This window comes from Paenibacillus vortex V453 (assembly GCF_000193415.1).
In the GTDB taxonomy this organism is placed as follows: Bacteria; Bacillota; Bacilli; order Paenibacillales; family Paenibacillaceae; genus Paenibacillus_AQ; species Paenibacillus_AQ glucanolyticus.
In genome coordinates, this window is sequence record NZ_ADHJ01000024.1 from 1 (window position 1) to 57,671 (window position 57,671).

Consider the following 57,671-nt stretch of genomic DNA (forward strand, 5'->3'; position numbering starts at 1 on the left):
ACGAGTGACTTGTTCTGCTATAACCGGTTTATAAAGGGAAAGGCGGAGACTTAATGAATTAAGTCTAACTCTGTGACCGAGGATTGGAATGAGGGGACCAGGTTTCCTGAAACAATCCCATTAATCTCCTGCGTGCGTAACACGGGCAGCGTGTTGGGTTCGAAGCACAGGTAAAGTCGGCAGAAAGAAGGCTAGAGCCACTTATCTAAGAAGGTATGCCAACTGATATGCCGGATGGCTGAAAAGTTAGCTATGGTGAGAATGATCTTAGGATCTGACGAACCTCCGAATGTACGGGTCTATATTCATAACATATGGAAACATATGTCCTGACCAATGATCAGGGTGGATGGCGTAAAGTACGATTGTGATCTAGGAAATACGCTATATCGAACTAAGGCGATATCCAGTCCACAGGCTCAAAGGAGGCACCTAAGGCTCAGCACAAATAGCTAGGTCTCAGGGAACAAGGAAAGCAAGGAACGTCGTAATAGCGGACTGCCATCCCAGACGTCTACTATAAGGCAGAACACATGCCGAAGTGTACTAATCCTTGTGAGAGTAGAGGCACGACCGATGAAATACCTGTAATGGGTGTGGAGGAACAGCCTCAAGTCTTTTTAAATTAATATCAATTTTCCAAAAAGTGAATTGCACCGATCAGGTAGGAACGTGGGAAATCTCCTGAAAGAGGTGAGGCCACAGTGCAAACTCTACGTTACTGGGACTACTACGACATGACGAGTACCTTTACTGACCTATATGAGAACGCTCAAAAAAGGATAGCTTTTAACAATCTTTACGACCTAATAATAACAAAACAAAATATCCTTTTGGCATACCGCACCATAAAGTCAAATAAAGGCTCGGTTACACCCGGAACAGATGGCAAAACGATTGATAACCTAAAGACACTAACTGATGAAGAAATGGTACTCCTAATAAGGAGAAGGCTACTGAATTATCAACCAAAGAAAGTCAGACGAGTCCATATCCCCAAGCCTAACGGGAAAAAAAGGCCGCTGGGTATTCCCTGTATAACCGATAGAATCATTCAGCAATGCTTCAAACAAGTCATTGAACCCATTGCTGAAGCTTATTTCTACAAACATAGTTACGGCTTCAGACCAGTGCGGTCAGCACATAATGCCCTTGCCAGAGTGCAACATTTAATTAATATGGCGAACCTCCACTATGTTGTAGACGTAGACATACAAGGGTTTTTCGATAATGTTAATCACACATTACTCTTAAAACAGCTATGGAACATGGGAATAAGGGATAAAAGAGTACTGAGAATCATCAGCAAAATGCTAAAAGCTGAGATTGAAGGAGAAGGTACCCCATTAAAGGGCACTCCACAGGGTGGAATTTTATCACCACTATTATCCAATATCGTACTAAACGACTTGGACCAATGGGTAGCTGGGCAATGGGTAAACTTTGAAACACAATATGCGTATGCGGGGAACTTTCACAGAATTAGAGCACTCAAGAAAACCAACCTCAAAGAAGGTTACATTGTTCGATACGCAGATGATTTCAAAATACTCTGCCGCGATTGGAAGACAGCCCATAGGTGGTACCATGCAGTCAGACTCTATCTCAAGGATCGTCTTAAACTTGACATCTCACCCGAAAAATCACAAATCGTGAACCTTAGAAAACGAAAATCTGATTTCCTAGGGTTCACTATATGGGCTGAGAAAAAAGGAAAAAAGAGAGTAGCATACACGGGCATAAACAACAAAAAGAAAGAACAGCTCAAGAAGGAAGCAAAAGATCGAATCAAAACAATACACAAATCGCCCACTGCACAAAATGCACTCTTGTTCAATAGCTTTGTACTTGGAATCCACAGGTACTTCTCACGAGCAACACATGTTAGTGTTGAGTTCGCACGACTTGCCTATGATCTGAAAGCATTCACTTACAATCGTCTAAAAGCAATCGGGAAATATCAACATCCAGATATTCCACCACCAACCTACAAAAAGTTCTACAAGAATAACTACAGAACTTTTAAAGTTGCAGGAGTATTCCTATTCCCTTTAAGAGATGTGAAAACGATGAACAACTTATGTTTTCAACAAGATCTAAACCCATTCACATCTGAAGGTAGAACACTACTTCATAAGAAATTAAATCCGGACATAAATTCTGAGATTATTAAACTCATGAAGTCCAACATCCCGGATCGGAGCATCGAATATCTGGATAACAGGTTGAGTAGATACAGTATGAAGGCGGGGAAATGCGAAATTTCAGGCGTCTTCCTTACCGCTGATGAAATACATTGTCATCACCTTCAACCCCTTCACCTTGGAGGAACGGACATGTACAAAAATCTACGAATCCTACACAAAGATATCCATAAAATAATTCATGCATCAATACCGGAGACGATTGTTAAACTCATGTCTACCATTGAAATTTCTGAATCCATAATTCAGAAGATCAACCAGTACCGTAAAATGAGTAACTTGGAACCTATTGATATAAAAATCTAAAAAGATGGAGCGCCGTGTGCGATGAAAGTCGCACGCACGGTGCGGAGAAGGGGAAAAGGCGGTGATCGTATCAAACCCTTACCTATTTCTATTATATCAGGAACGTTTTCAAAGAATGAGGTGTTCATCATGTAATTCCAGCATGCATTACAATATGTCAGACGAATGAGAATACATAGACCTGGAGCTGCCGTGTAAATCGGGGCTTTTTTTGGCTTTATGCTAAAATTTTTCGTGATTTTAAGAATTGGTTTGTAACAAATGATCGCCTCCAATTGTCTTAACTATAAAATTGAAGAGGTGATGAAGGTGGATCAATGGGATAAAACCTTTGATGTTGTCATTATAGGCGGTGGGCTGGCAGGTCTAACTGCCTCTATTTATTTAGCGCGGTCAGGTCTCTCCGTTCTTCTGGCCGAGAAATCGAATCGGCTTGGGGGACGCGCGATGACGGTGAAGAAGAAAGGGGCAGCCTTGAATCTTGGCGTGCATGCTTTTTACCAGGATGGGGAAGGGGAGGCGGTGTTGAATGAGTTAGGGGTGAAGCTGATTGGAGCCAACCCTCCTCCGCGCGTTGCGGGCATCTGGAATCGTAAAGTGTATGACATTCCTACGGGCCCCGTAAAGCTGCTTACCTCACGTTTACTCTCGTTATCCGGCAAGGCCGAGCTCGTTCGGTTCATGATAAAGCTTGGGAGAATCAAAACGGGGCAGTTGGAACGTCTGACGTTAAGAGAGTGGGCGGAGCGGGAAATTAACGACCCGATGATCCGGCACATCGTCTACTCGATCTGCCGATCCAATTCCTTCGTGCCCGATCCCAGCCTTCATGGGGCAAGAGAGGCTGTACGTCAACTGCAGCGTACGTTTGCGGGTAAAGCGTTTTATCTCGATGGGGGATGGGTATCGCTCATCAACGAACTGGAAGCGCAGGCTTCGCGAGCAGGCGTTGTCATGGCAACCGGACTGGGTGTTGCTGAGGTTGTTCAACACGAGTCGGCGTGGATCGTTCATTTTTCAGACAACCGAACGACTACTGTTCCAAACGTGATGATGACAGGAAGTCCTGAACAAGCATGCAAGCTGGTAAGGGGCGCGGAGAAGACGAGTCTGCTCCGTTGGAAGAACGAGACTCGGCCCATGGCAGCTGCCTGCCTGGATTTAGTGCTTCGCCGGTTTCCGAATCCAAAAAACCGATCTTACATTGCCGGTTTCTGGCTGGATGCGCCAATTTTTTATAACAGTCCTTCATCTGTAGCCAGATTGAATGATGATGGAAGCTTTATCATTCATCTCGTTAAGCAGCTTGGTGAACATGCTGGGAATCCGCAGGATAATGAGCAGCAGCTTGAGGCAGCGATGGATTTAATGCATCCGGGATGGCGAAGCGAGGAGATTGCGCGGCAGTATCTGCCAAGAATTACGGTCGTTCATGATTTTCGTTCCACCGACAAGAGTGATCCCCCTCCGGGTCCGGCAGTACCGGAAGTGGAAGGGTTATATGTGGCAGGAGATTGGGTAAGCCATGGAGAAGTATTGGCGGACGCCGCGTTCGCAAGTGCCAAACGAGCGGCACATGCTATTATTAAACGCAATGATGATGAACGCAGGACTGGGGTGAGCCGCAATAGAAACCGAACATTGGTATAACGAATGGAGGCATCTGCTATTTTCTTTGTCATATCAGATGATGGGCAGTGTTATGGATGCTGAGGACATCGTGCAGGACGTATTTCTTTCGCTTGAAGAAGGGGACGGTACGCAAATTCGTAATGCCAAATCCTATTTGTGCAAAATGACGGTCAATCGATGTCTCAACAAGCTGAAGTCGGCCAGCAGGCAGCGTGAGACGTATGTTGGTCCCTGGCTTCCAGAGCCTTATGCAGCAGTTAGCGATGATCCTATGGATCAGTACATTATTAAGGAGTCACTAACAACCGCCTATTTGCTCCTTCTGCATCAGCTTTCAGATATGGAACGAATCGTATTTCTGCTCCGAGAGGTATTCACCCTGCCGTTTAGCGAGATCGCCACGATTGTTGGCAAGAGCGAAGGAAATTGCAGACAGATTGATTACCGGGCACGCCGAAGTTTGGCGCAGCAACCGGAAACGCGGTCTGAGGTGAGAGCTGTGGGTGTGCGTCATGTCGAGACCTTCATTCAGGCACTTGCGACGGGCAATATGAATCTACTTCTGGATATTCTGAAGGTCGATGCCACTCTATACACCGACGGCGGTGGAAAAGCGCAAGCCGCTCTCCGGCCGATTGTCGGTTCCAAAATCGTCGCTCGCTATTTCGAGGCGATTCGGCCTAAAGTACCGCAGGATTTCGTATGCGAGCTTCGTGAAGTGAACGCTCTTCCGGGTATTGTTATCAAGACGGGTCCCTTTACATTTTCGGTTATTTCGATACAGATTGAGAATGATCTTATCTCCAATGTTTATATTGTCATGAATCCCGAGAAGCTGCTTCATTTTAATCTGTAAGATGCAATCCCCAAAAAACTGGTTGAAGAGGCCCTCAGCGATTTTGCTGCAAGGGTCTCTTATTTCATAATATCTATCTATTAATGGGAGAGGAATAAATATTTAGTAAAAAAATTACAATTCAGTATAACTTTTCTCTGTTTATAAGCGTCTATATTACAAGAAGGTCAGTTGTGCCAGGTTTCAGCGGGAACATCTTAAATGTGAGAATTCCTGTTGTCCTGTTACAATATAAAAATTTTAGCACTCTTTGCTTAAGCTAAGGGTAAGGCGGACAACTCGTGATTACATAATCGGATTAGCTTTACAATTAGCTAGACTGAGAGTCACGGGAGGGGCTGGATTTTAGTTGAAACGAAAGTTGAAGTCAGCATTTGTTGCCACTGTTGTTGCCTGTTCCACGTTATTAATGTCTACACAAGCTTTCGGAGCAGAAGTCATGTTCACGAATTCCACAAGTACCAATAGCTCGTTTGACCGCGGCGGCGCCGCCGACTATGCAGAAACATGGGCAACACAAGCGAATCCTAGTTATGCTAATTATGGGAGTAACAGCGATGGAGGAGATTGCACTAACTTTGTATCCCAAGCATTGTATGAAGGAGGCGGACTGCCATTTAATGGAACCAAAGGACAGAATAGAAATACGGTGGATTGGTACTATTATGGCCCTCATGTTCCGCCGTCTACAAATCCAAGAACTTCTTCTTGGACGGGGGCACATCAATTCAGAGAGCATTTTGCAGTTATAAACGACCAAGGTGGAAAGAAGGCCTACAGGGCAACCAAATACACGTCGCAGGAATTAAGCAATAACTTCCAACCCATCTACAATGAGTTGTTTCGGGGAGATATTGTCCAACACGTGAATTCAGCCGGACATACGATCCATTCACAAATGGTAAACGGTTATGGACCTGGAAACGATCTCAAGGTTGCACAACATTCTGTTAGCAATGGAACATGGAACAAGGATATCTCGTTAAAATCTTATGTCGCTTACGGTTCGTGGATCGTATCCATCAAAATCAAAAGCTAAAGGAGCTGAGAAAAGTTGAAGAAAAACACGTGGATCATTCTGTCTGTCTGCAGCGTTTTGGCCATTGGAGGTTTTACATGGGCTAACATGAACGCGGATAAGGTTGATGCAAACAGTCCGAACCTGCAAGAGAAGGTTTCCTATGCACACGAAAGCTATGAAGCACAGAAAAAAATTGCGGATGCACCTGGAGCCACAACAGAGGATGAACAGAAGCTTAAGGAGCTGGAGAGCAGGGCTGGTGAATTAGACAATGAACTCCATCCACAAAGCGCCCTTGATGAATTTAACGAAGTTTTTGCAGGTTATAAAGACCTGTACGCAATTGAAAGTGCTTATTATGCGGACCAGCAGAATTCTGAAGACCCGCTCGTGCAGCGAGTTTTGAAAGAGCTGGAGAAAAAAGGAGAACTGATAACTCAATTTGAAAACCTGGCCACAAACCAGGCATTGAACAAATCTGATGCTGGCGAATCCCTATTGAATCAGTTCATGGCAGCAACAAGTGAACTGAATCAAGAGTTGTACCCGGAACAATAACTTGCCTGCAGATTTACAGGCCTTTCTGCGCGATTCGCAGTAGATGCAATATCTAGTGGTTCTGGTTCCATTATGCTAAGATGAGAGTTGCTCATGTTGGGTTCTGCTGTACAATGGGTGTGTGATAACTCCCATTGTACACCAATCCAGCATGGGCCTTTTGTTTTCTTACGTGTCGCAGCGTTTTTTTTGAAATTGAAAAGAGGGATGGCGTTAATGGAAGGCTTGTATTCATTCATGCTTCTTACGATTATGGTGGTTCAATGGATCCAGTATAAGGTCACGGATGTTGGGGAAGAAGAAATGCGTGATACACCTGGGTATAAACGGTATCTTATTGGTTCTTGGATTTTAATGATTGTAATCATAGCATTAATATGGATGATCGATCGAAGCGAACCTTATCCGTTATGGCCGTTCTTAGTGACCTTGGCCTTCTGCTTTCGTGGTTACATGGAATGGAAGCATATTCCGGAAGCGAGGCGCCACCGGGTTTCCATGATATTGGCAACAATCTCATTTTCGTTCACAGGGTTGATGATATTAATCCTTTTGTTAAAATATTAATTCTGGATTATAGGGGCAGGGAACCATGAAAAATATATTCAATCCTACGGATATGACCGAAATACTGAACCGAATAGATCGTTTAAGCCCGCTGTCACAGCCGCTATGGGGAAAAATGAATGTAACGCAAATGCTGGCTCACAACTCCGCGTTCCAAGACATAGCCAGCGGCATCACGAACCTGCCAAGAGGCTGGTTGGGTATGGTCGTTGGAAGGTTTGCGAGGCCTGTTTTATATAATGAGAAGCCAGTACCCCGTAATATGTCCAGCATTCCGGAAATATTGATTGCAGATCCAAGAGATTTTGAAACGGAAAGAGAACAATTGAAGGAGAAAATTATATTATTCCAACAAAATGGAACTGAGAAATGCACATCGCATCCCCATCCGTTTTTCGGTAAACTGACCCCGGAGCAGTGGGGAAAAGGAATATACAAGCACCTGGATCATCATCTGAAACAATTTGGTGTGTAATACATAAAAAAACGCTTACTCGCGAGGTGATTTGGAGTGCTGGTCTGGATCATTCTTCGCCAGCTTCTCCACTTGATCGAGCACGAATATCGCATCCCCCACCCAGACCTTATTCAATTGATCCAAATACTCGTAGCCGCTATCAATAAGCGGAGAGAAATAAACTACGCGTCCATCAGGGATCAATACCGATAACAATATACCCGTGACTTGCCAGCTGCTCGATTTGGAAGGTGTCTGGTTCTTGGCGCCGTATCCGAGAGTTCAGCTCCTTCTACGGCATGCGTTTTGATCAAGCCAAGGTTTTTGAATAACATTTTAGGCATATGAAGCGCTTGGCTGTATCCATCTTCAAAAATATCGGGGTAAGCGTCGTAAGGTGCCTTGTTGCCTTTGGCCGATGGGCTGGCCGGATACCAGATCTGTACCATTAACTCACGCTTATCGTCAGGTTCCGCGGTGTTCAATTCCTCTCGCATCTCATCCTTCCAGTCATAGAGGAAGCAGGAGTTGGGGCGCTAGTTATCCTTGAGAGGTTATAGGGCATGGTTTGAATTGGATATAATTCGCCAAGTTCGGGTTATCCTAACCTCAATGAGTCTTGAACGCGTTCAAAATGCCCGGGGAAGGGTAATCATGAATAATTCCAAGACAATGCAGGAGGTTTGAGCATGAAACAAACAAACGGTATGTCCGATGCTGCGATTCTCGGGATGGGTACGGCATTGCCGAAACATTCCGTAGCACAATCGGATATTGCAGAATTAATTGCATCTACGCTGCAGAACAGATCCGATCTGGCGCGCTTCGCCCGAAGAGTATTCAGATCCTGCGGTGTCGAGACACGCTATACTTGCGAATCGAACTATCTGGATCCATTGGAAGCATGCCGTTATCTGCCTTCCCATGACGAGTCAGCCGTTCCGACAACAGAGGAAAGAATGGATAAGTACAAGAGAGAGGCACTCCCGCTTGGCTTAACAGCAGCCGAGAAGGCTCTGAAAGATGCCGACATGGCACCGGATCGGATTACACATCTCATTACAGTCAGCTGCACGGGTCAATATCAGCCGGGCTTGGATGTTATGCTGATTCGGCATTTGGGACTGTCTCCGCGCGTCAATCGTCTGCCGCTGATATTTCAAGGATGCGCCGCTGGACTTAAAGCGATCCAAATGGCACGAGATGTCGTTCAAGGAGCTCCAGGGTCGCAAGTACTGGTCGTATGCGTGGAGCTTTGTACTCTTCATTTTCAGCCGGTGAAGGAGAGAGAAGCGTTATTTGCAGCCTCTTTTTTCGGAGACGGCGCCTCCTCCTGTGTCATCGGCCCTCCTGAATCTCATCACCAGCATTATCTGAAGCTGGGTTCAGGTTATTCTGTTCTGCTGCCGGATTCAACGGAGGATATGACATGGGAGGTGGGCAATACCGGTTTTGATCTCTTTTTATCTCCCCGTATTCCGAAGCTGCTCGGTGCTCACCTGGAAGAAGAGCTGCGTGTATTGCTGGAGGGGGACAAGCTCCCTGAACTCTGGGCCATCCATCCCGGCGGACGGGGCATTGTGGATTCCGTGCAGGAAGTTATGCACTTAAGCGATGAGCAGACCCAATACAGCAGAGAGATTTTAAGAACTGCGGGCAACTTGTCATCGGTCACCATTATGTTTGTATTGAATGCCATGCGCCAGGACATGAAGGCGCAGAATCAGACGTTCACGGAAGGTGTAGCCATGGCCTTCGGACCCGGCCTGACAGCAGAGCTCATGCGTTTTAACTATGTAAAGGCTTACTCGTCATCGGTTAAGGAGCAGGACCATGTCCTTCTTTAGAGCTTTGTCCTCGCGGGCACAGGAAGAAGAGCTTATGGATGATTTCTCCATGGGAGGGGAAGAGCTGAGCGAAGCACTTCAGCATTTAAGGCGGCTGAACAAAATATTCGCGGCACCGGGACCCACCCTGGCCGGTGTGGAAAAGTTATGGAAAACGATGGGTAGTCCTGGAACCCTTAGTGTTTTGGATGTGGGTGCGGGATCGGGCGATGTTAATCAGAAGCTGCTGCAATGGTCGGATCAACAGGGCATCGAGCTAAAAATAACGCTTGTCGATATGACAGAGGAGGCATGCGACGAGGCCAAGCAGCTATTCCGGGATGAGCCGAGGGTTGATGTACGGCGTGCTGATGTCAAGGAACTGCCGGCTGCATCGGCAGATATCGTGACCGGTTCCCAGTTCGTCCACCATTTTAATGGGCAGCAGCTGATTGATATCGTGTCGCATATGCTGAGAGCCTCTGTTCATGGAGTCGTTATCAGTGATATCCATCGCCACCTGGTACCCTACACGGCCGTATGGATTACTACGCGGATGATTTCGCGCAATCGTTACATTCGGCACGATGGTCCGCTTTCGGTTGCCAAGGGCTTCAAAGGAAGGGATTGGAGAGAGTTAAAGAAGCAGCTTAACCACGAAACGATGACCTACGAATGGAAGCCTTTGTTCCGTTATTCCGTCGTGATTCCAAAATCATAAGACGAAATTGTCACCTAATGAGTAAAAGGCAACGTGCTAATGAAAGAGTAAAAAGGTGGTGTTCATACATGTCGAAGGAAATGGATGTCATCGTCATCGGAGCAGGAATTGCAGGCAGCAGTTGTGCGCTGCAGCTTGCCAAGCAAGGTCACCGTACTCTGCTGCTGGATCGTCAAGAATTTCCGCGCCATAAGACCTGCGGTGAATTCATGTCACCCGAGACCAGGGAAATGCTTGAATACTTGGGTATCCATCTGCTCGGACATGAGGTTAACCCCGGCACCATGGAGCATGCCAGAATCATCATGCCTCAAGGCGGCGAGATAACAGCTCCATTACCCGGGCAAGCCTATGGTATCAGTCGTTATGTTTTGGATGCTCTATTGCATGAGAAGGCATTGGAAGCGGGTGCGCATATTGCCACCAAAACAACCGTAATGAATATTCAGAAGGTGGAGCATCAGATGTATGAAGTAGAAACGAGGCAGGGGAATGAGCGTTTTCGATATCAGGCCAAAGCTGTAATCGGCGCATACGGTACAAAAAAGCCTCGTGGCGTTACGGCTTCCGATGATAATCAGGATGATACCGTATACGTTGGTGTGAAATCCCACTATAGCGGAATTACGCTGCCTCCTCGGGTCGAACTGTATTTTTGCGAGGGTGGTTATGTCGGGATGTCGCCGATCGAGAATGGAGCGGTCAATGTTGCCGCATTGCTGACACTGGACGCAGTACAAGGGAGCGGGAAATCGGTTCCGGAAATTCTACATGCTGCCTCCCTGACGAACGGAAGACTAGTCCAGCGAATCGCCGCTGGGACGCCTGTTCCAGGAACCCAGGTATCGATTGCGCCGCTCCACTTGTCGGACACGCCAGAGCCATGGTCTGAGTATCCGCATATCGGGGATGCACTGCTTATGCTTCCGCCTCTGTGCGGGGACGGGATGTCCGTTGCACTGCGATCTTCGCTGTTGTGTTCTCACTGGACCGACAAGTACCTCAGGGGAGAACTCAGCTATCTTGATTGGCAGAAGGAGTATACCAAGGAGGCCAATGATACCTTTACGCAGCTGCTTCGAAGGGCGAGAAGAATTCAGAAGCTCGCTTTTGCCAAAACCAATCGGTTCTACCCTGGCATTACACGGATGATTCCTGGACTGGCGTCCTATTTAGTGAAAGCAACCAGGTTATCCGAATCAGGCATGAGTACACGGTAAAAGCCGCGTTTTAGCGGCTTTTTTATTTTTTTATTTTCATATGTCGCCGAACTTCAATTTCAACATTCTAGCGAATCATAACTTAGTTTGTTTATTGACAATAATAAGACGTTATAATATTATGTCTATAATTTAAAAGACAAAAGTCTGATTTGTTTATTTAAAATGGAGGTGGAGTGTCGTGCAGGGGGGACATCCTATATCAAACCCGAACGAGCTTATCCGAAGCACACTTGATTTTCAGTTTCAAATATCATGGCAGATGCTCAACATTCATCTCACTGGGCTGCAAGACGAAGAGTTTCACTCGCGACCTGCTATGAAGGGACTTCACGTGTATCACGAATCTGGAGTTTGGCGTACGGATTGGCCGGAAACCGAGGAGTACGAGATTGGCCCGCCAAGTATATCCTGGCTAACTTGGCATATCACATACTGGTGGTCCATGGTTTTGGATCATTCGTTTGGCAGTGGAACCTTGACTCGTGAAGAGGTCCTGTCTATGGGGAACATACAAGAGACCAGGGATAGGATTAACCGGTTAAAGGACGAATGGGAGCGTGAAGTGGCTGGGTTACCGGGGGAAGCGCTGCTTTCCATGGAACGAACACGATGGCCCTTCGAAGATAGGCCATTCCATGAGCTGCTCGCATGGCTCAATATTGAACTTATGAAAAATGCGGCCGAGATCGGTTACTGCCGATTCCTGTATGCTGTTAGCAAAAAATAATACAATTCATGGACCCATTGCATCGTATAATGAAAATGAAATCGGTGCGAAAGGAGATGCATCGTGCCAATAAGAATCCATTTTCAGGGAGGTTCTTGAATGCGCATACAATTTGATCGGTTTCCGGGCGGCGCAAAAAAAGCATTGACGCTTAGTTTTGATGATGGGCGTGAATATGATCGGAGATTGGTAGAAAAGCTGAATGATTACGGGATACGCGGTACGTTTCATTTAAACAGCGGAACACTCGGGAAGGAGGGGTATATCGATGAAACGGAGGTGGAGTCTCTTTATCGTGGACATGAAGTGGCTGCGCATACGGTGGATCATCCCTTCCTGGACCAGACGCCTTTGGAGCAAGCGATAGAACAGGTTGTGGAGGACCGGAAAAGGCTGGAATCGCTGGTCCATTATCCGGTAAAGGGAATTAGCTATCCGTTTGGCACTTACAACGATCAAGTGGTCGGCCTGCTGCGTTCCCTTGGCATCGAATATGCCCGCACAGTAAACAGCCACGGCTTATTCCATAAGCCGGATGAGTGGCTTCGCTGGCATCCGACTTGTCATCATATGGAGATGGTGGATTATGCTGAGAAGTTTGTACATATGGAGCAGAGATTTTCACGGATGGCGATTCTGTACGTTTGGGGTCATAGTTATGAATTCGAGAATGATCGGAATTGGGATTTGGTTGATCGATTCGGAGAGAAGATTGCTGGTCGGGACGATATCTGGTATGCCACGAATGCTGAAATTTTTGCCTATTGCCGCGTACTGGAACAGCTTCGCTTCTCAGCGGATAGCCGGATGATCCATAACCCTTGTGCTCAGACCGTCTGGGTTAGTGTAGAAGGAGAGTCGCTGGAAATAAAAGCGGGTGAGATCACGCGGTTTTAAATGTAGCGAATAAGGGCTGTCATGTTGCTTCGTGCAACTCTGCAGCCCTTTATGTATTCTTCTAATTTTCAATAACGACGCGATTCCGTTTGAGCTTCACCGGTTCGGCAATCGTATCGCCCACAGGGCATTTGCTCTCCAGAAATTCCACAAAGGCCTCGACCTTTTCTGCTGGCGAAGGAGTCTTGATGTAAAAAGTGTATCGAATATCGGAGTATCCGGGGCGTACCTCGGATCGGTTGAAAAATCCGTCAAGATCCAGGTCACCTTCTACATCTACCCTGAAATCCTCCAGAACTACATCGAATTTAGAAGCATAAACCCGGGCGACAATGGATTGGCATGCCCCAAGGGAGGCAAGCAATGCTTCGACAGGATTCATTCCGGTGTCAGTTCCTCCAAGGCTTTTTGGCTCGTCAATAACCAATTCAAATTGTCTTACTTGGGTCACAACTCGAACGCCTTCTTCTAAATGGGCAGTTGCTTTGAATGTTTGAACATTTGGCATGCTTTTACACTCCTCTTTGTGAGAACAGTCTCAGTACGGATAGGCAGGTTCTCCATTATTTTAATATATACTATTTAACTAGGTATAGTGAGGATTATAGGTTTGGAATCATCAACTGTCAACACCAATCATGGGTGAGGGAGAGTGAAGCCATAAAAAAAGAGAGTGCTCTCGTAGTTAACGAAAACACTCTCAGCAGTTGCAGAGCTTAATTACCCGTTTGGTTCTGCTGCTTCAGCAAATCGCGGATCTCGGCCAGCAACAACTCTTCCTTGGATGGAGCTGGAGGCTCTTCGGGCTTTTCCTCTTCTTTCTGTTTAAAACGGTTGAGCATACGAATGAACAAGAAGATCGAGAAGGAGACAATCAGGAAGTCCACAACTGTTTGAAGAAATACGCCATATGTCAGCGTTGCATCTCCGATCGTAGCCTTAAGCCCGGAGAAATCCACTCCGCCAAGCAGCAGCCCGATTACCGGCATAATGATATCACTCACCAACGAGGATACGATCTTGCCGAAGGCAGCACCAATAATAACCCCGATGGCTAAATCAAGCACATTTCCCTTGAGCGCAAAGGTTTTAAATTCTTTTAACAAATTCATTTTATTCACCTGCTTTTTAATCCATAATGTGAGGCATGTACCACTTTCGCCACTCGAATTATCCTATCAGCAACTTGCCAAATGCGCAAGATCAAAATGGCAGAAAACTGTAACGTTATCAGGCAAATTCAAAGCCTTTTCTTGAATGATGAACTTAAAAAAGCTGTCCGCTATTCGGGGGTCAGTCCCGTCCCCCACATTCAGCGGCAGCTTTTTATCTTTCCGGTAACCTTCTTATTATGGTTCCGCTGTTACATCCCCCAGCGATTGGTCAAACGGAGGCCATCAAGCGCATAATTCCAAATGGATATATCATTCGGGCGGCTGTCCGGGACCTGCAGCGTGCAAATACCGTCCATTCCCCAATCGATTTCTTGTACATTCTCCAAATCGAGAAGAGTTTGAAGGAAGAGAACATTACATGTGCCGCGAACTAACGAAGATAACACCGCATGCAGCTCGGCTGCTTCGTCGGCGGTCACTTCCCCCCACCTGACAAATAAAACGGATTCGCTATGTTCAAGAATTCTGAAGAATCGATCGATGCGATGATTGAGTCTTCCTCTGTAAACATCGTACGAATGCATCCAATCCTGGTTAGGCAATACGGGGAAATCATGCACGGATATGATGTTATACCGGGTATCCAGAATAAAATGGGCATCTTGATACACCTGATTTCCTTCAGACAAAACAGCGACTCCATCTTCCAACAAAGCCGAAGTACCCTTGGTCTTCTGCAGCTGCTCCAGATCCATAAATCCAACGAAGCGATTGTCCAATAATCGGCTGACATCCGAAATCGAGTTGGATATCATCCAGTCCAGCGGGAAGGCAAACCTTCTCAGTCCACGTTGCCGCAAATAAAGCGAAGGTCCGCACCAACTGCCCAAGCCGATAATTACATCGTAAGCACCTTTGACGTCTTGCAGTTTCAAATTCGTCACCACACTCTCTTGTCCATCTAATCTATCCTATGCGGCTTGCTGTCACTTCGATTAGATGTTCATAGGTAAGAGGGAGCCCATTCTTATAAGGATTTCTGTTATTTTTGGTCAAGTACGGATGCGTGAACTCTAATTTTGTAGAAATTTATAAAAATGAGCAATTCATAAGAAACTATGACGTTGTGTACATGCTATAATATTCAGGTAGTGACACAGGCGAGTTAGAAAGGGTAGACTGCCTGGTGTATGCGGGCTTGGCATTTATGAGGAATGATACTATAGAACCGAACTATCACAACAGGTATCAGAAATCACTACGATGGAGAGAATTAGGAGCATTGGATATTGGATATTCATTTTACATAAGGGAGTGGAAAGATGATGATTAGCCAACTTGGAAAAATTATGTTGTATGTGAATAACCAGGATGAGGCAGTGAAGTTCTGGACAGAGAAGGTAGGATTTCATGTCATTTCCGAAGAAAGCAACGATCAGATGAAATGGATTGAAATTGCTCCTGCAAAGGGCTCGGAAACCAGCATCGTGCTGCATGATAAGGAACTTGTCGCAAAATTCTCGCCTGGCGTAAATCTGGGGACGCCTTCTTTAATGTTTTACACGGAAAATTTCGATGGATTAATGAGTGACTTGTCGAATAAGAATGTCAAGGTCGGTGAAATTGTAAATTTGCCTTCCGGCAGAGTCTTCAATTTTGCTGATGAGGAAGATAACTATTTTGCCGTAATGGAAAAGTAATGGGTTGAAAAAATATAACGGGTATCTGTATAAGAGGCTCGTCCGAGTTCAAGAGTATAGAAGTATGATGAAGTCGCCGGGATCGGCGACTTTTTTTGCGTTCAACGATAAGGGTGGTGCGCAGGAGCACACGCTGCCATTATACTTTCAGACTGTATTCGCTATAATGGATACAGTGATTTAGGAAAGGGATGTAATTATGAAGAAAGTCATCATCATCGGATCAGGGATCCTGGGGGCATCAACAGCATATCAGTTAGCGAGAATGGGAGCAGAGGTCCTAATCATAGATCGTCAGGATCAAGGGCAAGCGACGGATGCTGCGGCTGGCATTATCTGTCCCTGGCTATCGCAAAGGCGCAATCAAGCTTGGTACCAGCTGGCTAAGGCCGGTGCGCGTTTCTATCCCGGGTTGATCCATGAGCTGGAAAGCGAAGGAGAGACAGATACCGGCTATGCTCAGGTTGGTGCTCTTAGCATTCATGCGGATTTGGACAAAATCAGAAAGATGGAGGAGCGGGCACATCAACGAAAAGCAGATGCTCCGGAAATCGGTGAAATCACCCGGTTGAATGAAACAGAAACCCATGACGCGGTTTCCCTTGCTGGCAGAAGGTTATCAATCGGTTCATATTAGCGGTGCTGCAAGGATAGATGGTCGTGCGCTGCGTGATGCGTTAATCCGATCCGCGCATAGAAACGGGGCTGTCCTGATCAGCGGGGATGCCTCGCTGGTGTATCAGGCAAACCGAGTAACGGGAGTAACGGTCGGGACGGATCGTTTCGAGGCTGACCAAGTCATTGTTTGTGCAGGCGCTTGGGCAAACCAACTGCTCCAGCCCCTAGGTATTCATTTTAAGGTGAGTTATCAAAAAGCTCAGATCATGCACGTGAAAATTCAGGGTGAGCAAGAGACAGGCAGCTGGCCTGTAGTCATACCGCCTACAGATCAATATCTGCTCTCTTTTGATAAACAGAAAATCGTGATAGGCGCGACCCATGAAAATGAAATTGAAGGTTATGATACTAGAGTAACGGCAGGCGGTATGCAGGAAATCCTCAATAAAGGGCTTGAATTAGCACCGGGTTTAGCCGACAGCACTTTTCAAGAGGTCAGGGTGGGTTTTCGTCCGTTTACGCCCGGATTCCTTCCTGTGATAGGCGTTGTTCCGGGCTGGAAAGGGCTTATAACGGCAAACGGACTTGGAGCGTCCGGACTCACCATGGGACCCTTTATAGGAAGCCAACTGGCAAAGTTAGCACTAGGAGACACGCTCGATATTGATCTACATGACTATGATCTGCGCAAAGCGATGGATTGATAGACTAAGGCATCAGACAGCTACTGGCATTGGGCCAGCGCTTCCTTCTCATATCGGCTCTGTAGTGTAGGAAGAGGATTTAGCTCGTGTTTATCGAATGGATATAGGTAGATGATAACGAACTAAGGAGACTGACGCTATTTTTCTTCTATTAGCTCTCATTGGGGTAATCCAATTTGTGAGCAGTGGTTAGTAGCCGCCCAACTGGGCGGCTTTTTACTATTAAGGAGCGTTAGTGACAGTCAGCCTAGACGGTGGTCAATGATTGCTTCAGCCGACTCGTTTTAATTTTACCGAATAAGAACCGTACGAGCGGTCCCATGATAAGGAGCTGAAGCGGGAAAGCAAAAACAAAATTTTTCAAGAATATGGCGAAATAACTTCCAAGCAAGGGCTCTCCTGCGAGGTGATGGGAAAGGTAAGCTGAAACTAATCCATACATAGACATAAAGAAAACCATCCCCGTCACCATACAGAATGACATTGCCAATATCGTAATCATTTTACCGGACTTATGGCGCGTTATCGAAAACACGATTCTCTGTGCTGTTGGACCGACTATAAACAGTTCCAGTAAGAAGGCAATGATAAAGCCCAGTACGAATTGACTGATTATGGCGATGAATGAAACTTCACCAATTAATCCGTTCGTGATTACATTGTAGGAGGTCATCATGATGACCATCCCGATGCACATCATCAACCCAAAATAAAAATGCTCTTTCTTTGTTACTGGCAATTTCATCATCCTCTCTCATTTACCTTTGTAATTATAGAGATGAGGGAAAGTCTCTCGTAAGTGACAGATTTGTGAACGTTTTCTGTAGCCGGATACCAGGTGCGCACTATGAGGGCGATCATCAAGGTGTCTTTTTTTTGTGTTTTCCTATAGAACAGCGGATGAATTAATGGGCATTGAATAGTCCTAAAGTTTCAATAATGGAGCATATTCTGGTTGAAAAGTAATATAAAGAGGAGCAGAAGCCCTCATTGGAATTATGGACCTGCGGCTGATGTGCGGGACAATCATATCGTGATAGGGTAAGAGGCAGGATAAGACCATCATTGTAAGTGGAAACCAGCGATGCGCGTCGGATCCTTCTTTTTTATCAAAAAATGACCGAATTACGATTATGGTCAATCAGTATTGTCTGTGCTTCATTCAGCCCTATCCTAAGGGCAAATACAAAGAGAATTATGGGATAATGGAGGGAAAAACCATGACACAAACGACACCGGTGCCTCAACCTAAAACCTTCGGACCGCTGGGTAATCTGCCCCTGCTGGATTCAGCGGCTCCGATCCAATCGCTTGTAAAGGTCGCCTCGGAATTCGGGCCGATCTTCCAGTTTCAGTATCCCGGGGGGCGCAAGGAGCTGTATGTCTCCGGCCATGAGTATGTTAAGGACGCGTGTGACGAGAAGCGTTTTGATAAACGAATCTGGGCACCACTGCAGAATGTCCGCCCCTTTGCGGGGGATGGATTGTTTACGAGCGCGACGCAGGAGCCCAATTGGAAAAAAGCTCATAACATTCTGTTATCCAGCTTCAGCCAGCGTGCAATGCAGGGATATCATACGAAGATGATTGATATTGCCATGCAGCTTATCCAGAAATGGGCACGGCTCAATCCGGATGAAACAGTGGATATTCCTGCCGATATGACACGCCTGACACTCGATACAATCGGCCTGTGCGGGTTTAATTATAGGTTTAACAGCTTTTATCGCGAAGACAATCATCCATTTATCGACAGCATGGTGCGTTCACTTGATGAAGGCATGAACCAGCTTCACCGGCTGGGCATTCAGGACATGTTCATGATTAAGAAGAAACGTCAGTTTCAGGAGGACATTCAGTCGATGTTCTCGCTTGTGGATGAGCTTATTCAAGAGCGCAAGGCGCATGGCGGCGAGGAGGGAGATTTGCTGGCGCACATGCTGGAGGGCGTGGATCCTGATACAGGCGAGCGGCTGGATCATGAGAATATCCGTTATCAGATGATCACATTTCTGATCGCGGGGCACGAGACCACAAGCGGGCTGCTTTCCTTCGCGATCTATTTTCTGATGAAAAACCCGGATAAGCTGCGCAAGGCGGTAAGTGAGGTGGACCGCGTGCTGAAGGATCCAGTTCCTTCGTATAACCAGGTGCGGGAACTCAAATACGTCCGCATGGTTCTGAGCGAGTCACTTCGGTTATGGCCGACTGCGCCTGCCTTTTCGTTATCTGCAAAAGAGGATACCCGTATCGGTGGAACCTATCCCATTAAGAAAGGGGATAGTGTGACGGTGCTGATTCCCGGACTCCACAGAGACGCGCGCGTATGGGGAGACGATGTGGAGGCATTCGAACCGGAGCGCTTTGAAGATCCGAGCAAGGTGCCGCATGACGCGTACAAACCGTTTGGCAACGGACAGCGTGCTTGTATCGGCCAACAGTTTGCACTCCAGGAGGCCACCTTGGTGCTCGGGTTGGTTCTCAAATATTTTGAACTGGTCGATACCCAGCATTATGAGCTGAAAGTCAAGGAGACACTGACCCTGAAGCCGGATGCATTCCACATTAAAGTCCGTAACCGTAAGGGAGGGGCAGCCCTCTTGATTCCAGGAAGTGTTGCTGTGCCCGAACAGGAACAGAGGGAATACGCCCAGTCCGACAGGATTGCGGATAACGCTCATCATACGCCGCTGCTCGCGCTGTACGGGTCCAACTTGGGCACGGCTGAAGGCATTGCCAGAGAGGTGGCTGATGCAGCCAAGTACCATGGATTCGACAGTCAGGTAGGTGCACTGGACGACTTCGCTGGAAATCTTCCGAAGGAAGGCGCCGTTGTGATTGTAACCGCCTCTTATAACGGTCAGCCGCCCTCCAATGCCAAGGCTTTTATGGAATGGCTGGAGAATGCGGCTGAATCCGAAATACAAGGCGTTCGGTATACGGTTTTCGGCTGCGGGGATCACAACTGGGCCAGCACCTACCAACGGATTCCGCGCCAAATTGACGAGCTGCTGGCAGCCAAAGGGGCACAGCGCCTGCTTGCGCGCGGTGAGAGTGATGCGAGCGGCGATTTTGAACGTGAAGTTGATGAATGGACGGAACATGTATGGCCCGATCTGATGCAGGCGCTGGGACTGCCAGTCATGGCCAGCAGCAAGCCGAAGCGCAGCACCTTGTCTGTTGAGTTCGTTCAGGGAGGGGCAGCCGTTCCACTGGCAGAAACCTATCATGCCGTCACCGGGCACATCGCGCACAGCCGCAACTTGCAGCATGCCGATAGCGGACGCATCACGCAGCATATCGAAATATCGCTGCCGGAAGGAACGAACTATGCAGAAGGCGATCACATGGGCATACTCCCAGTCAATCCGGAGAGTCTGGTGAAGCGTGTGCTCCGCAGATTCCACTTGGATGCCGCGGCACATCTGGTCTTGTCCGTTCAAGGAAGAAGCAGCGCCCATTTACCGGCAGGGGTTCCCGTGCGTCTGGACGATCTGCTGCATCGCAGCATCGAGCTGCAGGAGACGGCCACAAGGGCTCAGATTCGGGAGATGGCAGCCTGTACGGTATGCCCGCCGCATGCCAAAGAGCTGCAGAGTCTGCTTGCGGAAGACACTTATCAGACCGAGGTACGGGCTAAACGTCTCACCATGCTGGAGCTGCTGGAACGGTATGAAGCCTGTGAGTTGCCTTTTGAACGCTTTCTCGAGCTGCTGCCAGCACTCAAACCGAGATATTATTCGATTTCCAGCTCTCCGAGAGTCAGCTGGACCCAAGCGAGTATCACAGTCAGTGTCGTGCGGGAAAGCGCTTGGAGCGGTTATGGGGAATACCGGGCCATTGCCTCCAATTATTTTGTAGCCAGTTGGAGACGGGCGCAGAGGTGTTAGATGTTTATCCGTTCGCCTGAATCGGGCTTTGAACTCCCGAACAACCCAGCCACCCCGCTCATTATGGTCGGGCCCGGCACCGGTGTGGCACCGTTCCGGGGATTCATTCAGGCCAGACAAATCCTTCGGGCAGAAGGACAGAAGCTGGGTCCCGCGCATTTGTATTTCGGCTGCCGGAATCCGGAGCACGATTACCTCTACCGAGAGGAGTTTGAACAGGCGGCCAGAGAAAACCTGGTGACTCTTCATACTGCCTTCTCGAGAGTGGAGGGTACGGAGAAATGCTATGTCCAGCATTTGTTGATACAGGATGGGGAAATGCTGCTGTCACTGCTGGAGGATGGAGCGAGAATGTACATCTGCGGTGACGGCTCCCGGATGGCGCCTGAGGTTGAACAAACGCTGATTGTATCCTATCAGGATAAATACGGCGTGGACGCGGATGAAGCTGCCTCCTGGTTATCCAGGCTGGAAGCGGAGGGCCAATATGTAAAGGATGTTTGGGCAGGTTGATCTCCGCTGCGAAGGGCAACGACTCTTGACATAACGAGACGAGGCTGTCGAATGCGGTTAGTCAAGGACAACAACGAACAGGTATATGTAGCCGCGATATTCGCGGCTTTTTTTGCTAAACTGAAGAGGAGGAAAAAAGTTCGGAAGAATAAGGGATGCTGCAATTCTTAATTATTGTTTATGATAAGATTAATTTTCGACAGGGACCCGTGCTTTGCGGTTATTGCCAGTTCATCTTGTCGATATCGAAACGATTCAGAAGGAGAGTGTAACTTGTGAGCGAAACCTGTGTACCGACGGGCGTGGGGGTAAAAGAGACCGGCTTTGGATATACGTTGTCCTTAATCGGCGGTAAGTACAAAATGATCATTATGTACTGGCTGTCTGAAAATAAAGTGATGCGTCATAATGAGCTGAAACGAAAAATCGGCACCATATCATATAAAACGCTAAGTGTCATGCTAAAAGAGCTGGAGGCGGATCATTTAATCGTTCGCACGGAATATCCCCAGGTCCCGCCCAAAGTGGAATACACATTATCAGAACGCGGACTTTCGCTCATTCCGCTGTTAAACATGATGTGTGAGTGGGGAGAGAATAACAGCAGCCTGCCACTGGATGCTGCGCAGCGGCAGGCTTCAAATTTGTGTTGAACATACAGCTGGATGAGAGCGATCTTTACAGGCTGTCAATAAAATTCAAGTACTCTCGCACATTTGTCTCCAGATCGCTTGAAGCCGACTCATCATTTATACCAGGCTCCGTTTCTTTACCATAATACGCAAAGAACGAGCGATAATTCGCACGGCAGTATAGGAAGGTTGTTTCGAATGGTGTCAGTAACTGTTCAAGTGTATAGCGATATTTTCCCTCTTCACGATAATCCTCTTCTTTGATCCCGGCTGTTACAGCCAAAGCCGTTTTGCGATCCTTTAATTTATCTCCTCCACCTGAACCATAAGCCCAGCCGTAAGCAAAAACATCGTCAAGCCATTTCTTGAGAAGTGGCGGACAATTGAACCAATAGACAGGGAACTGCAGGACGAGGCTGCCATGCGTTTCAATTAATTGCTGCTCTTTCTCTGCATCAATGTTTCCGTCAGGGTAAGCCTTATGCAGTTCGTGTACCGTATATTTGTCCGGATATTTCTGGAGTTCCTCCACCCACCGCTGATTAATGACGGATGTTTCTATGCTTGGGTGTGTGACGATTACAAGTGTTTTCAATGATTTGTCCTCCTTCAGGATGATTACTTCCTGAGTATAATGGGTGGACTTCGAATACGTAAGTATGCACTTTTACTACAGGTACTTACCAAAAGGTGAGTGTTACTCTAAACTCTAGTATTTCTCAATGATCCACGCTTTTAGGTTTTAAATTTATTTATAGTATAATGGTGATTACTCTACAGGATGGATAAAGGAAAAGAGGGACTAGATGCCTACGATACTGGTTGCTGACGATGATCCGAACATTCGCGAGCTCGTCTGTTTATTTCTGAGAAACGACGGCTTCACAACGGTTGAGGCACGGGACGGCAAGGAAGCACTGGCCGTTTACGGTTCAACACCCGTCGATTTGGTCGTGCTCGATATTATGATGCCAATTATGGATGGCTGGACGCTGTGCAAGGAGCTGCGAAGAGCCAATCCGGATCTTCCGCTGCTTATGCTGACTGCAAGAGGTGAGACATGGGAGAAAGTGAAAGGATTCGAACTGGGAACGGATGATTATTTAACGAAACCGTTTGATCCGTTGGAGCTCACGGTTCGTGTCAGAGCATTACTGAAGCGATACAAGATTGGATCCACCCAGACGGTCCACTTTGGCAACATCATCCTGGATCGGCAGACATACAAGGTGACGAGAGGGACAGAGTCGCTCACGCTGCCGCTGAAGGAATTCGAGCTGCTCTATAAGCTCGCTGGAACACCCGGACAAGTCTATACGCGCGAGCAGCTGATTGATCAAATCTGGGGAATTGATTATGCCGGAGATGATCGAACGGTAGACGTACATATTAAGCGACTGCGTGAACGGTTCGCGGAAACGCCCGATTTTCGGATCGAGACGGTGCGCGGTTTGGGGTACCGGCTTGAGGTTTACGAATGATCAAAACGTTATATATTCGTGTGGTCCTGACATTTTTGGTCTCTGTCATCGCCGGCACGGTCATTTCTTTTTTTATGTCTACTTTAATATTCGAGGATAAACTGAACGAAAATGCTCGGATCAATTTGCGTAACTTCGCCCAAGACATCGTGCAGATTTACAAGATCCTTCCATTACATGAAGCGGATTCATTCGTAAGCGGAATGAAGCAGCTCGATTCCTATCATATTCGAATTTACGAAGCATCGGGACAGTTCCAGTCCTATGGTAAGTATCATGAAGATCAGCCTGCCGCTGTGTCGACGGAGCAGCTGCAGAAGGTATTGGGAGGAGGCGTTGTTCAGGACACTCCGAATGGTATTGCTACGGTCCTCTTAGGGCTGCCCTTGAAAACGGAAATGGGAACGAAAGCGATGTTTCTGGAAACGCTCGCCCCACCATCCTCCTCTTTTGTTGTCAAGTGGGCGTTGATCTTTGCATCTTGTTCGTTGATTGTAGGGAGCATCTTGATTTTGATTGCTTCTATATTCCTGGTTAGACCCATCAAAAAACTGACAAAAGCGACCAAGCGAATCGCCGCTGGAGATTTTAACGTCAAGCTTAATATCAAGCAAACAGGGGAGCTCGGGACACTGGCCCGTAGCTTCGAGGACATGATGCGCGATCTGCAGCAGCTGGAGCAGATGCGCAGGGAATTTGTGACAAACGTGTCGCACGAGGTTCAATCTCCGCTCACCTCGATATCGGGGTATGCTCAAGCGCTGAAGCAAGTCAATCTCGCCGATCACGAACGAAGTCGTTATCTTGATATTATCATCGCTGAGACAAAGCGGATATCCAAAATGAGTGACAGCCTGCTCAAGCTGAGTGTGCTTGAATCGCAGTCACAGCAGCCCCGGCTGGTCACACTCAGTCTGGATGAACAGATCAGAAGGGTCATTGTGGCCCTCCAGCCGCAGTGGTCTGCCCGCAATATTCATTTTGAGCTTGAGCTGCAGAATGTGAAAGTAACGGCTGATCATGACCAATTGAATCAGGTGTGGACAAATATCCTCAGCAATGGCATCAAATTTTCCAAGGATGGCGGCGGCGTGATTCACGTCAGCATCAAGCTGGATGTCAAAATTGTAATCGTCCGAATCTCCGATACGGGTATTGGGATTCCTCTCGAAGACCAGAAGCGCATATTTGAGCGTTTTTTCAAGGCGGATCGTTCCCACAGCCGCAAGTATGATGGCAGTGGTATGGGACTTGCTATCGTTAAACAGATTGTATCGCTTCATCAAGGTGATATCGTTGTGGAAAGCGAAGTTGGTCAGGGAACGACCTTCATCGTTTCATTGCCAATCACTCCACCCACCGATATTTAGACATACAGGAGAGATGAATGTACAGAACAGAATATACACTGGATTATGGTTTAAACCGAATTTTCAGGCCACGTTTCACATACAAGCTTCCTTGTATGTGAAACGTGGCCTTTTTGTTGTTAGTTCATACTCCGTTCATATTGTCGTCATGGTGAGGACATCTTGGTTGGTTAGGCTTGCATTAACGGCTTGTTACGGCCATTAAACAGATGAGCATAGGAGCAGGTGTATGTGACACACAATCGTTATAGCCATGGAAATCCAATGAGGCCGCAGCAGCAATGAATGATTCACGACAAACAGTTCAGGACAGGAGAAGATGAGAGTGACGCAACCAGAGGAAAAGAAAGCGAAGATTGGTTCGAGGGCCAGAAAGGTAAGAAACATTATACTTAAAATATTAGGAGCAATCGTAATCGCCATTGTTCTGTTTCTAGGTATTGTTTATATCACGAATGTGATCAGTAGCAACTCAGAGGCGAAGAAGATAGAGCCATACGGCCAGCACGTGTCTGTAGACGGGAAAAATATGAATGTGTACATTCAAGGAGAAGGCAAGGAAACAATCGTGCTTCTTCCCGGTTATGGAACAGCAGCACCAGCGCTAGATTTTAAGCTGCTTATTGATGAATTATCTCCATTTTACAAAGTTGTTGCAGTTGAGCCTTTCGGCTATGGATTGAGTGATGGAACTGAAAAAGAACGAACCGCAGAAAATATCGTAAGTGAAGTTCATGAAGCTCTACAGCAGCTTAATATTAACAAATATATGCTTATGGGCCACTCCATTGCAGGTATTTACGGCATTGATTATGTGAACAAATATCCGGATGAGGTAACTGCATTCGTCGGAATTGACAGCAGTGTTCCAACACAACCGGGTATGGATGCCAAATTACCTACAAAAATGTTCGGATTTATTAAAAAATCAGGTCTCCAAAGATTAGTGGTTAAATTTGGTGGTGACCCTTATGCTGGACTCCCATTTGATGATCACACCGTCGAGCAGATGAAAATGCTGTCAAATAAAAACTCAAACAGTTCCACGATGTTGAATGAGATGGATCATATTTCTTCCAATTTTAAAGGGGCTCGAGGTTTAACCTTCCCCAAAGATCTTCCTCTTCTTCTCTTTGTACAAGGGAATAATGAAGACGTACTAGGATGGATACCTCTGCATGAAGGGCAGATCAAAGACTCGGTACATGGAAAAGTAATAACAATGGATGGCGAGCATTACTTGCACCATACTTTATTTAAAGAAATAGCTGAAGATGTTAGAACCTTTATGAACGAAGCGAAGTAAATGTTCTGAAAAAGTCCACTCGTGATTTCACAGATGTGCATTAATGAATGTAGAGAAACCGTCCCGTGGGGCGGCTTTCCACAGTTTGTCCATTTCGGCTGATATCCGTAATGAAAGAGAGGGTTACATATGAGATTATTTGAAATACTTTTAGTTCTATCCTGTTTCGCTTTACTCGTAGATCTATTGTTTATTAAAAGAAGTGCAAAGAAAACAGGATTGGGTTTGGCTATAGGAAGTAGCGTGATATTTGTAGTTCAATTGTTGGTTGAAGGATACAGATGGCAATTACTTCTGGTATATATCATGACGGCTCTATTCATACTCATCGTTTCATTCAGGCATTCAGGTAAGATGGTGAATCTAAAAATAGGAAAGCTGTTGAAATATAGTTTATCTTCCCTAATCGTCATTCTGCTTGTGGGTTCTACCGTCTTGTCTGCATACTTACCTGTTTTTGATTTGCCGGAGCCTGATGGCCCAGAGAAAGTGGGTACTCAAACCTTTCATTTTACGGATCAAAACAGAGATGAAGTTTTAACTGAAGATCAAAGCGATAAGAGGGAGCTAATGGTTCAAGTTTGGTACCCTACTGAAAATAGGAATAACAACAAGCGTGGAACTCTTTTTCCAAGTGATAAAGAAATGTTCAAAAAGTATATTCAGAGCTTCTCTACTTCTTTAAAGCTGCCCGCCTTTGTGCTCGACTACTGGAAGTATAATAGAACCAACTCTTATGAAAATGTAGAAATATTACCTTCTACAAGCCCTTATCCCTTGGTACTGCTATCTCATGGCATGGGAACCAGTAGAGTTTTACAGGCATCACAGGCCGAGAATCTGGCCAGTCATGGTTTTGTCGTAGTCACAATCGATCATACGTACAGCACCTTTGCTACTATTTTTCCGGATGGCCGTGTAACGGATTATAAAACAAAGATGACAACCATAGATGATCGTACAAAAATCGGGAATATATGGACAAAAGATGTGGAGTTTGTAATCGATCAAATTGAAAAGCTGAATTCAGGTGCAATTGAAAGTCAATTTAAAGGGAAGATCGATTTAAAAAACATAGGCGTGATGGGGCATTCTTTTGGGGGTGCAACGGCGTTTAATACAACTTATTTAGATCAAAGAGTCAAGGCCGGGGTCAATATGGACGGGTCACTAAATGAAGTGGAAAATAGAGATGATATAAACAAGCCGTTTATGTTCATCAGATCGGGAAGTTTTAAAGACTGGTTAGTCAATTTTGAAAATGATAGAAATTCGGATAATGAAGTCAATAAATTTCTCTCAGATGAGCTGCATATTATGAAAAATGTTAGCGAACATGGGGGAAATGTGATTTATGTAGAAGGAACGCAGCACTTCAATTTCACGGACCTTCAATTCTATTCGGAGTTAATTAAACTGTCGGGGATAACAGGAGATATCAATGGTAAAAGAGGATCAAGCATTGTTAATCAATATGTACTCGATTTCTTTAATAAACAACTAAAAGGAACGGGTGGAAATCTGATTCAGGGACCGAGCGACATGTATCCAGAGGTGAAATTTATAGACCCGGAAGAACTCTAATCAACCAAAACATTTAAACTCAGAATGAGAAATACACTTCAATGGTCTATCTCAATGCCTTTGCAGTATATGACCAGACGGGTATTTGTATTAATCACACCGTGGTCAGCGGTAAGAATGAGGTCATCTTGCCTGAGAACGGACGTATTGTATTTGCAGGTGAGGCTGGCTCCCAATTTGAAATTTCATTAAACGAGTAAGAATATGGGAAAACACAAGTGAAGATATGTTTGCATTAGAAGTCGCGAGAAATCGCGGCTTTTTTCCGTTTGTCAGCGAAACTGGACTAAAGTCGGGGCTCCAATCTCATTCGCAGGCCTAATGTTAGTACTCTTTCCAGGGTGATATACTGAACAGGACTTCGGATTTGCAGCGGAAGTGGAATCGTAAAGATGGAAGGACTGGAGATACGTTATGCAGAAAAAAACAGGTTTGTTGATCGTTGCGGTGGGTGTGCTGCTGCTGATTATTACGATGAACCCGATAAAAATCTTTTCGGGTATCAACTTCGGCTTTTCATTGGATACTCAAGAAATCAGCGAAGGGCAGACCTTCGACGCAAACGATTACCGTCACTTGAACCTTCACACAGGAAGCAGTGATATCCATTTCGTTCAAGGGAATACCGATCAGATTAAGGTTAGCCTAGACGGAAAAGTAAGCCCAAAGTGGGCGGATCAAGTGAAGCTGAAGGCAGAACCAAACGGTGATACGCTGGAGCTTGGGATAGATGTACCCCAAGGTATCGACGTGGGCGTACGGATCATGCATCTGGATCTGACGGTGGAGCTGCCGGAGAAACAATGGTCATCCGCCGAGATTGACAGCAGCAGCGGCGATATCGAAATCGCGCGATTGCAGGGAGATTCGGTTACGATCAAGGCAAGCAGCGGTGATGTCGACGTGCAGCAAGTGAAGGGCGGCGAATGGGTCATACACACAGGCAGCGGTGACATTAAAGCCGAGGAGATTGCTGCTGATTCGATCCTGTTGGAGTCAAGCTCCGGCGATATATCGGCCGAACGCTATGAGGCTTCGGAGTTAAGCTTTCAGAGTGGCAGCGGCAAGGTCGTACTGAAGGGCGGAGAATCAGCGATACAAGGAAAAACGGGATCCGGAAGTATACTTCTTGAAGCGGACGGGATCATGCATGAAACCGATCTTCGATCAGGCAGCGGCCGTGTGACCATCGATCTCGCTAAAGAGCCTTCCTCGCTGGAAGTTGATTTTGAAGGAAGCTCCGGCAATTGGGATTTGAAGTGGGACGGAATCCGTTATGAGGGTAATGACCAAGACGAGAACCGATTAAAGGGAACGTTCGGCAATGGCGGCGTGATATTAAAGGTTCGCACAGGGTCCGGAAATTTCACATTGAAATAACGAATGAGTGCTCATTTGGTTTGCAAAAAAGTAGAGACATCCGGGATCGGATGTCTTTTTTGCTCGCATGGAATCGACAGCAGCCCGTATAATGGAGAGGGTTTCGCCCTAAGCCTGACGCCATCGAAACTCCATCCGAGAAGAATACATTCTTTGAAGGATATGGAAAAAGGATAATAAATGAGCAGGAATACACGTACTTTGAAGAAGGACTGTATGCATTTTTCTAGCTTAAACCTGGTGAACTGGACATGGGACCAGGTTCAATATTATAGTTAAAAGAATGAAGTTAACGAACGTTAGTTTTAATAGCAGCTGCTGAATTTCTTCTGTATGAAGTGGCGCAACATTTTACTAAACGTTACATAAGTGAGGGAGGACATATATGGAACAACCCCGCATTTGGCCGGATCGGTTCAAGCGATTTTTTCTGAACAACAAGTTTGTACTTCTGCTGCTCATTCTGCTTCTGGCGGGAGTCAACATACTGGTGCTGAGCAAGATTTCATTTGTGCTGCACCCGCTCGCCGTGTTGATCAAGACGATCGTATTGCCGATCATACTGTCCGGAATACTGTATTATCTGCTTAATCCCCTTGTGGATATCATGGAAAAGAGGAATATCAAACGCGGATGGTCCATACTTATCCTGTATTTGGCTATTGCGGGTATACTGACGGTGGTCGTGCTTGCGGTCATTCCGGTGCTGCGCAATCAAATTACGGGACTGATTGACAATTTCCCGAGATATAGCGAGAATGTTAGGCTGCAATTCGAGGAGCTTACGGGCAGTCAGTTGTTTAGTCAGCTTCAGGATGCAGTGAGCATTAACTCTCAGGATTGGTGGAATACCCTTACTCAGAAAGCTACGGAAATATTCAACCATACATGGGCCAGAGTGGGCGGGTTCCTGGGGGCTTTTACCGAGATTGTGTTGTCGATCGTGACGGTGCCATTCGTTCTGTTTTATATGCTGAAAGACGGCAAAAAGCTGCCGCAGAAGATTTTGTCTTTCCTGCCAACCAAGAGCCGTTCCGGCATATTCCACGTACTTCAAGACATTAATCACCAGATCAGCTCGTTTATCCGTGGACAGATTATCGTCAGCTTTTGTATCGGTATTCTGCTCTATATCGGTTACATGATCATTGGTCTGGACTATGCACTTATATTGGCCATCATTGCCTCGTTTACGAGTATCGTACCTTACCTGGGGCCAGCGATCGCGATTACACCAGCGCTGATTGTGGCTCTGGTTACTTCTCCCGTGATGCTGCTGAAGATGGTGGCAGTCTGGACGATCGTACAGTTAATCGAAGGCAAGTTTATCTCACCACAGATTATGGGCAAAACGCTTAAAATTCACCCGATCACGATTATCTTCGTTATTCTCACATCGGGTAATCTGTTTGGTGTCGTCGGCATTCTGCTGGCCGTTCCCGGGTATGCGGTGCTTAAGGTTTGCGCAACCCACATCTTTAAATGGTTTAAAGACACATCAGGGCTATATGATTCACCGCCAAACCATCTGAAGTAATCGAACTCCCGTCCAACGGCGATCAGCCGGAAGGCGGGAGTTTCTGCTTCATGAACAATGATCATAGTATCAACGTTCTCGTAAATATCTACAGCACAGCCAGATCTGAACCGTTGACTTTAGTCCTTAGGGCAACGTGTACATTGAAATGGAACAAAGATTCGGACTTGAAGCGTTCATCCGTATACCAACAAAAAGAATGAGGTGATCCCATGCTGTCCATCGGAGAATTCTCGAAAATATGCGAAGTATCTACCAAAACGCTTCGATATTATGCGGAGATCGGATTAATTCTTCCCGATGAGATTAACCCGGAGAACGGTTACAGGTATTATTCCATCAGTCAGCTCAAAAAGATGCTTTTTATCAACCGTTTGAAATCCTATCATTTCTCCCTGGAAGAAATTAAAGCTATTCTGGAACGGGAAGAAGATCCATCTGAAGAACTGCTCTGTGCAGATCTATGTCGTAAGAGAAGGGAGATGCTGGAGAAGCTGAATGCTATAGAACACACTTTGAAATTAATGAGTCTTGATATCTCAAATTTAGAGAAAGGCGTCCCCCTGATGTCGTACCTCGACAGCATTGAAGTAGAACTCGTTGAAACCCCGTCCATCCGAATTCTTAGTATGCGTCAGATGATAAGAGGTGACGACTACGCTCTAGGATATGGAACATATTTCGGGAGTTTGTACGAACAGATTGCAACTGAAAAACTCACCTTGCTGGGTACGCCCATGACGATTTATCACAGCTCTGAATACAAGCCTGACGGCAATGATACCGAGTTTGCCATCCCGATCGAGGAGACGGTAGAGGGGACGCGAGATTTGTCTGGAGGTCTATGTGCGAAGTCTGTCCTAAAGGGCTCATATTCGGAGCTGACTTCGGTATATGCAGCCCTTATGGAATGGGTTGAACGCGAGGGATACGAATTGGAGAATTCGCCATATGAAGTTTATATAACCGACCCTAAACGAGCCACGGGTTCTGAGGACTTCGTGACCGAGGTGTATTTTCCAGTGAAGAGAAGGAGGGGCTGATGATGCAGCATTATGAATGGCCAACCGGAGAATGGCAAACTGAGGATCCTGCAGTTTTGGGAATGGATGTAGAGAAGCTGTCAGAGCTTGAGTCTGCCATTAATTCCGGGTACAGCAATATAAACGGAATCGTGGTTGTGAGGCATGGGCATATTGCTTATGAGCGATATTACAATGGCTATGGCCCGGATGATGCGATTCATGTCGCATCCGTAACAAAAAGCATATTGTCTGCCCTTATTGGTATAGCCATTGATGAAGGATGCATTCAAACGGTGAACCAGAAGGTGCTGGATTTTTTCCCTGAGTATGCTCCTGATGCTATTGATCCGCAGAAGCAGGAAATCACAATACGCCATCTGCTGACAATGACGGCTCCTTATCCATTCGAGGACTGGCATGAACCCCTCGATAAGCTGTGCATGCAGCCTGACTGGGTGAAGTATACGCTGGATATGCTGGGGAAGGGCGGAGATATTGGTGCATTTAAGTATTCAACCGCTGGGGCGCATCTGCTGTCAGCCATTCTTACTCGCAGTACGGGACAAAATGCTCGCGCTTATGCGAACGAGAGATTGTTTAAGCCTATTGGCATGAACGTAATTCCGGATTACGGGATGATATCATTCGGGTTTGAGGATCTGTTTGGGAAGAACGTGAAAGGATGGGTTGAAGATCCCCATCGTCATTCCACGGGAGGATGGGGGCTTACGCTTCGTCCCCGCGATATGGCACGAGTGGGTCTCCTCTATTTGAACCGCGGCTTATGGGATAACCGCCAGATCATATCGGGGTCCTGGATTGATGAATCTACAACGATGAATCCCCATAACTATGGTTATTTATGGTGGCTGCGCGAAGAAGACGGCGTACGTGCCAACCTGGCGTTAGGCGATGGCGGCAATGTGATTTGCTGTATTCCGGAAATGGAGCTGGTCGTAGCCATTGCCTCCGAGTTCATCATGAATCCCCGGGACAGGTGGGCACTGATTAAGGAATACATCATCCCGGCTGTTATAGACTAAAGGTAAGCGACAAATGGCCCCTATCTTGTTAAAAGCGAGGGCCATTTGTCGCTTATATTTGTTTATGTTGCTTCCCGTACCAATCCTTGTTTTAAGCGGTCCAGCTGCAGAAGATGATGCCGGTAGTGCATTTCAACAAGCAAAAACCATTCCTCCGCACACAGTCCACCGAATGACGGATGGGGCATTGTATTCTCTTTGGACGTTTTTTTAAGGCTCGGTTCGATCTCCTTCATTCTCTGGATAACCGTGTGTAACCCTTGAATGAGCTGCTCCTTGCTTGCTGGCTGCTTCGGCGTATATTGTGGGGAAGGTGGAACATGAATTCGAATGGGCGGGAAGCTTCCTTGAGCAAATACAGCTGCACCAAGCTCGGTTTTTTCCGTTCGAGGAACCAAGGGATCTTGGCTTGGCATCAAGCATTGATCCAGATTACGAAGCTGCATATCAAGCGCCGAACTGATGAGATGTTGAACCATCTGTCCGATAGACCACTCGTTGTCACTTGGCACTTCCTTCAACTGCTCTATATTGAATTGATCCAGTTCGTGAATATAATGTGTCGCAGTTTCTTCAAAACGTTGTAGTGCTTCTTTTGTTGTAATCATCATGGATCAGCTCCTTTAGTCTTCTTCTTATCTAAATATACAAAAACGCTACTGACACCATTATGTCAGTAGCGTTTTAACGTTTTTTCCAGTTCGTTTCTAACCCGATGTCGGAAGGATTCCGGCTCCAGCACAACCACTCCGGCTCCCCAGCCAAGCACCCAATGCAGCAATTCCTCAGGCTGCCGAACGCGAAGGTTCACCAGCAAACCTTCCGCTTGTTCCTCTATGGTGTCTATATAGAAGTTGTTCGATTCCCTTACCTTATCGGCAATGTCAGGTTGGACCCAGATGCGCACTCTGACGTTACGATCGTCTGGAGGCTGGTATACATCTAAATGAAAATCTGCTGGCAGCATAAATCTATCTTCCAGTTCGATCAGCTCCGTCATTCGGGACAACCGGAAATGACGGATATCTTGACGCAATTCACACCATGCAATGAGTACCCATGATCCTTGATGAAGCACAAGTCCATAAGGAGCAACCGTACGAACACTTTGGCGGTTCCCATTAGCTTCAGCGATTCTTTTGGAATAGTGAAAACTTATTTTCCTCTCCTCCAGTATCGTCCGGCGAATCACTTCCAAGTATGTCTTCTCTTGTATTCGTGTTTTATCTTCAGCGGTTGCTAGCAAACGAAAGCTCTTGCGAATCCGGGTTGCCTCACTGCGGATCGGTTCCGGAAGAATGGCTTCAATCTTCTTTCTAGAAGTGCGAGACTTACTGCTGTAGTGGGTATCGAACCACTGCTCGATAAAATCTGTCCCAATGAGTAACGTCACTGCTTCTTCCACCGTGAAACTGACAGGCGGCAGGAAATACCCCTCCATTAAGGAGTATCCCTGACCTGGAGCCCCTATCACGGATACGCCAGCTTCACTCAAAGCCTGAATATCCCTGTAGATTGTCCTCACGCTTGTTTCAAATATAGCGGCCAAATCCTCGGCTCGTAACACTTCGTTACGCTGCAGCTCAAGCACTATGGCTAATAAACGATCCGTTTTGTTCATTGCAATGCATCCTTTACCGAGAGATTCGCTACCTATTAAAATTCAAGATCCCCCTAATTAATAGGGTACCTTAAAAGATTGTTTATATGGCATCACTTCTCATTATTCTACTACAAATAGGCGAAAACTATAAATTAGCTGTTGATATTTCCAGATAGACAATTGGTGCGGATTGCATTTACAGGTGGGTAGTATTTTACGCTTACGACTAAAACGAGGCAGCCGCCCTTACACTTGGGTGGCTGCCTCGTTTTATGATGTAAGGTGTTTCTTTTTGCTGAATGATTCTATCGGTATACACGAACGGGCAGGGAGGAGAGCATTTGTCCCGCTGCGGATGGAGTCAAGTTATCTTCAAGCTTAAAGCCTGGCACAGCTTCAATCCGAGAGAATTTATCCATGAAGAGGCCAATCCCGGTATTAGCCTCTAATCGGGCAAGCGGAGCACCCAGGCAAAAATGGGGTCCGTTGCCAAAGGTCAAATGCTGTTTGTTGTTGGGACGATGAATATCCAATGTGAAGGGGTTATCAAATACCTCCTCGTCCATGTTTGCAGCGCTCATCCACGCAACAACCACATCGCCTTTTTTCAAATCAACCCCAAGCAAGTTATTGTCCTGTTTGACGGTCCGATCCATTTTGGCAATATTAAACCGATAACGGAGCATCTCCTCCATGGTATTAGGGAGCAGCTCGCGGTTATTTCGAACTTCAGCATAGATTTGGTTATTATCATACAGGAATGCGTAGAATGTATTGGCTAACAGATGGCTTGTCGTTTCAATACCGGCACCTAAGATAAACATCGTGGTTCTTACGATTTCGTCATCGGTCAATCGGTCACCATCCACCTCGGCTTGAATCAAATCTGAAATAATGTCGTCTGATAGGTTTGCTCTTTTCTGAACGATATGAGGGTAGAGATAACTGTAATACTCTTTAGCCGCTCGTCGTTTCAGCTCATTTACGCTTTCAGTATTTTCTTTGGGGATGGGAAGGAATAAATCGTATACCCATTGTTGAAACAATTGTCTGTCCTGTGAAGGAACGCCGAGCAAGTCTGCGATCACGATCGTAGGCAGAGCGCTGGCAAAATCCTTAACAACATCAATGACCTCGGCTTCTTCCATCTCATGGATAAGTTCGTTCACGATCTCCTGAATCCGGGGCTCCCACAGCTTCAAGCTGCGAGGAGTAAATGCGGCAGAGAGCAGGGAGCGGCTTTTTCTGTGTTCCGGAGGATCTGTCATCAGGTTAAACTTGCCCATATGTTTACCCTCATCATTATCTGCGCCTACGCTGATGGTTGTGCGCATCCTCACATTGGAGAAGTGATCGTAGTCGCTAAGCACTCGCTTGACGTCTTGGTAACGGAAGACATTCCAGGTATCGGTTGCCTGATTATAGCTTACCGGTTCATTTTGCAGTTTGTGTTTGTACCACACATAAGGGTTGAATTCCTCGGTTGGCGATTGAAATTGAGTAATTTCCTCTAAAGAGATAATTTCATTATTCATATCTTTCCTCCCAACTGCTAAATTTTAGTAGAGTTAATTTAACACATGTTATTTTAACATATATAAACAAGGGGAGAATCTTGCTAATGGCCTAAGACAAAAGGACCCTAATCGTCTTTATTTGTCGAGTTATGATTGAAGAACGAATTCGTAGGCTGTAAGCTTACTATATTCGTACAAAAAGAACATTGAATCTAATGGAGAGGTAAGAATACATGTACATTGAACTACTTATATTGATCCAGATCGAAATGGCTCCTAAGCATGGATATGAGATCAAGAAGGAAATACAACGGGATTTAGGTTATTTAACAGATGTTAACCACAATATGTTATATCCCACTTTGCGCCGATTTACGGAACAGGGTTTGATTACTAAAAAAATAAACGAACAGGATGGTAAACCCAATCAATTCGTTTATGAAATAACCGAGGCGGGTAAAACCAAAATTACGGATCTTATCAACGCATTTTCGGAGAAAGACGCCAAGCATCAAATCGAATTTCTCATCCGAGTGTCGCTATTTCAGCGCATTTCTCGGGATAATCAACTCCGAATATTAAACATGAGAAAAAAAGACCTGGAAGCGCTTTGGGAAGATCTTAAGAAGCGGGAAGGCAAACACGTGGACGATGGGTACAGAAATGAAGTTCTGCAAGTTTCCATATCCCAAGTAAAGGGAGAAATGCTGTGGATTGATGAGTTGATTCGTAAGACGGACAGCTAGAGAGGCATCTTGAAGGCTTTTGTATGAGAGGATAGAGGGTTATGACTCAAAATGTATTCGTACGATAACGATAAGAGCAGAACAGCAGCAGGGAGGATTCAACATCATGGTAATACACAAAAGAGCAGCCATCCTCATTTTCTTATTCCTTGTATTGATATCTATCGTCTTACTTATTAACAACAAGACAAACCGGGTTAATCAAGAAACGAATGCAAAATACTACAGCGGTTTTATGTCCAATGTCATGACATTGAAGACAGTCATGGATCAAGCGGTCGATACAGACTCCGATCCTGAATCAACCGCAATCGCTATGTTTGACGTATTGTCCAATATCGCGTTCATTCATGATCGATTGAATCTGATGATGAATGAGACGACCCACGGGAATGAATATGCTTCCCTGAAGGATCAATTTTTGAGATTAAGATATTCATATGAATCTCTTGTACGGAGTCAGCTAATGAAAAGGGACAGATCCGATTCCGAAAAAAAATTAAGCTTCACGCAGCAGCAGCTTCAACTCTTCATCAATGATCTGCCCAAAGAATACGAGAATTCTAAAGCGTTTTTCATTCTTCTTCATAAAGCGGAAGCGCATATTAAGCCATTAGAATACATGAACTTCCCTTAATGGATCTGACTCTAGTGATAGGAATCTAATCATTCAATCCTTTGCCATCAAGGATGTGCTGCACATGTTTCTCGACTCTTGACTCCCGCGTCTTGGCTTGTTTGGCTTGATTAATATAATGTACGTAAGCACGCTTGCGACCAGGGGTCAAGGCTTCAAAAGCCGTTTGCAGGCCTGGGACTTCATCGAATTTATGTTGAAGCTCTTCAGGAATGACAAGCTCATCATTCTTTTTGAAATCCACGGTCAAGCCGGCTTTTTCAATTTCGATGGCTTCATGAATATAGGCTTCCAAGACAGTTTCCATTTCGATGATCTGTTCAACATGGGTGAACCGAATTTGACGACCTGCTTGTACGTTTTCTGTCTGTTGAATAAGAATGCCGTGTGGATCCTTTAACAAAGCACCTTTGATAAACAGAACCGCACAATATTCCTTGAAGCCATGGATCAATATGATGTTCTTGTTCTGAAACGTGTAACAAGGATGCATCCACTTAAAGTCTTCGGTCAGCTGACAGTCCAGAATAATCTCCCTCAGCTTCTCGGATTCTGCCTTCCATTTCTTGATTTTACGCAGATATCCATCCACCTTAGGATTAGTATTCGTCATTAAGAAGCACTCCTTCATTTATCTCGCATCAACGTTCTATATGGCTTAATTGTAATGATTTTTAATGGATTGTACAGTTTCTGTCTCTATATATCAATATGGCCACGCCCTCTCCCTTATATAAGGGGGGCTATGCATTGTGATCAGAAGAAGCGGGGATTATAGTATAATGTACGCAATACGATGAAAATATCGTTTGGATTTTAGGAGGGAAGCCACATGGACGTTTTTGCAGATTATTTGAAGGGCATCGACAACCCGGACCATCGAGCGCGAATGGAGGAAATCTTCGCCTGGATTGTTGGGAAGTTTCCGAATTTAAAGCCGAAAATCGCGTGGAACCAGCCGATGTTTACCGATCACGATACCTTTATTATCGGCTTCAGCGCATCCAAGCAACATATGGCCGTTGCCCCTGAAAAGGCAGGGATTGTCCGTTTCTCGGAGGACATAGTGCAGGCAGGTTATGACCACACGAAGGAACTGGTCCGTATCCGATGGGACGGCCCGGTGGACTATTCGTTACTTGAGAAGATGATCGAGTACAATATAGAAGATAAGGCAGACTGTTCTACTTTTTGGCGAAAATAGAGTAGTTTGGATGTCCGATGTAAGAAGCCCAATACCCGGCAAGACGTCTGGGCTATAGTGAAAAATAGTGATCATAGAAGAGCAGCAGACCTGCCCGTCTCTAACGGGTGGCAGGTCTGCTGCTCGTTGCATTATAGCGTTATTATTTGGTCCATGTACCGAGCTTATAAGCTCCATCAGCAAGCTTGTCGGTGTTCGCAAAATCAACCCCCGGACGGTTGGTTGAAGGGTCCAGGATGGCGATGGCCAGTTCATAGGTGCCGCTTGGCAGTGTGCTGGTAGAGATAGAGCCTGAGACTGTGTGCATTCCCGTTCTCCAGGTTCTCAAGTCCGCTGACGTGGATTGACGTGCCACGATGGTGCCCCCACTGCGAAGCTGAATTTCAACAGGCCAGTTGAACGGGAAGTGCTGAACGCCCTTGTTCTCCACGTGGATGGATACATCCAGCGTGCTTCCGTTATTCGCTTGCGGGTACGCTGCTTTGTTCACAACAAAGTGATAACCCATTCGTTTCTTAAGTATGTTCATATTGCCTTGCAATGGATTGCCCAGGGACAAGGAAGCTGGAGCATTCGGTCCCAGCCAGCTCGGTTTGCTGAGCTCCGTTTGCCGGAGCGTCTCATTAAAGCCGCTGCCTGTCGTAAGTGCAGCATTCATGCCATAGGCACCACCGTAAAATTCACCGCCAGAAACACGGGTGTCCCAGAAGTTGGCGTGATTGGGCTGCTGCTGACCGATATCGTCCCAATATCCGTTCTGTGTGCCCGTATACCAGCCCCATTCGGAATCGAAGCTCGGCTGATCGCCGAACACATCGTTGTACATGCCGAGAATGAGGCCTTTGTTATTATTCTTGGCCAATTCCACGCTCCGTCTGATCAATAACTGCGTATGATCCTCCTGAGCGGCAAAGGCATCAATATAGTGTTGAATGTACTGGTTGGATATGGAGTTTGGAGGGAATGCGCCTGTGTAGTTGCTTTCCCCGTTCGGCCCTACGTAGGGCCAAGTGTGAAATTCTGCCCAATGGCCCAGCGAACCGATCTGCACAAACGCAATCGGGCTGTCAGGCGTGTTGTAATGTGCAGCAATGGCCTCAATGGCAAGTTTGTGTCTCGCAATCAGATAGTCAGAGCTGTAATTCGGGGAGAAGCCCGTATTGTTGCCAGCTCCCATACCTCCGGTTGCATCTTGATAAGCGGTGCCGGGCGACTGTCCCAGACTGACCATATCGTTATACAGCCAATCGGGAATATCCCGGTGAGGCACGCCGGTAGGACTATCGAGAATAAAGCGCAGCACGACCTTGACGCCGCGGCTTTGCCAATAGCTGAAATGATTGGCCGCTTCGATGGCATCGAAATCATAGCTGCCTTTGGTCGGCTCCAGCTCCTTCCAGGTGACACCGACATAAACCAGACGGTGGTCCTGGGGATAGCTGGTGGATTTCGCTGAAGGAGCCCAGCCCTTGAACGGGTTGTTAAGCGGATCATTCAGCTCAGGCGGATAAAATTCGATCATATTTCCTCCGGGACTTCTCTCATTAATGGTATAGACGGGGAGTGATTGGTTCTGCGCCGGCAGCCGATTCACATTCGAATTGTTGTCGAGATACCCGATATTTACGGTACTGCCTACTGTGAGTCCAAGCGTGGAGAGTGGAATGGCTGCCTCGATTGTTGATGAGGTCCGTACATATTGCGAAGAAGACAGCGTGGATGACCAATCCCAATTCCAGCTGCTTCCGTCACCTGAATAACGGTATAGCGATTGATTCTCAAGCAGCCATTCAATCCCGGTTGTGCCCCAACCGTAGGCTTGATAACCAGTGGAAGCATTCCCGTCTGTATTCAGCCAGAAACTCCCCATAGTGGTGCTGAGACCTGAGCCTTCGACAAGTAAATAAAGGTTCACGTCATCGTGGGAAGCCTTTAAGACTCTGGCTGTCCCGGAATTGGTGGAGATTGCCGGAATACCTGCCCAATCGCTTGAGTCACCGTCTACGACGATAGATGCAGCTTCCGCAGCCGAAATAAAGGGTGAAACAGGGAACAAGGTAAGAAGAATAGCCGTCATCGTAACAAGAATAAATGTCAATTTCATTGAATTACCGCGTGTTTTCATCAAGAACCTCCTTACAATATGATGGGTTGCCTGTACAGCTGCATATCCAGCATTCTTCCAGCTTGGAAAATCAGTCTATTGGATTCGAAGCGCTCACCCCCTTTCATAAGCAGAATGTTCATGTACTATGAAAAAAGAGCACCGTGTCAGGGTGCTTGATCCTTGATTTGGCGCAGGTTGTTAAACCTGTACGTGTGTCGACCCCATACCTAAGTAGAGCTGCGTACGACCAAGCGGTTGGGCAGAATAACCTTCTTAGGCAGGAGAACGTTTCCGTTGATTCGGTCTAGTAAGTTATCGACAGCGACCATACCAATTTCTTTGGTTGGGATATCGATCGTGGATAGCGGAGGATTGGAATACTTGGAAACCTCGATATTGGAAAGTCCTATAACAGCCACTTCATGAGGAACAGAGATGCCGTTGTTGTACAAGCCATTGAGGGCCGCCATCGCCATCAGATCGCTGGCGGCGAAGAAGGCGGTAGGGTAATTCCTGGTTTTGCATAAATGATTTACTTTCTCGATACAGACCGCTTCATCCCACATGCAATCAATAACCCAATCTGAATTTACTGACAATCCGGCAGCATGCATGGTGGAATAGTAACCTCGATAGCGGCGGCTGTCTTTTAAGTTGCTTGTTAATCCGCTTCCCCCGATATAACCAATACGGGTATGTCCCTTCTCAATGAGATGGTTTACTGCCATAGAAGCTACATGGTAATGATCATAGCCCACATTGTCGATATCTCCGCGTTCCGTGTCAATGCCCACGATATAGGGGACCTGCTTGCGTATATACTCGTAAGTCTCGCTGTTCAAGGATTCCATAAGGATAAGGCCGGTAATCGGTTCACTGAAGGTGTTGAATAGAACCTTATTATCATTCAGCTCTATTCCTGTGCGAATAAAGGCAATGTTATATCCTGCACTGAGCAACCGCTCTTCCACACCCGATAGAATCGACATGAAATAAGGGTCGTTATATTTATCTTTTGTCACGCTCAGGATGCATCCGATTTTGATATGGGACTTGCTCTCGGCATCATCCTTGGGGGTAACCTTTCGCTTGGGGCTTGCGCTGATTTTATAGTTGAGCTGAGTAACGGCTTGCCATACCCTTTCTCGGGTTTCGTCGGTGATTTTATATTTCGTATCATTGTTTAGAACTCTGGATACGGTGGCAGTGGATACCTTGGCTAATTTAGCAACATCCCGAATCGTACTCATAAATAAACACATTCTCCTTTTAAGTTACTAATGATCACCATTTAGAGTTTATAGGAATGTTACATTCCAGACAATGATTACTCAAATCAGGATGTTTGTTACGTAATATTGTTACGTTGATTAATTTTGAGAATGTCTGCTATTTATAACTCATCATAACACATCTATGCCGCGCTATGTTACATGAAATTTTAAAAAAACGTAAATTTATATTGCAAGGTTAGGGGTGGGTGATATAACATGAGATTACTAAACAAAATGATAAAAATAGCAACAATAACGTAACAAATAACGTAACAAAATGCAAATTCGTTTAGCACTTGGTGGGGAGGTGATGCACGTGAACAGAGCAGTGACGGTTTATCCGGTGATATCCGATGACATCTTAAGCAATCCAGGCATCGGTTTTACAGCGGCACCGGGGTTAATGGGGGAGCCGGACCGAATCTATGATAATCGGGGCGAAGAACATAGCCAATATAAGTTCACCGAAAACGGCAGAACCTTCAATCATCCCGACAGCAAAGTGTATTTCTGCAGTGCACGCTGGAGGGACCTGGAAATCAGCAAAGGGGTTTTTCATTGGGAAGTGCTGGAGGAGAAGCTGGACTACGCCAAATCGATGGGCTGTACGGCTGTCGTTCGTTGTTCGCCCTATGCGTTAAGTGATGAGGATGATATCCCGGCGTGGTTTCGGGCGGAATTTCCGGAGGAACCCGAATTTCCATTCTGGAGAGTAGACCCACAGACGACCCCATACATAGCTTATTGGTCTGATTTTATCAAGGCGTTCGCGGCACGGTTTGACGGGCATCCGGTCATAAGTTCGGTGGATATGACGATTGTAGGGGCATGGGGAGAAGGCGGAGGAACCGAGTTTTTGAAGCCGGAGGCTATTTCGAGCATAACGGATGCCTATCTGGACGGTTTTAAAATAACGCCTCTCCAGGCACTCCTGCATGACCCGTTGTCAATCCGGATCATAAAGGAGCGTAAAGCTAAGGTAGGATTTCGTGTTGATTGCTTGGGCGATATGGGCGGGTTCCATGGCGACCAATGGTCCCATATGACGGATTTCTATCCTCAAAATATACAGAATTTTCAGATGGCCGATGCCTGGGAGAAGGCGCCGATTTTATTTGAAGCCTGTTGGCACATGAATGATTGGTATCTGCAGGGCTGGGATATTGATTATATCATTCAAGAAACGCTGAAGTGGCATATCTCTTCATTTAACAATAAAGGAACGGTCGTCCCGGAGCCGTGGAAAGAGAACATCAAGGCATGGCTGAACAAGATGGGATACCGCTTTGAACTGAGGAAATTCACATACGACTCGGAAGTGAGTGCGGGCGCAGAGCTCGGTATTGCTGCTCTGTGGGCGAATGTGGGAGTCGCTCCGATCTACAATCATTATTCACTTGTGGTAAAGCTTACAGGCAATAGTCAGACGTATACCCTTCGAAGTAGGGAAGACATTCGGGATTGGCTGCCTGATGTGGATATTGCTTGGGAAGAAAGTTTTACTTTACCGGAGGACATGCCGGAAGGAGAGTACAGCTTGGAGGTTGGCATCGAAACCGGGGTAGCCGAAATCGGCAATATCCAGCTTGCGATCGAGGGAAACCAGGACGGCTATTACCCGATGGGCAAACTATTCGTTGAACGGGGGAAAGAAGCGAAATGCTGAATGTGTTGAGTTATAACGAATGTACGGCAAGCTGCAATTTTGATGATCTGCCGGATGGATTGGAAGCAAAATATAACCGCTATGAACCGAATCGGAATCCGTTTCTCATTCCGCGCGAGTTTCTGCACGAACTCTTCGATCGATATCATATTCCAGAACATACACAGCAATGGCTCATTCATGGGATTGAGGCGATCGAACAAGATGCCGTGTTGTTTCACTTCACCAAATTCTTAGTAGATGATATGTGCTCTGCGCGAAATCGCTGCGATGAAACCCATTATACGAACATGACGCCTGGATGCATGAAGGAATACGGGGAGTTGTATTCATTTTTGTTGCTGCTGGCTTGCGTTAACCCTTCCATGCAAAGGCTGCAGGAGCGCTCCGTGCCCAAAGCGTATTACGAGCAGATTCCTCATCAACCGCTGAAAGTTCAGTTAGAGAAACTGGTTTTGCACGGTGATGCGAAGGTACATGATTTTCCGTGGGTGATGAATTTCTATACCTGTTCCATCTTTCTGTTAGATCGGTTTTACTTTATTCCCTACCGATTCGGGGATTCTTTCACGATGTTTCGTCATGTGGAGACACATGAAGTGATCGCCCTTGCGCATGCGGGGGAAGAGTTCCGCAGCGATGGACAAAGGAACGGAATCAATGACGTTTACGACCCTGAAGGCAGCTTCACTACGGAATGGCAGGAGAATGACATTTTTGTTATAGCTAACCGGATCAATCCCATGGGATTCGTGGAAAGAGAACCGACTCCCATCTTAAAGGCGGAATGGGTGCCTGTTCTGGAGCAGGGAGACATGCTCTTGGCGCTTCACATTCCAGCCGGACCCGGGTACACACCGGACAGATTGAAGAATTCAATGGCAATGGCGATAGCATTCTATGATCAATATTTTCCGGAATTAGCCATTAGAGGCTTCTGGAGTGCAAGCTGGCTTTATGATACGCGGTTAGGGCTTGTTTTGGACAATGAGAGCAGCAACATCGTGCATATCCAACGGCAATTTTATAATTATCCGACGATGGAGGGAGACGGTATGCTGCGTTATGAGGTCTTTGGGGATTGGAAGGCTGATCCGGTCCTAAATCCCGGGGAATGGACTACATCGCTGCAAAAAGCAGCGGCGGCATACATGAAGACGGGAGCCCGGTTTAATACACTAAGCATGGTGGTGCTAAGCGAAGAAATCGAGAAGATTGGGCTTAATCCCTACATCAAAGCCTCCGACATTGAAGAATTCCTCCAAACCGTTGACAGCCATATAAAGGGGAGTTAATCGGATGACCCCATACTCGCTTGAAAACTATGAAAAATATAAAACCGTAAAAATTCGGCCGGTTCCCTTACCGAATAAGAATCAAGATCCAAGCCACGGACAGTTTCAATATGTCCAATTGTCATGGAGGGAGCTGGAGCCGGCAAGAGGAGAATTTAGGCTCGAAGGGATAGAGGAAGCCCTGCGTGCTGCCCTTAATCCAATTCTAGTCCTGATGCCGGATTTGCCTGTGTGGGTGAAGAATGATGCCGATGATTGCTTTGCAGCCTTGATCCGAAAAGTCGGGAGTTATATCGGCTCGGACAGGCGCCTTACAGCCGTTCTGATATCCACCCTGTCTGACAGCAAGGAAGAATGGAACGCCTATATAGAGGCGTTTGACTCACAGACAATGCTGGCTGAGCTGCAGAATGATCGATTAATCCAATATGTAAAGGAACACAGTTGTGGATTTGGCCTGCTGGTGAGGTGCAGCGAAGCGAATTGGATCGAATGCTGCGAGGCGTTTGCCGTACAAAAGCTGCAGCATGTATGGAAGAGCCACCCGGTTGTCCTCCATGTGACTGATCTAGCGTGTGGTCCGAATATCAGACGGGAAGCATTGCGATGGCATGCAAGCCTCTCGAATGTGAATACAGGGCTTGGGTATGATCTTGCTCTGCGCAGGCTGACTTATCCGGAAACCGTGTCCAGCCATGGGAGCCTGCCACTGCGATTCTGGTTTGCCAACACGGGCAGTTCGAGGATTTATCGGGATTTTCAAATCTGCGTTCAGTTAAGGCAGGGAGAAGTATCCTATGAACTACCGCTGCACGCGGCTACCCACACATGGCTGACCGGGGACCATGTCCATAACGAGATGGTTCCATTGCCGGACATGTCGCCGGGAAGTTATACGCTGAGTATAGCCCTCTATTTCGAAGACCGTTCCTATGTCGCGCTGAATATACAAAACCGGCAGCAGAACGGATATTATGAGACAGGTTCAATACAAGTCGAAATCACCCATGAAGATCCACTGACGAATATATGGGATACGTATTATCCGGAAGGATATTATCCCTTGGAAGACCCTGTAGTTCCGGAGCAGGAATAGCTTGTTTGGCACAAATACGAGAACGCTGGAGGTCATAGATTTGAAGTTAGCATTAATCGGCGCAGGACAAAGAGGCATGATTTACACAAGATACGCTTACCAAAGCGAAGACATCGTTGCGGTGATCGAACCAAATGACGACAGAAGAAAGGCTGCTGCGGATGAGTTCCAGATCCCGCTGGACCGACAGTTTGAATCCGTAGAAGCATTTTACCGGCTCGGAAAAATTTGCGATGCCGTCATTATCTCTTCCATGGATAGAGACCATTATGAGCAGACGATGCAGGCGCTCGATCTGGGATATGACATTTTGCTCGAAAAGCCCATTTCCCCAAGTCCTGAAGAATGCTTGAGAATCCAGCAGAAGGCCAATGAAAAAGGGCGCAAAGTGATTGTATGTCATGTGCTCCGTTACACTCATTTTTTTGCCGAGATTAAGAGAATCATTGATAGCCAGGAGCTTGGCAAGGTGATCACGATTCAGCATAACGAGAACGTTGGTAATTTCCATATGGCTCATTCCTTCGTAAGAGGCAATTGGAGAAGAAGTGATCTGGCGAGTCCGATCATTATGCAGAAGTCCTGTCATGACATGGATATTCTTTCCTGGCTGGTGGACAGCGGGGCTAAACGAATCTCTTCTTATGGCAACCTGACTTATTTTAAGGAAGAGAATGCGCCGGCCGGCAGTGCCGAGCGATGCCTGGACTGCAAGGTGGCCGCAGACTGCCGGTTCGATGCCAGAAAGGCCTATCTGCCGATGAGAGGGCAGTGGCCGGCAACGGCCATATCGGTCGATCAGAGTGAAGAGGGACTGTTAAACGTACTGGAGACGAGTCCTTACGGACGCTGTGTTTACCGGACGGACAACGATGTGTGTGATCATCAGGTGACACTGATCGAGTTCAAGAACGGGGTAACGGCCACATTTAATTTAAGCGCGTTTACCAACAAGATGTACCGCACGATTAAAATCATGTGCGAGCATGGAGAAATTCGAGGGGACGATAACCTGAACGTCATCGAAGTGACCCGCTTTAACTCCAATATGGCAGAACCCGTTGAGCAGACTGTCGTTCGGCCAGCCATGATGAGCGGCGGACATAATGGCGGCGATACCGGTCTGATGATCGATTTCCTGGATAATTTGGGGAACGCCGGCTTCAGCAGCCGATCCTCCATCGACATGTCCGTCGAAAGCCACATGATGGCCTATGCAGCAGAAGAGGCAAGGCTCACCGGCACCGTCATTGATCTGGATCAACTGAAGGAGAAGCTGCAGCACAGCATTACAGCATAATCGTTTAATCACAATGCAAAGGTAGTGATGGAATGGGTTCGGGTGTTAAGGGCTTTCTATATGAAATCAAGAAGAACAGAATACTGTATCTCATGTGCGTGCCTGCTCTGATCGTGCTGATCATGTTCTCTTACATCCCTTTTGCGGGAGTATGGATGGCATTTACCGATTTTAATGTCGTGGATGGCATCTTTGGCAGCAAGTTTGTGGGCCTGGACAATTTCAAATACTTTTTTTCGGCAAACAGCATGGGGTGGAAGGTTACTTACAATACACTGTACATCAACTTTTTCGGTCTTATCCTAGGCATTATCATCCCTGTTACGATTGCCATCATGATTAATGAGATCCGGCATAAAACCTACAAAAAGATAGCACAAAGCATGATGTTTTTTCCGTACTTCATATCCTGGGTCGTCGTTGGGGCGATCCTGTACGGCATTTTCTCCACGGATGTGGGCGTTGCCAATCATGTCTTGGAGTTCTTTGGCGCAGAACCCATTCGGTGGTACTCGGAGCCGAAATATTGGAAATGGATCATCATTCTGTCAAGCGTCTGGAAGTGGAGCGGGTACAGCTCCATTATCTATATGGCGGCGATGTCCAATTTCGATGGGAGTTTATATGAAGCAGCCAAAGTTGATGGCGCGAACAAACTGCAGCGCATTCTTTTCTTGACTGTGCCCATGCTGAAACCAACCATTATCGTCTTAAGCTTGCTGAGTGTCGGACGAATCTTCTATGGCGACTTTGGGATGATTTATGGTATCGTCGGCAACAATCCGGTTCTGGCTGAGGAAGTAACGGTCATTGATACCTATGTGTATCAGTCGATGCGCACGCTTGGCTTTTCCTATTCGACGGCCATCGGGTTATTCCAGTCCTTGATGGGACTAATCCTGATTACGGCTGCGAACAAATCCGCTAAGAAAATAAATGACGGAGAGGGTCTATTTTAATGAAGGAAAAGAACAGATTGCTAGGCGATAAATTGGTGATCGGCGTTGCCTATGGTTTCATTGGCGTATTTGCACTCATTTGTCTGTATCCCCTTGTTCTAACCCTAAGCGTGTCCTTTTCTTCGGAACAGGCCGTGGCGAGAAACGGATATTCGATTCTTCCCTTGAGCCCAAGCCTGGATACGTATAAATATATCTTCGTTAATAGCGGAACGAAAATACTCAAGTCCTACGGCGTGACTTTATTTGTAACCTTTGTGGGTACAATGGGGGCTTTGCTGATTACCAGCATGATTGCATTTTCCCTATCGATCAAAAAGCTGAAATATCGCAATGTACTCGCTTTTATCAGTAATTTCACCATCATCTTCTCGGCCGGCTTGATTCCGTGGTACATGGTGAGCGTCAATTATTACGGACTGAAGAACAGCATTCTGGCCTTGATCCTGCCTTCGATCTTTAGCGTATGGAACATGTTCCTCATGCGGACGTATTTTGCAAGCATCTCTTCATCCCTATATGAGGCGGCGGAGATGGATGGCGCTAATTATTTTACGATTTATGTGAAAATAGCGCTCCCGTTAAGCAAAACGGCACTGTTGACGGTAGGTTTAATGTATGCGCTTCAATATTGGAACGATTGGTGGCATGCTCTGATTTTTATTAATGAACGCGATTTGTTCCCGCTGCAGTATTATCTCTACAACATTCTGTCCAACGTCAATGCGATAAGCTCCGGGCGCATTCCATCAGGGGCCTCCGGCAACATCACATTGCCTGCGGAGACCGTGAAGATGGCCATTACGGTCATTACGATTGGGCCGATCATTTTCCTGTACCCGTACATTCAGAAATACTTCGTGCATGGAATTATGGCCGGTGCGGTCAAAGAATAGACACCTAAGTGGTTACTGGCCGATACAGGCTTTTAACATAGATTAACCATTTGATTAGGGAGGGTCTTTCATGAGAACAAAGAAAATGCTGATCTTTATGGTGTTACTGATTGCGGCTGTTTCCGTTATGGCAGGCTGCAGCGGCAAAAAAGAAGGGGGAGCTGCTGCGCTGGAAACGGTTACGATTCTGTACCCGGGAGATCGAAGCGATCGGATGAGCGAATTTCTGGACAATGAATTTGCCGAGAAAATGGCTGCCGATCTTGGCTTGAAGGTAGAAGTTGTATTTGTGCCGTGGGCGCAGTATTGGGAACAAAAAGATATCATGCTGGCTGCCAACGAACCGATTGATTTATATTGGGACGGTCTCCCGGACCTCTCAACAATCGTGAACAAGAAACAAGCCATGGTTTTGGATGATTTGATTCAGGAACATGGCCAGGATATGCTCAAAGTCCTGCCAAAGGAGCAGCTTCAGGGCGCAACCATCGACGGGAAGATTTACGGTATTCCTTCAGCTTATGCGCCGTCCTCTGCCATGTATCAGTTAGTTGCCGTGCGTCAGGATATCCTCGAAGCCGTGGGGATGACGGATCTGAAGACTGCCGACGATTTGAAAGAGTTTGCGACAAGGGCGGCCAAGGATTTTCCTGATATGAAGGGGCCTGCTGACATTATCTTTAAACCGTTAACCCGGTATTTTGCCGAAGAACAATATAACTGGATTGCTGTAGAAGATCTGGTTGTGTTTGGGGAAGACAGCAAAAAAGCATATAGCTACTATGAAACGGAAGCTTTCCAGGAAGTAGCGAAATTCAACCGCGGCATGTATGATGCGGGGTTATATACGGAGGATCTGACCATTAAGTACAATGAAAGAGACTCCCGGATGCAGACCGGCTTGTACTTATGGGTTGAAGGGTCTTTGGGCAAGGAAATGGAGATTGTTGATGCGATTAAGGCAAATGCACCGGATGCCGAGGTCAAAACCTATCTGTTAGCGGCGGAGAAGCCGCGTTATATTACGGCCACAGGCGGAGAAGTGCTAGGTATACCTGTGAATGCTCCAAATCCGGAAGGGGCCATGAAGTTTGTCAACTGGCTTTATAAATCCCAGGAAAATTACCTGTTTGCTCTCTATGGCGTTGAAGGCAAGGACTACGAGATTGTAGACGGAAGAATCAACAAGCTGACTCCTAACGAATTTTTCTATGAATGGATGTTCAGAAACCAGAACTATCAATTGTTCGGGCCGAATGTAGCACAAGAGTCCATAGATACTTATAAGAGCTGGGATGATCAGGCCGTACGATCGGCTTCACTCGGTTTCCGGTTTAATAATGAGAAGGTGAAGTTAATCGAAACGGCATTGAAGGAAGTGGCAGGCAAGGATTTAGCTGCCATACGTTCCGGCTTTGTAAATTTTGAAACCGAATATCCGAAGGCCATCCAGAAACTGAAGGCGGCAGGCATTGATGATTACGTAGCGGAAATCCAGCGTCAGTTGGATGAATATTTGGCTGGGCAATAAGAGAGAAGCTGCAAACCGCTGAATTTATATTTAAATAGAAAGAGGAACAGGATGAGACGATTGGGGCAGTAAGAGCCGATATCGTCTCATCCTGTTCTGTTAGAGTAACTTTACGTATGGGTGTATTGTCGTGAATTTAATAGAGTCAAGATAGGAATTTGTTTAAGCAGGGGATGCGGCAAGCAGAATCCTTTGTCCTCAAGGCTTTACCGTACCTGTCTGGCGATCGGAGAATACAGTGTACTCTGTGCCGACTGCAGAGACAGCGGTGGATGAATAGGCTGATAAAGAGACGGTGACAAATAAGGCAGCAAGCAATAGAACGAATCTTCTTTTCATGGGCAAACCTCTTTTCCATTGGGATTAGGTACTGTTACTACCATTTTAATCCATGTCCATTGCGCTTGAAAAGAGCCTTGGAGGTCGTTTGGGATGGATTCATTCATAAAGGAAGGATTATGCTGAACGTAAAATGTCCGTCTTGATGATGAAATTGAAGCGCTCCGCTGTGCAGCTCCACAATGCTGCGGGCTATGGAAAGCCCAAGACCGGAACCAGACTGGATTCTCTGAAAGGTACGGGCATCGTCAGCTTTGTAAAAGCGGTCGAATAGCCGGGACGCCTGCTCTTTCGTAATCGGCATTCCTTTATTTTCGATGGAGAGCTCCATATGATCATCGCTGTGGAGTAATGTTATGCGAATAACACCGGGCCTCACCGAGAACTTCAGTGCATTCATCAGCAGATTATCGATGGCTCTGCGGATCATCTCCGGATCTGCCTCGCGAACAAGGGGGGCTTCATGGATGTTCATCTCCAATCGAAGCTGGTTTTCTTTGGCAATCGGTTCAAGCTCAACCAAGAGTTGAACCAACAGTTCCCTCAGATCAATCCTCTCCATCTCCGCGCTTACTTCATTCGAAGCCAGCCGGGTGTACGCAAACAAGTCATCGATGAGCTGCTTGAGCTGCAGCGCTTTGTTGTAGGTATTGCTTACAAAACGGTCATGTTCCTTCAAGTCTTGGTACGCCTTGTCTTTCAATAAATCCAGATAGCCGATAATGCTTGTGAGAGGGGTGCGCAGGTCATGAGATACGCCCGTGATCAGTTCCAGCTTGGCTTTCTCCATCTGTCGCTCCCGGCCAATCTGCGTTTCGAGCTTTTCAGCCATGGCATTGATATTCAGCGCAATATCCCCCAGTTCATCCTTTCTTTTTACCATAACTCGGTAATCCAGCTGGCCTTGAGCGATAGTGTCAAGACCAGAGGCCATTTCCGACACGTACCGGATGATATGACGCGTCAGGAAAAAGAAGGTGAAGAAAAAGGGGAGGATGAACGACACCAGCACAACCAGCAAATTCACATAATAGACTTCTGTGAACCTAGGCGTTACCAGTGAGACAAGCAAGCCCACAAGTATACTGATGACAAAAGACCAGAGCATTCGCATCCGTAAGCTGCCTGCCCCCGTCAGCAAGGAATACCGTTTATTTTTCAATTTTATACCCTACTCCCCATACGGTTTTGATGTACTGCGGCTTGCGGGGGACCAGCTCTATCTTTTCTCGGATATTACGGATATGGACCATCACCGTATTGTCAGAGAAAAAGGGGGTCTGTTCTTTCCAAACGCACTCGTGAATCTTGCTTACGCTGAAAATCTGACCGCGATTCGCCGCAAGAAGCTCTAGAATGGAAAACTCAATAGGTGTCAGGGAAACCGCAGCACCGCGAACCTTCACCAGATGCTGTTTTTTATGAATGGACAGGTCGCCGATATGAATTTCGGAAGGTTCCTCTTCCCGAAGACTCAGGAAATTTTGCCGCCGCAACTGGGCCTTTACCCTCGCCATAAGCTCCACCGGATGGAACGGCTTCGTGACATAATCGTCCGCCCCGGTTGACAGTCCCGTAATCTTATCCAGAGATTCTACTTTGGCCGAGAGCATAATGATGGGAATCGCTGATCGCTCACGTATTTGAAGACAGGCCGCGATCCCATCCAGTTTCGGCAGCATCACGTCGAGAATGATGAGCTGAACTTCATGTTGTTGAAGAAGCTGGAGGGCTTGAAGCCCATCTTCCGCCTCCAATACGTGATAGCCTTCATTGCGAAGATAGACGTGCAGGACGTCGCGGATTTCCTTATCATCATCGACGATCAGAACGTTAATGTTTTTCAAGGACATGCTCTCCTTTGCTAGTAGGCTCCCAGGCCAAGATCAAGCTTGAATGTCGGCGCAATCTAATGAAAGAGTAACATAGCGGATAAGCCATAATAAAGTATTCAACGATGAGGCTCCTCAGCACTCAAATTTACTTTTTTCGACACACGTAAACGAAGGCTGGAGGGAAGTTCTTCGGAACGAAATGAATGTTGATGATGTCAAAATGCTCCATGAGCTGCTTCTTCATCTGTTGTGAATATTGAAATGCAATAAAGAGCCCGTCCTTGTTCAAGGCTGCAACAATTTCGGTTATGATGCGGTCCCGAACGTATTGTGAAAAATTAAAAAAAGGAAGTCCGCTGATGATGCAGTCCAGTGACTCCAGGCCTTCCTGTTTAAGGAATAGACGAAGGTGACTGCCATCGGTGTAACAGGAATAGTGCGGATATCGCTCTTTCAGCTTACGGCGAAGATAAGGGTCTTTCTCAAATAACAGCACTTTTGTATCCACTCCGGCAGCGGATTGTATGTGTCTTGTAATCGCACCTGTACCGGCGCCAAGCTCTGCAATGGTCCTTATATGCTCCCAAGCTACCGGTCTCACCATGGTCTCTGCAAGTTCTCTGGAACTTGGTGCTACACTTCCGATCTGCCCCGGCGATATAAGAAATCTGCTTAAAAAAACAGCCTGTTCGTGCAGCCAATCCATCAGCCTTGTCATTGTGTAAATCCCCCCGTAATCATGTTATGGATTCTATTCTAAGGGGGAAATCTTGGGATAAAACGAGGGGAATTCTGAATTAATTCTGAAGAACTTCTGAAGAAGCATTTCTAGCTTAGTGAAGGGGCACCACAAAAAAAAGAGTGCCTCATGATCAAGAGGCACTCTTTGTACGTATAGCCTAGCGCTGATCCATGGCGTCCACGTAATCCTTCGCATCTTTCAGGGAGAGATGCATAGCCTCACGTAATTCTTTGATCGCCTTAATCTTATTTCCTTCATCCAGCAGTTGTCGCAGGCGTTGCTCCAGCTCTGGTGAAAGCTCTGAGCTCCCCGAGCTTATGAAATGAGTATCAACAACAGCCGGCTGCTGTGGGCGGGAGGAGGATAAACCTCCGATCGGCCCTCCAGGCGTGCAAGATCGGATGTAAGCTCATTGATTCGGGATTGCATTCTAAAGTGCTTAAGCAGAAGGAAGATGGATATTAACAATGATACTATTGCTATAATTTCAGTTCTTTCCATATCATACCCCCATCTCTTTTACTTACATATTAAACCCAATGACAGGGAAGTCAAAAGGAAACAACGGCACACGGATGGAACAAGGCACGATGATCAAGAAAACAACGGATAAAATGCTGCCTTCAATCAACATACGCATAAAATCCAATTGGATTCACCTCATTTCAACATATCCACATCCAGTATAACCCACATATGTTTACTTAACGACAAATTGTTTCTAAATACAAACAAAATTGAGTGTATACAAATATGTTTTAAACGTATAAACTGTACTTGTGTTTACTTCATTGCTTCTGGAGGAGGGCATTACGAAAATAGAGCTTGTACTGGACTTCTCATTGTACTGGACTTCTCATGAGTCCTCCCACCGTGAAGGAAATCCGGACGGATGCTGCGAAAGAGCTGCCAAGTTTTTGCCTGCATCGATGTTCTTGTTCAGAAAGGAAGGTAATTAAATGAACACACTTACAGCTCCTTTGCGGGAATCATCGACGAAACGAGAAATATTGTTGTTGCTCAAAAAATTAGGATCAACCACCATTCAAGAAATGTCAGAACATCTAGGAGTGACAGGAATGGCTGTTCGTAAACATGTACATGCATTGAAAAAGGATAACTATATCCAAAGCTCGACGATTCGTCAGCATATCGGTAGACCAACTTATATATATAGTCTGACTGATTTAGCGGAACAGTTATTTCCTACTCAATATGATGTCCTGTCTTTAGAGCTGATGGAAGAGATTAACCATATGTTCGGTGAATTATTCGTTGACGAACTATTTAAGCGAAGAAGGAAAAGGCTTGAACAAAAATACCAATTAGCCATGACTGGACAAAATTTCGAGGAAAAAATAGTAACACTCGCCAAAATCCAGGATAATGCAGGATACATGACCTCGCTAGTGAAGATTCACGATGACAAGTATTCCTTAGAGGAAGGAAACTGTCCCATTTTTCAAGTGGCTAGCCGTTACCGGCAAGCGTGTCAATGCGAGCTGGCTATGTTTGAATCTTTACTGGACAGTCGCGTCGAACGTAAGGAGTGTATAGCAGATGGGGGAACAAAATGCAGTTTTACATTCGAGAATATCTGATGTCGGGGATAAGTTTAAGAACGTTCAGTTTCAGTTTATTGGTTTCCCAGCCAATAGCGACTGCCAGTTCTGCTGCTCGAACACCTGGATTCTTTTCGATGATACGTAAAAAATCACCCGTCCACACACCAGCAGAGCTGGCCTGATCCAATCGCTCAAGACGCTTGTGAAGCGAGGTCAATTGTTCCTCGTCCAGCTCATCGTTTTCCCTTAATGCTTTCCGGGGATCATCCCCGACCCGAATAAACTTAATTCGGTAGACCGTGCCCTCTTGCTGTACGAGTTTAGCTCTCTCCGTAGCTGCCCTAAAGAGTCATTCCCTGCATGAGTGGCATCTGTTTCAGTGATCTCCGGTTCGGGAGCGATCGTTGGATATTCTTTTTACTGGAACGAGAGATGGTGGCGACATGTGATGACATTATCATCATCATGGCATTGGAAATCCAATCCATTTTTTGGTATGGTATTTAGTGTATGATGGTTTGCCAATCATTTTTTTGAAATACAAGATAAAGGAGGTTATACACACACGGAGTTCGATATTAGTCCCATGAATTATCATTTCGAATTCGAATGGAGGTATTGTTATGTTTCAAGCTCAAGCGCTGCGTCTTATGAGAAGGCCAATGAAATGGATGGTTTCCGCCATGCTCGCCGTTCTGGTTTTTGCCGTGTCCGTTATGCCGGTATTTGCGGCAAGTCCTGAGAAAACCGTAAATGCTTCCGCCACACTTGCTTACAATCTCAAGGGACTTAACCACAACGTGGCCGTTCAGAAAGCCTATATCGCAGACAAGTATCTTTACGTCACCCAACGCTCGGGGGGAACATGCTATCTGTCAAGACTGCTTATGAGCGGGAATGATGCCACATATGTTGATGAAATGACCATCACCAATTCAGGCCATTGCCAAACGCTTGACATGTATACCTATAATGGAGAAAACTACTTTTATTTTAGCTCAAAAGCAGATCCTTCCACCACGTATTACTGGTCTCTTCAGGTAGCCAGGCTTCAATATTCGGCCGGAACGACAGTGGATTATACGGACCTGCATCGGTTCACATATATGAATTATGCCAATACAACAGGTGCAAGATTAGGTGAGACTTATCGCGTGGATGGCGGGGGCAACAGCACCCACACGGTTTTCCGCGTACAAACATCAGAAGGAACCGTAACGTGGTCCATTTATGACACGGTAGCATTAAACAAGCTGCTAGACAGTAATGAGCAGGTGAGAATGGACAGTGCAGCAGCTGTCAACGCCGCGGTCAGCAGCTTTACGCAGTCGGGGAGTAATATCATCAGACCTAACGGTTCTTTCCAAGGTGCTGATATGCTGGGAAAAACAGAAATCTATACCTCAGGCGGCGCGGATGGCGACACTCCGCAGATCGCATTCATATCCAGCATAGGAGCTTACAAAACCCTTGTGAATATTACCAATGTGGGAAAGCGCGAGATCGAGGGAGTACAGACTAAAAATGGAAACGTATATTTCACCATAGTTACAGATCCGGTAAACAAAAAAGATACGCAGAAAGTTTACTACGTCCCTGATAGCGTATTTAAATAATCGCCAAAATGAATTAGCCTTTGCAAAATATGAAAGCCGCAGATTTGCGGCTTTTTTATTTCAGGTCTTTTTTACAGCTATCCCAAATCCCCTCTAAAATGTACTGAACAGCGTAGTTAGCATTCGCCGTCATTTCCATCGCCAGATTAACATTCGGCGGCGCAGCAACGCTGCTGCAAACAGCGCTTGCAGAGGCAGCAGGTGATAGCAAAGTGGATATGGTCATTCCAATGCGCACAACGGTATGGAATTTGGCTAACGCTGGCGGGGAGTAACAGGAGGCGTTTTACTTGAAGTCTTTGGTGCCAGCTCTTTTCCGTGGGGATTGTTCACGCTCTTAATCCTCGCACTCCTCGTGGCCTGGTGAGGGAAACAGCATTCATTCCCTGCGAAATAAGGAGCTTTCGAGTATCGTCATAGGGAAGATCAACATGAGCAATCAAGAAGAAATATGCTCGTCTGGTTTGTGATAGAGTTAGCGTAATCGAGATGAAGGAGGTAGGAGCAGGTAACGATGTCACAATCTGAAGCAGATGAGAAAAAGCATTGGAAAAGGAATATTGTTCTCTTTTTAAGCAGCCAGACCATCTCGCTGTTTGGTTCGGCCTTGGTGCAGTATTCCATCATGTGGTATATTACGCTGACTACACAGTCAGGTATTATGATGACGTTATATATCATTTGCGGATTTATTCCGACTTTTTTACTTTCACCTTTTGCTGGGGTGTGGGCTGACCGTTTCAACCGCAAATGGCTAATTATGATCGCGGATGCCATGATCGCAGTGGTTACGCTTATTCTGGCCATCGTTTTTTTGCTGGGCTATGAAGCGTTATGGCTGCTGTTTGTC

The 57,671-nt window shown here is 46.3% G+C and carries 54 protein-coding genes and 2 pseudogenes (1 of these 56 running past the window's edge); 38 read left to right on the top strand and 18 right to left on the bottom strand.

The features are described from left to right. Positions 1 to 737 precede the first annotated feature (737 nt). From ltrA to PVOR_RS14680, 7 genes are all read left to right on the top strand, one after another. Positions 738 to 2,510 (top strand): group II intron reverse transcriptase/maturase, encoded by a 1,773-nt coding sequence (ltrA, locus tag PVOR_RS14650; RefSeq protein ID WP_234972910.1) that lies wholly within the window; start codon positions 738 to 740, stop codon positions 2,508 to 2,510. Between the two features lie 309 nt (positions 2,511 to 2,819). Next, on the top strand, positions 2,820 to 4,160 hold the full coding sequence (locus PVOR_RS14655) for a phytoene desaturase family protein (protein ID WP_052649280.1): 1,341 nt from the start codon (positions 2,820 to 2,822) through the stop codon (positions 4,158 to 4,160). A gap of 25 nt (positions 4,161 to 4,185) precedes the next feature. Then, the gene (gene sigJ, locus PVOR_RS14660; RefSeq protein WP_006210080.1) at positions 4,186 to 4,998 is read left to right on the top strand and encodes an RNA polymerase sigma factor SigJ; all 813 of its coding nucleotides are present in this window, start codon (positions 4,186 to 4,188) and stop codon (positions 4,996 to 4,998) included. A 349-nt stretch (positions 4,999 to 5,347) separates the two neighbouring features. After that, positions 5,348 to 6,037 (top strand): amidase domain-containing protein, encoded by a 690-nt coding sequence (locus PVOR_RS14665; protein ID WP_006210081.1) that lies wholly within the window; start codon positions 5,348 to 5,350, stop codon positions 6,035 to 6,037. A gap of 15 nt (positions 6,038 to 6,052) precedes the next feature. Further along, positions 6,053 to 6,577 carry a hypothetical protein gene (locus tag PVOR_RS14670; protein ID WP_006210082.1) on the top strand — a complete coding sequence of 175 codons (525 nt, stop codon included), beginning with the start codon at positions 6,053 to 6,055 and terminating at the stop codon, positions 6,575 to 6,577. Positions 6,578 to 6,670: 93 nt separating this feature from the next. Continuing rightward, complete coding sequence (locus PVOR_RS14675) at positions 6,671 to 7,144, top strand: DUF4181 domain-containing protein (RefSeq protein WP_231888060.1); 474 nt, start codon at positions 6,671 to 6,673, stop codon at positions 7,142 to 7,144. Positions 7,145 to 7,169: 25 nt separating this feature from the next. Continuing rightward, positions 7,170 to 7,619 (top strand): DUF1569 domain-containing protein, encoded by a 450-nt coding sequence (locus PVOR_RS14680; protein ID WP_006210084.1) that lies wholly within the window; start codon positions 7,170 to 7,172, stop codon positions 7,617 to 7,619. Positions 7,620 to 7,634: 15 nt separating this feature from the next. Here PVOR_RS14680 and PVOR_RS30360 read toward each other — a convergent pair whose 3' ends face one another. Further along, a complete protein-coding gene (locus tag PVOR_RS30360; protein ID WP_234972912.1) occupies positions 7,635 to 7,805 on the bottom strand; it encodes a hypothetical protein in 171 nt (56 codons plus the stop codon). Beyond that, on the bottom strand, positions 7,802 to 8,098 hold the full coding sequence (locus PVOR_RS14685) for a hypothetical protein (protein WP_006210086.1): 297 nt from the start codon (positions 8,096 to 8,098) through the stop codon (positions 7,802 to 7,804). Before PVOR_RS14685 ends, PVOR_RS30360 begins: the two co-directional genes overlap by 4 nt. Before the next feature lie 192 nt (positions 8,099 to 8,290). Here PVOR_RS14685 and PVOR_RS14690 point away from each other — a divergent pair, with 192 nt between their 5' ends. From PVOR_RS14690 to PVOR_RS14710, 5 genes are all read left to right on the top strand, one after another. Further along, positions 8,291 to 9,448: a type III polyketide synthase gene (locus PVOR_RS14690; RefSeq protein WP_006210087.1), complete on the top strand. Its 1,158-nt coding sequence runs from the start codon at positions 8,291 to 8,293 to the stop codon at positions 9,446 to 9,448. Next, positions 9,435 to 10,148: a methyltransferase domain-containing protein gene (locus PVOR_RS14695; RefSeq protein ID WP_006210088.1), complete on the top strand. Its 714-nt coding sequence runs from the start codon at positions 9,435 to 9,437 to the stop codon at positions 10,146 to 10,148. The genes PVOR_RS14690 and PVOR_RS14695 overlap by 14 nt, the downstream gene beginning before the upstream one ends. Before the next feature lie 68 nt (positions 10,149 to 10,216). After that, the gene (locus tag PVOR_RS14700) at positions 10,217 to 11,368 is read left to right on the top strand and encodes an NAD(P)/FAD-dependent oxidoreductase (RefSeq protein ID WP_006210089.1); all 1,152 of its coding nucleotides are present in this window, start codon (positions 10,217 to 10,219) and stop codon (positions 11,366 to 11,368) included. A gap of 181 nt (positions 11,369 to 11,549) precedes the next feature. Then, a complete protein-coding gene (locus PVOR_RS14705) occupies positions 11,550 to 12,098 on the top strand; it encodes a DinB family protein (RefSeq protein ID WP_006210090.1) in 549 nt (182 codons plus the stop codon). Between the two features lie 99 nt (positions 12,099 to 12,197). Further along, complete coding sequence (locus PVOR_RS14710; protein ID WP_006210091.1) at positions 12,198 to 12,995, top strand: polysaccharide deacetylase family protein; 798 nt, start codon at positions 12,198 to 12,200, stop codon at positions 12,993 to 12,995. Positions 12,996 to 13,056: 61 nt separating this feature from the next. Here the strand turns inward: PVOR_RS14710 and PVOR_RS14715 are convergent, their stop codons facing one another. The 3 genes from PVOR_RS14715 to PVOR_RS14725 all read right to left on the bottom strand — a co-directional run bounded on the left by PVOR_RS14715 (position 13,057) and on the right by PVOR_RS14725 (position 15,054). Continuing rightward, on the bottom strand, positions 13,057 to 13,503 hold the full coding sequence (locus PVOR_RS14715) for an OsmC family protein (RefSeq protein WP_006210092.1): 447 nt from the start codon (positions 13,501 to 13,503) through the stop codon (positions 13,057 to 13,059). 208 nt (positions 13,504 to 13,711) lie between these two features. After that, positions 13,712 to 14,107: a large conductance mechanosensitive channel protein MscL gene (gene mscL, locus PVOR_RS14720; protein ID WP_006210093.1), complete on the bottom strand. Its 396-nt coding sequence runs from the start codon at positions 14,105 to 14,107 to the stop codon at positions 13,712 to 13,714. 251 nt (positions 14,108 to 14,358) lie between these two features. Then, complete coding sequence (locus PVOR_RS14725; RefSeq protein WP_231888063.1) at positions 14,359 to 15,054, bottom strand: DUF1796 family putative cysteine peptidase; 696 nt, start codon at positions 15,052 to 15,054, stop codon at positions 14,359 to 14,361. A gap of 381 nt (positions 15,055 to 15,435) precedes the next feature. Between PVOR_RS14725 and PVOR_RS14730 the strand changes: the two genes are divergently transcribed. Next, positions 15,436 to 15,810, top strand: coding sequence for a VOC family protein (locus tag PVOR_RS14730; RefSeq protein WP_006210095.1), 375 nt, complete (start codon positions 15,436 to 15,438; stop codon positions 15,808 to 15,810). Between the two features lie 199 nt (positions 15,811 to 16,009). Next, positions 16,010 to 17,132 (top strand): annotated as a pseudogene (locus tag PVOR_RS14735) (NAD(P)/FAD-dependent oxidoreductase). Positions 17,133 to 17,379: 247 nt separating this feature from the next. Here the strand turns inward: PVOR_RS14735 and PVOR_RS14740 are convergent. Then, positions 17,380 to 17,871 (bottom strand): DUF2798 domain-containing protein, encoded by a 492-nt coding sequence (locus PVOR_RS14740; RefSeq protein ID WP_040680659.1) that lies wholly within the window; start codon positions 17,869 to 17,871, stop codon positions 17,380 to 17,382. Positions 17,872 to 18,352: 481 nt separating this feature from the next. Between PVOR_RS14740 and PVOR_RS14745 the strand changes: the two are divergent. Beyond that, a pseudogene (locus PVOR_RS14745) lies at positions 18,353 to 21,535 on the top strand (bifunctional cytochrome P450/NADPH--P450 reductase). 275 nt (positions 21,536 to 21,810) lie between these two features. Further along, positions 21,811 to 22,188 (top strand): winged helix-turn-helix transcriptional regulator, encoded by a 378-nt coding sequence (locus tag PVOR_RS14750; RefSeq protein WP_006210099.1) that lies wholly within the window; start codon positions 21,811 to 21,813, stop codon positions 22,186 to 22,188. A 25-nt stretch (positions 22,189 to 22,213) separates the two neighbouring features. Here PVOR_RS14750 and PVOR_RS14755 read toward each other — a convergent pair whose 3' ends face one another. Next, the gene (locus PVOR_RS14755) at positions 22,214 to 22,762 is read right to left on the bottom strand and encodes an NAD(P)H-dependent oxidoreductase (protein ID WP_006210100.1); all 549 of its coding nucleotides are present in this window, start codon (positions 22,760 to 22,762) and stop codon (positions 22,214 to 22,216) included. A gap of 211 nt (positions 22,763 to 22,973) precedes the next feature. Between PVOR_RS14755 and PVOR_RS14760 the strand changes: the two genes are divergently transcribed. The 9 genes from PVOR_RS14760 (at position 22,974) to PVOR_RS14795 (ending at position 32,893) form a co-directional block, all read left to right on the top strand. Continuing rightward, positions 22,974 to 23,648 (top strand): response regulator transcription factor, encoded by a 675-nt coding sequence (locus tag PVOR_RS14760; protein ID WP_006210101.1) that lies wholly within the window; start codon positions 22,974 to 22,976, stop codon positions 23,646 to 23,648. After that, positions 23,645 to 25,018, top strand: a complete 1,374-nt coding sequence (locus PVOR_RS14765) for a sensor histidine kinase (RefSeq protein ID WP_006210102.1) — start codon at positions 23,645 to 23,647, stop codon at positions 25,016 to 25,018. Before PVOR_RS14760 ends, PVOR_RS14765 begins: the two co-directional genes overlap by 4 nt. A gap of 325 nt (positions 25,019 to 25,343) precedes the next feature. Next, on the top strand, positions 25,344 to 26,324 hold the full coding sequence (locus PVOR_RS14770; RefSeq protein ID WP_006210103.1) for an alpha/beta fold hydrolase: 981 nt from the start codon (positions 25,344 to 25,346) through the stop codon (positions 26,322 to 26,324). Positions 26,325 to 26,453: 129 nt separating this feature from the next. Continuing rightward, positions 26,454 to 27,908 (top strand): alpha/beta hydrolase family protein, encoded by a 1,455-nt coding sequence (locus PVOR_RS14775; protein WP_006210104.1) that lies wholly within the window; start codon positions 26,454 to 26,456, stop codon positions 27,906 to 27,908. Positions 27,909 to 27,949: 41 nt separating this feature from the next. After that, positions 27,950 to 28,108 carry a hypothetical protein gene (locus PVOR_RS30665; protein WP_006210105.1) on the top strand — a complete coding sequence of 53 codons (159 nt, stop codon included), beginning with the start codon at positions 27,950 to 27,952 and terminating at the stop codon, positions 28,106 to 28,108. A 214-nt stretch (positions 28,109 to 28,322) separates the two neighbouring features. Beyond that, a complete protein-coding gene (locus PVOR_RS14780; RefSeq protein ID WP_006210106.1) occupies positions 28,323 to 29,288 on the top strand; it encodes a DUF4097 family beta strand repeat-containing protein in 966 nt (321 codons plus the stop codon). A gap of 385 nt (positions 29,289 to 29,673) precedes the next feature. Beyond that, entirely contained in the window at positions 29,674 to 30,825 is a 1,152-nt protein-coding gene (locus PVOR_RS14785) for an AI-2E family transporter (protein ID WP_006210107.1), read from the top strand. A gap of 212 nt (positions 30,826 to 31,037) precedes the next feature. After that, complete coding sequence (locus PVOR_RS14790; protein ID WP_006210108.1) at positions 31,038 to 31,868, top strand: MerR family transcriptional regulator; 831 nt, start codon at positions 31,038 to 31,040, stop codon at positions 31,866 to 31,868. Positions 31,869 to 31,870: 2 nt separating this feature from the next. Further along, positions 31,871 to 32,893 (top strand): serine hydrolase domain-containing protein, encoded by a 1,023-nt coding sequence (locus PVOR_RS14795; protein ID WP_040680653.1) that lies wholly within the window; start codon positions 31,871 to 31,873, stop codon positions 32,891 to 32,893. A gap of 62 nt (positions 32,894 to 32,955) precedes the next feature. Here the strand turns inward: PVOR_RS14795 and PVOR_RS14800 are convergent, their stop codons facing one another. The 3 genes from PVOR_RS14800 to PVOR_RS14810 all read right to left on the bottom strand — a co-directional run bounded on the left by PVOR_RS14800 (position 32,956) and on the right by PVOR_RS14810 (position 36,031). Continuing rightward, on the bottom strand, positions 32,956 to 33,501 hold the full coding sequence (locus PVOR_RS14800; protein WP_006210110.1) for a DinB family protein: 546 nt from the start codon (positions 33,499 to 33,501) through the stop codon (positions 32,956 to 32,958). A gap of 65 nt (positions 33,502 to 33,566) precedes the next feature. Then, positions 33,567 to 34,514 (bottom strand): helix-turn-helix transcriptional regulator, encoded by a 948-nt coding sequence (locus tag PVOR_RS14805; RefSeq protein ID WP_006210111.1) that lies wholly within the window; start codon positions 34,512 to 34,514, stop codon positions 33,567 to 33,569. A 287-nt stretch (positions 34,515 to 34,801) separates the two neighbouring features. Next, positions 34,802 to 36,031 (bottom strand): cytochrome P450, encoded by a 1,230-nt coding sequence (locus PVOR_RS14810; RefSeq protein ID WP_006210112.1) that lies wholly within the window; start codon positions 36,029 to 36,031, stop codon positions 34,802 to 34,804. A 215-nt stretch (positions 36,032 to 36,246) separates the two neighbouring features. On the opposite strand from PVOR_RS14810, the gene PVOR_RS14815 reads away from it, so the two are divergent. Then, complete coding sequence (locus PVOR_RS14815; RefSeq protein WP_006210113.1) at positions 36,247 to 36,759, top strand: PadR family transcriptional regulator; 513 nt, start codon at positions 36,247 to 36,249, stop codon at positions 36,757 to 36,759. Between the two features lie 106 nt (positions 36,760 to 36,865). After that, positions 36,866 to 37,396 (top strand): hypothetical protein, encoded by a 531-nt coding sequence (locus tag PVOR_RS14820; RefSeq protein WP_006210114.1) that lies wholly within the window; start codon positions 36,866 to 36,868, stop codon positions 37,394 to 37,396. Between the two features lie 25 nt (positions 37,397 to 37,421). Here the strand turns inward: PVOR_RS14820 and PVOR_RS14825 are convergent, their stop codons facing one another. Then, complete coding sequence (locus tag PVOR_RS14825) at positions 37,422 to 38,009, bottom strand: YdeI/OmpD-associated family protein (RefSeq protein ID WP_006210115.1); 588 nt, start codon at positions 38,007 to 38,009, stop codon at positions 37,422 to 37,424. Positions 38,010 to 38,228: 219 nt separating this feature from the next. On the opposite strand from PVOR_RS14825, the gene PVOR_RS14830 reads away from it, so the two are divergent. Next, positions 38,229 to 38,600: an iron chaperone gene (locus PVOR_RS14830; RefSeq protein ID WP_006210116.1), complete on the top strand. Its 372-nt coding sequence runs from the start codon at positions 38,229 to 38,231 to the stop codon at positions 38,598 to 38,600. Between the two features lie 142 nt (positions 38,601 to 38,742). Here PVOR_RS14830 and PVOR_RS14835 read toward each other — a convergent pair whose 3' ends face one another. Together PVOR_RS14835 and PVOR_RS14840 are read right to left on the bottom strand one after the other, a co-directional pair. Then, the gene (locus tag PVOR_RS14835; RefSeq protein WP_006210117.1) at positions 38,743 to 40,725 is read right to left on the bottom strand and encodes a DUF4832 domain-containing protein; all 1,983 of its coding nucleotides are present in this window, start codon (positions 40,723 to 40,725) and stop codon (positions 38,743 to 38,745) included. Positions 40,726 to 40,934: 209 nt separating this feature from the next. Then, the gene (locus tag PVOR_RS14840) at positions 40,935 to 41,957 is read right to left on the bottom strand and encodes a LacI family DNA-binding transcriptional regulator (protein ID WP_006210118.1); all 1,023 of its coding nucleotides are present in this window, start codon (positions 41,955 to 41,957) and stop codon (positions 40,935 to 40,937) included. 334 nt (positions 41,958 to 42,291) lie between these two features. On the opposite strand from PVOR_RS14840, the gene PVOR_RS14845 reads away from it, so the two are divergent. The 7 genes from PVOR_RS14845 (at position 42,292) to PVOR_RS14875 (ending at position 50,724) form a co-directional block, all read left to right on the top strand. Continuing rightward, the gene (locus tag PVOR_RS14845; RefSeq protein WP_419144512.1) at positions 42,292 to 43,647 is read left to right on the top strand and encodes a DUF4832 domain-containing protein; all 1,356 of its coding nucleotides are present in this window, start codon (positions 42,292 to 42,294) and stop codon (positions 43,645 to 43,647) included. After that, complete coding sequence (locus tag PVOR_RS14850; protein WP_006210120.1) at positions 43,641 to 44,942, top strand: acyltransferase domain-containing protein; 1,302 nt, start codon at positions 43,641 to 43,643, stop codon at positions 44,940 to 44,942. The genes PVOR_RS14845 and PVOR_RS14850 overlap by 7 nt, the downstream gene beginning before the upstream one ends. A gap of 4 nt (positions 44,943 to 44,946) precedes the next feature. Then, entirely contained in the window at positions 44,947 to 46,038 is a 1,092-nt protein-coding gene (locus tag PVOR_RS14855; protein ID WP_006210121.1) for a DUF4832 domain-containing protein, read from the top strand. 40 nt (positions 46,039 to 46,078) lie between these two features. After that, on the top strand, positions 46,079 to 47,338 hold the full coding sequence (locus PVOR_RS14860; RefSeq protein WP_006210122.1) for a Gfo/Idh/MocA family protein: 1,260 nt from the start codon (positions 46,079 to 46,081) through the stop codon (positions 47,336 to 47,338). 32 nt (positions 47,339 to 47,370) lie between these two features. Beyond that, complete coding sequence (locus PVOR_RS14865; RefSeq protein ID WP_006210123.1) at positions 47,371 to 48,297, top strand: ABC transporter permease; 927 nt, start codon at positions 47,371 to 47,373, stop codon at positions 48,295 to 48,297. Further along, positions 48,297 to 49,193: a carbohydrate ABC transporter permease gene (locus PVOR_RS14870; protein ID WP_006210124.1), complete on the top strand. Its 897-nt coding sequence runs from the start codon at positions 48,297 to 48,299 to the stop codon at positions 49,191 to 49,193. Before PVOR_RS14865 ends, PVOR_RS14870 begins: the two co-directional genes overlap by 1 nt. A 70-nt stretch (positions 49,194 to 49,263) precedes the next feature. Further along, complete coding sequence (locus PVOR_RS14875) at positions 49,264 to 50,724, top strand: ABC transporter substrate-binding protein (protein ID WP_006210125.1); 1,461 nt, start codon at positions 49,264 to 49,266, stop codon at positions 50,722 to 50,724. Positions 50,725 to 50,922: 198 nt separating this feature from the next. Here PVOR_RS14875 and PVOR_RS30670 read toward each other — a convergent pair whose 3' ends face one another. The 5 genes from PVOR_RS30670 to PVOR_RS33030 all read right to left on the bottom strand — a co-directional run bounded on the left by PVOR_RS30670 (position 50,923) and on the right by PVOR_RS33030 (position 54,043). Beyond that, positions 50,923 to 51,063 carry a hypothetical protein gene (locus PVOR_RS30670; RefSeq protein ID WP_160164000.1) on the bottom strand — a complete coding sequence of 47 codons (141 nt, stop codon included), beginning with the start codon at positions 51,061 to 51,063 and terminating at the stop codon, positions 50,923 to 50,925. A gap of 103 nt (positions 51,064 to 51,166) precedes the next feature. Continuing rightward, entirely contained in the window at positions 51,167 to 52,225 is a 1,059-nt protein-coding gene (locus PVOR_RS14880) for a sensor histidine kinase (protein WP_006210126.1), read from the bottom strand. Then, positions 52,215 to 52,910, bottom strand: coding sequence for a response regulator transcription factor (locus PVOR_RS14885; RefSeq protein WP_006210127.1), 696 nt, complete (start codon positions 52,908 to 52,910; stop codon positions 52,215 to 52,217). Before PVOR_RS14885 ends, PVOR_RS14880 begins: the two co-directional genes overlap by 11 nt. A gap of 133 nt (positions 52,911 to 53,043) precedes the next feature. Continuing rightward, positions 53,044 to 53,616: a class I SAM-dependent methyltransferase gene (locus tag PVOR_RS14890; RefSeq protein ID WP_006210128.1), complete on the bottom strand. Its 573-nt coding sequence runs from the start codon at positions 53,614 to 53,616 to the stop codon at positions 53,044 to 53,046. Between the two features lie 181 nt (positions 53,617 to 53,797). Next, complete coding sequence (locus tag PVOR_RS33030) at positions 53,798 to 54,043, bottom strand: ribosomal protein L7/L12 (protein ID WP_100086494.1); 246 nt, start codon at positions 54,041 to 54,043, stop codon at positions 53,798 to 53,800. 556 nt (positions 54,044 to 54,599) lie between these two features. On the opposite strand from PVOR_RS33030, the gene PVOR_RS14895 reads away from it, so the two are divergent. The 3 genes from PVOR_RS14895 to PVOR_RS14905 all read left to right on the top strand — a co-directional run. Further along, a complete protein-coding gene (locus tag PVOR_RS14895; RefSeq protein ID WP_006210130.1) occupies positions 54,600 to 55,241 on the top strand; it encodes a helix-turn-helix transcriptional regulator in 642 nt (213 codons plus the stop codon). 587 nt (positions 55,242 to 55,828) lie between these two features. After that, positions 55,829 to 56,821: a phage baseplate protein gene (locus tag PVOR_RS14900; RefSeq protein ID WP_006210133.1), complete on the top strand. Its 993-nt coding sequence runs from the start codon at positions 55,829 to 55,831 to the stop codon at positions 56,819 to 56,821. A gap of 514 nt (positions 56,822 to 57,335) precedes the next feature. Continuing rightward, positions 57,336 to 57,671 carry the beginning of an MFS transporter gene (locus PVOR_RS14905; RefSeq protein WP_006210134.1) on the top strand. It continues 876 nt past the right edge of the window, so 336 of the gene's 1,212 nt are visible here — the first part of the coding sequence; the start codon lies at positions 57,336 to 57,338; its stop codon lies beyond the right edge, outside the window.

Excerpts from the sequence above, each read along its gene's own strand:
- ltrA (WP_234972910.1), top strand. The coding sequence starts at position 738 with ATGACGAGTACCTTTACTGACCTATATGAGAACGCTCAAAAAAGGATA.
- PVOR_RS14675 (WP_231888060.1), top strand. The coding sequence starts at position 6,671 with ATGTTGGGTTCTGCTGTACAATGGGTGTGTGATAACTCCCATTGTACA.
- PVOR_RS14680 (WP_006210084.1), top strand. The coding sequence starts at position 7,170 with ATGAAAAATATATTCAATCCTACGGATATGACCGAAATACTGAACCGA.
- PVOR_RS14685 (WP_006210086.1), bottom strand. The coding sequence starts at position 8,098 with ATGCGAGAGGAATTGAACACCGCGGAACCTGACGATAAGCGTGAGTTA.
- PVOR_RS14690 (WP_006210087.1), top strand. The coding sequence starts at position 8,291 with ATGAAACAAACAAACGGTATGTCCGATGCTGCGATTCTCGGGATGGGT.
- PVOR_RS14695 (WP_006210088.1), top strand. The coding sequence starts at position 9,435 with ATGTCCTTCTTTAGAGCTTTGTCCTCGCGGGCACAGGAAGAAGAGCTT.
- PVOR_RS14700 (WP_006210089.1), top strand. The coding sequence starts at position 10,217 with ATGTCGAAGGAAATGGATGTCATCGTCATCGGAGCAGGAATTGCAGGC.
- PVOR_RS14710 (WP_006210091.1), top strand. The coding sequence starts at position 12,198 with ATGCGCATACAATTTGATCGGTTTCCGGGCGGCGCAAAAAAAGCATTG.
- PVOR_RS14715 (WP_006210092.1), bottom strand. The coding sequence starts at position 13,503 with ATGCCAAATGTTCAAACATTCAAAGCAACTGCCCATTTAGAAGAAGGC.
- mscL (WP_006210093.1), bottom strand. The coding sequence starts at position 14,107 with ATGAATTTGTTAAAAGAATTTAAAACCTTTGCGCTCAAGGGAAATGTG.
- PVOR_RS14730 (WP_006210095.1), top strand. The coding sequence starts at position 15,436 with ATGATTAGCCAACTTGGAAAAATTATGTTGTATGTGAATAACCAGGAT.
- PVOR_RS14760 (WP_006210101.1), top strand. The coding sequence starts at position 22,974 with ATGCCTACGATACTGGTTGCTGACGATGATCCGAACATTCGCGAGCTC.
- PVOR_RS14765 (WP_006210102.1), top strand. The coding sequence starts at position 23,645 with ATGATCAAAACGTTATATATTCGTGTGGTCCTGACATTTTTGGTCTCT.
- PVOR_RS14775 (WP_006210104.1), top strand. The coding sequence starts at position 26,454 with ATGAGATTATTTGAAATACTTTTAGTTCTATCCTGTTTCGCTTTACTC.
- PVOR_RS30665 (WP_006210105.1), top strand. The coding sequence starts at position 27,950 with ATGGTCTATCTCAATGCCTTTGCAGTATATGACCAGACGGGTATTTGT.
- PVOR_RS14780 (WP_006210106.1), top strand. The coding sequence starts at position 28,323 with ATGCAGAAAAAAACAGGTTTGTTGATCGTTGCGGTGGGTGTGCTGCTG.
- PVOR_RS14785 (WP_006210107.1), top strand. The coding sequence starts at position 29,674 with ATGGAACAACCCCGCATTTGGCCGGATCGGTTCAAGCGATTTTTTCTG.
- PVOR_RS14790 (WP_006210108.1), top strand. The coding sequence starts at position 31,038 with ATGCTGTCCATCGGAGAATTCTCGAAAATATGCGAAGTATCTACCAAA.
- PVOR_RS14795 (WP_040680653.1), top strand. The coding sequence starts at position 31,871 with ATGCAGCATTATGAATGGCCAACCGGAGAATGGCAAACTGAGGATCCT.
- PVOR_RS14800 (WP_006210110.1), bottom strand. The coding sequence starts at position 33,501 with ATGATTACAACAAAAGAAGCACTACAACGTTTTGAAGAAACTGCGACA.
- PVOR_RS14805 (WP_006210111.1), bottom strand. The coding sequence starts at position 34,514 with ATGAACAAAACGGATCGTTTATTAGCCATAGTGCTTGAGCTGCAGCGT.
- PVOR_RS14810 (WP_006210112.1), bottom strand. The coding sequence starts at position 36,031 with ATGAATAATGAAATTATCTCTTTAGAGGAAATTACTCAATTTCAATCG.
- PVOR_RS14815 (WP_006210113.1), top strand. The coding sequence starts at position 36,247 with ATGTACATTGAACTACTTATATTGATCCAGATCGAAATGGCTCCTAAG.
- PVOR_RS14820 (WP_006210114.1), top strand. The coding sequence starts at position 36,866 with ATGGTAATACACAAAAGAGCAGCCATCCTCATTTTCTTATTCCTTGTA.
- PVOR_RS14825 (WP_006210115.1), bottom strand. The coding sequence starts at position 38,009 with ATGACGAATACTAATCCTAAGGTGGATGGATATCTGCGTAAAATCAAG.
- PVOR_RS14830 (WP_006210116.1), top strand. The coding sequence starts at position 38,229 with ATGGACGTTTTTGCAGATTATTTGAAGGGCATCGACAACCCGGACCAT.
- PVOR_RS14835 (WP_006210117.1), bottom strand. The coding sequence starts at position 40,725 with ATGAAAACACGCGGTAATTCAATGAAATTGACATTTATTCTTGTTACG.
- PVOR_RS14840 (WP_006210118.1), bottom strand. The coding sequence starts at position 41,957 with ATGAGTACGATTCGGGATGTTGCTAAATTAGCCAAGGTATCCACTGCC.
- PVOR_RS14845 (WP_419144512.1), top strand. The coding sequence starts at position 42,292 with ATGCACGTGAACAGAGCAGTGACGGTTTATCCGGTGATATCCGATGAC.
- PVOR_RS14850 (WP_006210120.1), top strand. The coding sequence starts at position 43,641 with ATGCTGAATGTGTTGAGTTATAACGAATGTACGGCAAGCTGCAATTTT.
- PVOR_RS14855 (WP_006210121.1), top strand. The coding sequence starts at position 44,947 with ATGACCCCATACTCGCTTGAAAACTATGAAAAATATAAAACCGTAAAA.
- PVOR_RS14865 (WP_006210123.1), top strand. The coding sequence starts at position 47,371 with ATGGGTTCGGGTGTTAAGGGCTTTCTATATGAAATCAAGAAGAACAGA.
- PVOR_RS14870 (WP_006210124.1), top strand. The coding sequence starts at position 48,297 with ATGAAGGAAAAGAACAGATTGCTAGGCGATAAATTGGTGATCGGCGTT.
- PVOR_RS14875 (WP_006210125.1), top strand. The coding sequence starts at position 49,264 with ATGAGAACAAAGAAAATGCTGATCTTTATGGTGTTACTGATTGCGGCT.
- PVOR_RS30670 (WP_160164000.1), bottom strand. The coding sequence starts at position 51,063 with ATGAAAAGAAGATTCGTTCTATTGCTTGCTGCCTTATTTGTCACCGTC.
- PVOR_RS14890 (WP_006210128.1), bottom strand. The coding sequence starts at position 53,616 with ATGACAAGGCTGATGGATTGGCTGCACGAACAGGCTGTTTTTTTAAGC.
- PVOR_RS14895 (WP_006210130.1), top strand. The coding sequence starts at position 54,600 with ATGAACACACTTACAGCTCCTTTGCGGGAATCATCGACGAAACGAGAA.
- PVOR_RS14900 (WP_006210133.1), top strand. The coding sequence starts at position 55,829 with ATGTTTCAAGCTCAAGCGCTGCGTCTTATGAGAAGGCCAATGAAATGG.